Raw genomic sequence first — 57,671 nt, forward strand, 5'->3', positions numbered from 1 at the left:
ACAAGAGCAGTTTCTTCCGATGGAGGAAAAGAACACCCACTGCAAAGTCAGTACGGAAAGCCTATATAATAAAAGAAATTATAAGAATTTACCACTGGAGCCAATGCCGATACGGAAGCCCGAGAATTGCTAAAGAATTAGATTCCATCGGGATAAAAGTTTCCAGAAAATTTGTCGGGCAGATTATGAAGGAAAACCATCTGAGAAGCATTGCAAAATCTAAATATAAAAAAACTACAAGCCCACCCCGTAATAACAGATCAGCAGAAAACAGATTAGAACAGATTTTTAAGGCAGCCAGAAGAAACGAAATCTGGGTTTCTGATATAACCTACATCGAAACAGATGAAGGCTGGATTTATCTCACTGTGGTAATAGACCTTTTTGACCGTAAAGTGATCGGCTGGTCAATCAGCGAAACAATGAGAGCAAAAGATACCAGCATCACCTCTTTAACGAAAGCTCTTTTAAATCGTCCAATAGAGAACAATCAGGAACTACTCTTTCACTCAGACCAAGGAAAGCAATATGCCTGCCGTGAGTTTATTGCTTTATTAGCCACAAATAAAATAACCCAAAGTATGAGCCGAAAAGGAAACTGCTATGATAACGCAATAGCAGAAAGCTTCTTCAAGACATTGAAGGTAGAACTGGTATACCAAAATAAATATAAGACTAAAGAGAAAGCAGAAAAATCAATAACCGATTATATCGAGAACTTTTACAACATCTGCAGAAGACATTCTGCACTCGGAAACTTAACAATCGAAGAGTTTCAGAATCAGCAGGCAATTAAATAATAGCTTTTCTTATAATGCTAGAGTTAAACTGGGAGCACAATCGATGTATTTAGATTTAACAAGAACTTATAATACTGTATTAAAACAATTTGAAGGCTCAAGTTCGAAACATTACTAAAACTTCACTAATCATCATTTTATTTAAGATACTCAAATTCACTCCACATTTTAACAACAGCTAATTGAAATCTCAATAACTTGTTTTTATTTCTCATTTAAATTGTTTTCGAAATATGCTTCCAATTCAAGTGAGGCCAGAATTTGATTAATTTCTGAGGGGATATATAAGAAGATTTAAAATAGTAAAGTGTGCAAAAATGCACCCTTAACTTTGTCTCCAATTTTCGTTAGCATATCCATTATTAGGCATATCCAATAGTTCCTATATTTTAAACCAATATTTATTGTTTCTTTACATAAAAAGAGAATCCAATACCAAAATTAAATGAGAAACCTGTAAAACCAGAAATAGAACCAATAGGCTGATCAAATTCAGAAAAAGTATATTGAATATTAGTAGTCAAAAATAGTGTTTTATTGAGTCTGTAATTCATTGCTGTTATGCAAGTAAGAAAAAGGGCTTGCTGGCTGGAGATACTGCTTTGGTCATATGAGTTTCCTATTCCGCCAATTGTTGCTGATTGACTTTTACTTCCGGCCTTTGCTTTTAGACTGCCTGTCAAAGCTTCGAAATAGGTGCTAAATCTATTTTTACTAAATACAATGATTCTTGCTCCTATACCCAGTCTGTAAAGACCTGCCCCTTTTCCAGAACCCTGTACGGTTATGCTTCCGTCCGCACCTTCACTAATCTCATCAATTCCTTTTTCTACTCCTTGCCGGATTAATCCAAAATTTGCACTCAGGCCAAATCGATTACTTATATAATAGCCTGTAGTTATGTTCCAAAAAGTATTGATTTCAGAAAAGTCGATACCACTCTCCTTGTCAAAAGAAGCAAAGTGATTTTGATCAATATATTGCTGTCCGTAAGTAATATCAATAATCATCAATTTTTTCCAATTGCTGGACAATTGCAACGCATTTTTGCTTTCCCTAATCTTTTCTATATCCACGCTGGTGGGAATTTCATATTTTAATGAAGTCAGGGTGTTTCTTTTTTTAATTTTTGTAATTGACTTAGCAGGGAAAACGTTTTGATTACACTGGAGCATGATATTATCCTCAGCAACGCAGATTCCAGAAATAATTTTATTAAGTTCGTTAATTTTCTCGCATGATAATGGGTTCTGACTGGGCCAATACAAAAATATTCGGTTACGATCAAAGCTGTCATTTTCAAAATTTTGTTCAATAAATTTTTTTAGGAAATCATATACCTCACTTTCATCTAAATTTTGAAACGGCAGGTAATAAAACCATGTAAAATCTATCATACTTTTTCCTTCATGTTTGTTTAAAGTATCGTTTTTGAATAGCTCTTCCAACTTTTCCTCCGGCTTTCCCATAATGATTGCCACATTCATACCTAGCAGATTATCAAGATGGCCTTTGTAATTAGAGTAGGCTGTGTAGGCAATGTCGCGTTCTTTAAATTTAAAGTTCCTATTGGTTTGTCCAAGAAGTATTTGTGTGATGAAAATCAGTAAAAATAGCGGTAAAGTGTTTTTCATTAAAGATAAATATAGATAAGATTTAGTTTTTTTTTATCGCTGTACAAACCAAATGAAGATCATACCCATTGCAAGGATATCTCCAATATCCTTGCAATGGGTAATTTTATCAAACGCAGCTAAAAGAATGAAGCGTTAAAAGTTTACGATTGTTTTGGTCGAAAAAGTGTCATTACTGCCGCTTGGCGGGGTAACAAAACCTTTGGTGTAAATAGTATAAATTCTGCCAGGTCTGAGTTCGAAATCTTTTTGAGAAAATAATACCTGGTCGGTGCCGGTTTTATAAAAAGTAAAATCATAAAAACCACTTGATACTTCGATAAATTCGCTGTCTTCCTTAAAAGACAGATCAGCTGCAAAATCTTTGGTGGCGCTCTTTATATCTATGGCCTCCGAGTCAGATGAAAGATTTATAAAACGTACAACTGCGTTATTGCTTTTAGGATAGGTGACAAAGTCGTTATAAGATACGAGTTCTATATTATTGAAGGTATTGACGGCAAAAACGCTGAAATAATCGCCATTTTTCAGGTCAATATCCGTTTGTGCCAGTATATCTCCAGCATTGTTTTTAATGCTAAAAGTTCTTTTGCCAATATAGAAATTGTAATAGCCAAAAGTATCGGTATAATTCAGGCCAGAAGAGTTTATCTTGTTTTCATCTGAGAAAAAGTCTAAACTGCCAGAATTAGGGCTGGCATTGGTAATAGTTCCGCGGGCAGCATCCTGTTGTTCTACATAATAACAATCACCGTCATCATCATTACAAGATATTAAAGTTGTTAACGACATTGCAATGATCATTAATTTGAAAATAAATAGTTTCTTCATAACATAAAAATTTTATTGTTTATACAAGCAAAACTATTGAGTGTTAACCTTTAAATAAATCAAAATTTGGATGAATTGAACAAACAAAAACTTCAATTGAACATTTGAGACTTTGAATTTAATTGCAATGAATTTTCAATTAAGGGTAAATAGAAATTAGTAGAAAGTAATTATCAAAATATCACATACGAATAGAAATGAACAATATAAACTACGATTCCAACCAGTCTTTAAAAGCAGTAACCTTCAACCTGCTTACAACTAATTTTTCTGATAGGTTGAACTTTGTTTGAACAATGACTTTTCTGTTGAAATATGGCTCAATAGACAATACTGCTTCTTTACTAATCAATACCTGCCTGTTAATGCGAAAGAACTGTTTAGGATCACAAACTGATTCGATGTACTCCATATTTTTGAACAAGGAAAATTTTTCACCATTAAATGTGTATATATAAACAGTTTCAAATTCAATGTAAAAAAGAGCAATATCTTTTACATATTTTACCAGTGTTTTATCTCGATATTGTGTCAGAAAGCTTTGTTGGTACTGAGCTGCAGCAGGAAATTGTAAAGGTGTAAATGATTTGTCCCTAAAAGTTTGAGCCAGCCTTTTGTATTTGTTTAGTGCGGCGTGAATGTCTTCCTCCTTGAAAGGCTTGAGAATATAATCAATGCCGTTGTTTTTAATGGCTTGTAAAGTATATTGATCATAAGCAGTACAAAAAACAACAGGAACAGTAACGTCAATATGGTTGAAAATCTCAAAGCTATGCCCGTCGGCTAACTGAATATCCAGAAAAATCAAGTCTAATTTCTGCTGATGTTTACTTAGGTACTGCACGGCTTCGGCTACCGACTCCAGACGTTCGGTTACCAAAAAATCTTCATCCTGCTCAATTATTTCTTTCAGCAATTTTGAGGTGTATAATTCGTCTTCTACTATCAGTACGTTCATATTATTTCGGTTGAGAATTTAGATGGCATCCTTCATAAAATAAGTTTAAGTCTTATAAGAAAGTGGTCATCTGTCGATTCAATATCCACTCCGTTTTCAATGTTTAGCAACTCATACCTCTTTTTCAAATTTTCCAATCCGTAACCGGAAGACGAACTGTTGGTTATCCTGGGTTGAAAATTATTTTTAATTTCAATATAATTATGGGCACTTTTGATCTCAATATACAAAGGCATTTTGGATGTCATCATATTATGCTTGAAACAGTTTTCTATCACGGTTTGCAATGCCAATGTAGGAATTTGGTGTTCGTACAATTCTTCAGCAATCTGAATGCTGATTTGTACGGCTTCCTCATTTCTGTTTTTCATTAGAAACAAATAGGATTCCAATACCTTTACCTCATCAATCAGTTTAATCAATGTGCTTTCATTGTACCGTAAAGTTTGTCGGTAAAAGTCAGAAAGACTAAGGATAAACTGTTCAGATTTGGGGTCTCGATGCCTCACCATTGTACGAAGGGTATTGAGTGAATTGAATAAAAAATGCGGGTCGGCTTTGGTGCGTAATGCTTCTAATTGAACCTTGTAGTTTTCCGTTTGTATCTGCTGTTTTTCCAGTTCCAATTGTGCTACTTTTTTGTTAGCGCGAAAAGCATATTGAATTATTAAAAATGGAATAATAGCAATAAAATACCTCATCACAAACATCCATTTCAGATTCTTATTTTCAAACAGCGGGGTGACCAGAAATATATTGTAAACTACAATAAGTAATGCAGTTGCTGCGATGATTGATTTAAGAAATCTGTATGTTTCCGCTTTTTTAGAAATATAATCCAGCAGGATCCAAAGCAGGTAAAGCATCATTGAAACAGCTGCCCACCGAAACCATATCAAGGAATCAACATCAAAAATGTTTATAATTCCTCTGGTCGTAATCGCATTTAATGCCGGAAATACGATACATAATGCAATGGGCAATATTTTTTCAATAGGCAGTTTCATTTTTCTGATAAAGTTACAAAAAGTAAGGTTTTCTAGAACGGTTTAAATGAAATACCTACTTGGATATTCAATCCTCTGCTGTCTATTTCATCGATGGGGTCGGGCTTTTTACCTAAAGGTATAGTAATAACGGTCCAAGGTGTAGTAGCTGCATCATCATAAAGTTTGTAGCTCTGTCTAAAATTTCTACCGGCCCCAATATTCAGCTGCCAGCTTTTTGCAAACTGATATTCCAGTTTTGCCAAACCAGTCCATTGATTGACCTGGATAAACTCATTGTTGCTTTCCGCTGCTGAAAGCCTGTAACTGGATGCATCCGCAGATAATTCAATCCCGGCACTCCATTTATCATTAAAATGGTAAAGCACTTTTGGTTTGATGGGGAACTGTCCTGTAATACTCCATTTATCATTGGGTCTGTAATCTACATCAATGAATGGGATAATCTGGTTACCGAAAAACTGTCTGGAATAAGCCAAACCCCAACCTGTACTTAACTTTTCGGAATGTTTTACTCTGTAACGCAAGCCGGCAGTATACCTGAAATCTTTGCAGCTAACATCCTGTAAATCTGAAAACAATCCTGCTTGCGCAAAAAAGGTCAGGCTTTTTCTATCGGATAATTTATAAATCCAAGCTCCCTGTAAAGTGATGCCGTGTAAATTACCAGTATAATCCGCCGGGAAATTCTGTAGCGATAGATTTTTGTAACCCACTATTCCGACAATGGTATTCTCTTTTTTTTGTAACACAGGTAGTTTGAGTTTTAGATCAAATAAATTGGCATTAGCAGCAGTATCGTTATATTTTAATGTTGAAACTGCATAACTGACATTCAATAAATCTCTATCCTGAGCATGTAAGATACTGGCAAATAAGAATGTCGTTAATAAAAGGTACTTATGTTTATTCATCTTGATTTTTTGTAGATATTGTTATGCCTAAACCAGTGTTTATAGAGATGCTTTTAAATACGGGAACACTTCCTATGGGTTGTTTCAAACGAGAAATATTGTGTTGGAGATTGCTGTTTAAAAAAAATAATTTTCCAGTCCAATATTTTCATAGTTGTATTGCTGAATGAATAAACTCTTCTTACTTGTGCCTGATAAGAAGCACAAGTAAGTCCTATTAGAGTTGTAAGAATCGCATTTTTGCCTATTATTTTTGGAATATTCTTTTTGAAATTTAATTTCTTATTAACAATTTTCACCTCCTGCATTCTATAAACACAGGGTACTATTGTATTTTTTCACCTACCATTACATATCGTTCTGTGCCGTTTTCGGAGGTAAGTTTTTCGTAATATGTATTATCGATTTTATAATATTTCTTACCACTAATTGTTATAGTTTCGGCTCCCACAGGAAGACCAGTTAGATAGGCTTCTTTCGGAATTTCGACAATTTCGTAACTATTAGGCTGCAGCTGTATGTAGTAAACCCCTCCGAAATAAAAATAAGCTCTTCCACCGATTACCACGTTGGTATATCCGACTGGTAATACACGCACACGCAGCCCAATTGGGGGCGTAACCACCACGAAGCCACTGCGATGCGGTTTGTAATAACACCCATTCGCATAGCGATAAGAAACACCGCTATAAACTACTACAGTGTTGTTCCGTGGCACAGCCCTTACAATACGTTGAGCTTGTAGATTGGATGATAGACTAGTGAGAAGGGCTATCGTAAAAGTGAATTTGGTAAAGAATTTTTGAATAGTTTTCATAATAGTATTTATTTAAATGTTTAAGTTTTTTTCAAATCAATGGATTAATGGACCTTAAGTTTTTTAGTACCGGCTCTGTAATAAAACCAGCTTATTGAATAATTTTACCATCGACCATTTCAATAATCCTGTCACAATTGGCAGCAAATTCATCGTCGTGGGTAACAGCAATAATGGTTTGCCCTTTTTCCTGGGCTAACTGGCGAAAAATATCAAACACAATTTTGGTATTTTTACTGTCCAGATTTCCAGTAGGCTCATCGCCCATAATAATGGCTGGTTCGTTGATCAAAGCTCTTGCGATAGCAACTCTTTGCTGTTGACCACCTGATATTTTAGATGCTTTTTTAGTTTCGTGGCCTTTAATATCAAGCAATGTCAATAATTCCATTGCTCTTGCTTCTATTTCGTCTTTAGATTTCTTTTTAAGCTTCAATGCTGGTAACATTACATTGTCCAAAACGGAAAATTCCGGCAGCAAATAATGAAACTGAAATACAAATCCGATATGCTCATTCCTGAATCTGGCTAGCTGGTTTTGTGTTAACCCTGTAACTGTTGTGTCATTGATAGTGATGTTTCCTTCGTAAGATGTATCCATTGTAGAGAGAAGATAAAGAAGGGTAGATTTACCCGAACCGGATTTACCAACAATGGAGACAAATTCTCCTTTGTTTACATCAAAACTCACGTCTTTCAATACCTGAAACGTTTCAGGGTCATGAAAGTATTTTGTAATTTTATTTGCAGTTAATGCTTTCATTTTTTTATTTTTTAATAACACCCGTAGTAATAATAGTAATACCAATAACATTCGCATTCATAGCTATTTGGGTAATAATAGCAGTAATAGTTATAGCAGTAATAGTTATAGCAGTAATAGTTATAATAGCCGAGAATTAAAGCTAATACTCCTAAAAAAAGAATCGACGTAATAAATTCTACTTCTTCACGTGGAAATTTCTCTTTAAGGTATTTCTTCATCATCCTCTTAAAATTTCTACAGGGTCTACTTTGGATGCTTTTCTAGCAGGCAAATAGCCGGCAACAAAGGTGATGGCCAAGCCAAATATCATTGCCAAAATATAATCTGAAGGAAGATATGTAATGGGTAACGTATCAAATGATGCAATCTTAAATGGAATTCTGTCTACAATCGAAGCAACTGCAAAACCTAATAATAAGCCTATAAAACCACCTATTAACCCGATGATAACAGATTGAACCAGGAAAATATATACGATGTCTTTGCCATCAAAACCCATTGCTTTCAGGATGGCAATCTCCCGTATCTTTTCACTCACGGTCATATTCATAATGTTATAAATTCCAAAACCCGCCACAATAAGTATGGTAAGGGAAACAGCAATCGCTATGATGTCCCGCAAGGAATTGGCAGATTCTAATTGGGCATTACCTTCCTGCCAGGCTTCTGTTTTGTATTTAATATCTGCACGCACTTCATTGGCAATAGTTTTTGCATCGTTGTAGTCCTTTACATTTGCCATCACATCTGTTGCATAACTTTTATTCTTGGATAATAACTGTCGTGCTGTGTTAATAGAAATAATGGCACGGCTCTTATCGACACTTCCGCTCCCTGTTTCTATTAATCCCACGACCTTAAAAACTTTATTTACGCCATCGGCTGTAGTAAGCGATATATTGTCCCCCATTGACGCACTTAACTTATTTGCCAGTCCACTGCCCAGTACCACAGCATCCAAACGCTTGTCTAAATCATTTAAACTGCCCTCGGTTATATACTCTGTGGTGTTAAACATCTGAATTTCGTTCGCTACATCAACACCAGAAAGTGAACCGCTTACTTTGGTTACGCCGTTTCTGAAAAATACATTTTGATTGACCTGTTCGGTAATAGCGACAATGTCTTTGTTTTTTTGCAATACTTCTTTTACTTCATCGGCATTAATCATACCTTCTGTATAATTGATGTGCTTGGCATTGCTCACCATAGTCAATGTATCCGAAGTGTTCTTTTGCGGCAGCAGTATTGTAGGTTCTCCCGCAGGATCATTATATACTCTTATGTGTGACATTGAGGTAAATGTGATATCGGTTTGGGCATTATTTACACCGTTCATAAAGCTGTTCATAAAAACGTACATCGATATCCCAAATGTTACGCTTAGTACTGCTACAATCAACTGTTTTACTTTTGAAGTAAGATGTGTCCAGGAAATTTTGTTATTTATATTTGCCATTTCTTTCTTTTTTTTTAATTCCAGCTTAATCCAACAAATAATCCGTTGCTGTCGTGTGAAGGGTTTCTTGTTACACCTTTTGTATTGCCATTAGAAATATGAAGATGTCGTGCGCCAAACAGTAAGTCCATATTGTCTTTGAGATGTATTGATGTTCCAATGCCGTACTTGGTTGTTCCATTCCAATAGGTACCAAGGCGATTGTCTTGCGTGGTAGGCTTTGGAAAATTATCTATAAAATATATCATACCACCACCTGCTTCAAACCATAATTTCCAATCAGGTTTATTCACTGCGTAGAATCTTACAAAAGGTCTTATCGCAAAACCCACGGTATTGTTATAATCGTCAACAGGTGCTGTGGTACTAAACTCTGTACCAATGGACATCCATTTCCGCATCATCAGATTTACGCCTGTACTGTTTTGTACTAAGGTGCTGTAAGGATATTTGTACCCAAATGTGACACCCATCTCTGAATAAATACTTAATCTGTCTTGTAGTGTACTGTCTTTTTTTGTAAGCAATAATGCAGTACCTACAACTGCGAGTGGAACAATAAACCCCATGCTTGTATGAAGCTTTAAGGATTCAAATCCCAATGGATTCTGATACCATTTGTCGCCTTGCGGAAATTGTGCAAAGGATTTATCCATCATTAAAAAAATGTATAAAACGATAAAAGAATATCTGTTTACAATGATCATACATCTATATATTTTCTACTCAGCACCGGGCTTTGTAATAACTTCTTCCTTATCCTTTCCTTTTGGTAAAAGAATAATATCTTTTTCGGTCAAGCCTTGTTTTACTTCCACCCAATTGCCTGATTTTTGTCCAATCTTTATTTCTTTTGCTTCACCATTTTTTAACTCTACATATTTGCCACGGATGACCGCTGCTGATGGAATAACTAAAACTTTCTTTGTGCCTCGCTGCTTAATATTTGCTTGAAGCTGTGTGCCTGAAAGTAAAAGCTGTGGTGGATTTACAAAGGTTGCCTCTGCTGTGAATGATTGTTCTGTCTCGTCAAACGCTGGAAGTATCCTGGTGATGGATGCGGTAAATATAGTGTCGGGATAATTGTTCATTTGCACAATCGCTTCCTGACCTATGGAAAGTTTTGTAATATCATCTTCTGCAATAAATAGCTTAAGGATGTTTTTACCACTACCGATTTTGGCAATCACCTCGCCCTTTCGTACCAGTTCGCCTTTCTTTTTTAAAACCTCCAGCACAATACCGTCCTTATCTGCTTGTATGCTGTAATCGTTTAAAATAGCTTGCTGCGTTTTTACCTGTTGCAGACTACGATCGGCATTTAATTGTAATGCATCCTGCGCTTGTTTGTAACTCTTCTCCAATACCTGTAAGCTGCTTTGTGAGGCTTTGTATTGTAGTTCTGCTTTTTCATATTCCAACTGAGATACAGAATTTTTCCTGCGCAAATCGGCATAACGCTGATAGTTAATTTTGTCCAGATTGAGCTGATTCATAGACTGGTTTATCTGTGATTTTATCTGCTCTAATTGCGGTGCATCAGCCGACGAATTTTGTTTCGCATCGTTATAAACTACTCGTGCTTCCTGCAGCTGCGTATTAGAAACATCGCTGTCAATTCTTACCAGTAATTCTCCTTTAGAAATATAATCACCTTCACGAATGCTCAATTCCTGAATAATACCATCGGCCGCCGCTGAAATTATATATTCATCTTCCTGCTCTAGATTCCCGCTTGCAAAAATAGCCTGCTGTATAGTCTTGTGTTGTGGTGTTATTTCCACCTGACGGCTGCAAGACAATAGGACGAACATTGGAACAAGGAATAATCCAACTATTATTTTATTTGTTTTCATTGATATTTTATAATAACATTTATGATTATGCTTAAAACTGCTTGCGGATATAAAGCTTGTAATAGCTGATATATTGGTTGCTGAGGCTTTGCATATATTGATTTTGTACTTCCAGCAAATCCTTAAATTTATCCAATCTCTCATCTAAACCAATGATGCCGCTGTCATAGCGATTCTTGGAATGGTTATCATTTTTATTCTGTAATTGCAAAACCTCTTCCTGTTTTATAAAATCCTCAGTTCCTTGTCTGTATTGTATTTGCAGATTGTCATCATCTTTTTTTGCCACTAGCTTCTTACTGTTCAGCACCATTTGCTCTTGTTCCAATTGGATTTTCGACTGTTTGATTTTTGATTTGGTACTGAAGCCGTTGAAGATGGGTACACTCAATTTTAGTCCCCAAAATTGTTGTGGCAGGTTATTGGCTTGTGAAAAATCCGTCATCTTATCTGTTGCCCAATTATAATTATATTGATAGCCCAATGTAAGTGTTGGATAATGCAATGATTTGGTTTGGGCTAGTAGTTTTTCGCTTAGTTGTACCTGTGCTTCCTGCACCAATACCTCAGGATCAGATGTTGTTATTACAAGTGCATTACCAGTATCCATTTCTTTATCCAGAAGTTCATCTTTTAAAATGAGTGGTTCATCGATGTTAAGTTGTGACTGTAATTGGTTGTAGAGTTGTTCTAAAGAAGACTCCAGACTGCTTACTTGCTGCTTTGCCTGTACTAGCTGAATCTTGCTGCGGTTCAGGTTTTCTTCCGTGAAAATTCCGGTATCATATTTATCTTTTGCTATTTGGTAAATATTATCTGCTGTTACAATATTTTCTTTGCTTATTTTCAAATATTTTTCCGTTAACAAAATGGAAAAATAAGTCTGAGCCAGTTGGTTGTAAACCTGATACTTTGTATTGATGGTATTGGCTTGGTTCAATTGTAAAGCAGCTTGGGAAATCTTTATATCAAACCACTTCTGAAAGTTAATAACATCCCAATTGGCTTGTGCGCCAGCGTTGTAAATATATCTCTTTCCAAAAGTATATTCATTGAAGGTACCTTGCGGTGCAGCAGGATTGAATAAATTAGCAGGAACCAGGGTTGGCTGTATGGTAATGTTATCATTAAATCCGGCAGATGCATTTACAGTAGGTAATAAGGCTGTTTTTGATGCTTTGTTTTTTACGGTGGCTATTTGTTCCTGATGCAACGCACTTTGGATAGAGATGGCATTTTTATCTGCATAAGCCAGCACTTCCTGCAATGAGCCAAAATGTACCTGGCCTATTGCATTGAAGCTGGTGAAACCCAATAGTGCTAAAATAATAGTTTTCATTGCCTGGAATAATTTAGAGCTTAGTCCAGGTTAGGGATTTAGACATCATACCATAGCTCGCTTTAATGTACAGCGTAGTATCCCCAGAAAGTGAAGCCGTGCATTTTGCCGTTTTCCCCTTTTTGATAATGTGCAGCGTACCATCCGCAAATGAAGTGGTACCAGTTGCTTCCAGAGCCGTTATTTGCTTTTTACCAACTAAGCTATTGTCTTCAGCCTTTCGAATGATGGCATCATAAGCATCACCGCTCTTTACAAATTCGATGATACGCGTTTTGTCTTCGTTTGTCCATTTACCCAAAATTTTATCATTGGTTGTTTGGGCTAAAATGTTGAGGCTGAAAAGCAGCCCGGCTGCCATTAAAATAATCTTTTGCATTGATATTAAGTTTTAAATTCAATACAAAGATGCATTCGCTTTTGACGTATTACTCGATACAATAGGGTGAGTTGAACATTTTACGGGTCGAAATGAACAGAGAAGGATTTAAATAAATAAAAGCTGGAATTTAGATTCTGTCACATCTGTCTTTTTCAAGTAAAAGATTTAAATTGAGGAGAAAGTAAAATGGACGGCAAAGCTTTTTAGCCACAGAAAGTTATGGCGGTTTTTTCGGAATTTTCCATTTTGGAGTTGATACCTTTTTTACGACTAAACGCTTAGGCAGTGTTTATCTGGAGCAATAAAAAATGAAGACATATTACCTAAAATTTTTGGCTGGCAGCTAATTTTATTCCTGCTAATTTTAACAGCATGAAAAATACGATAAGAACCTTTACTTTAGGCTTTAAGATTCTGGCCGCTTCCATGAGCATCCACTGCGGAAGGGTCAGCGACGTGGCAAGAGAACTCAACATCAGTACAAGTAACCTTCAGCACTGGAAGAAGCTTTACCAAGAAGGCAGATTTACCATAAAGAAAACTTCATCTGAAATATCCCACAAAAATGAGCTGCAGAAGCTTCGGAAACTGATAAAAGAATTAGAAATTGAAAGGGACATCCTAAAAAAGGCTCAAAATATCTTCTCCAGGAGCGGCGGGTGAAATATGAATTCATCAGAGAAAATGCTGAAATATTTCCTGTCGAGAAGATGTGCCGGATTTTTCAGATTCACAAAAGCAGTTTCTTCCGATGGAGGAAAAGAACACCTACTGCAAAGTCAGTGTGGAAAGCCCATATAATAAAAGAAATTATAAGAATTTACCACTGGAGCCAAAGCCGATACAGAAGCCCGGGAATTGCTAAAGAATTAGATTCCATCGGGATAAAAGTTTCCAGAAAATTTGTCGGGCAGATTATGAAGGAAAACCATCTGAGAAGCATTGCAAAATCTAAATATAAAAAGACTACAAGCCCACCCCGTAATAACAGATCAGCAGAAAACAGATTGGAACAGATTTTTAAGGCAGCCAGAAGAAACGAAATCTGGGTTTCTGATATAACCTACATCGAAACAGATGAAGGCTGGATCTATCTCACTGTGGTAATAGACCTTTTTGACCGTAAGGTGATGGGCTGGTCAATCAGCGAAACAATGAGAGCAAAAGATACAAGCATCACCTCTTTAACGAAAGCTCTTTTAAATCGTCCATTGCAGAAGAATCAGGAACTACTCTTTCACTCAGACCAAGGAAAGCAATATGCCTGCCGTGAGTTTATTGCTTTATTAGCCACAAATAAAATAACCCAAAGTATGAGCCGAAAAGGAAACTACTATGATAATGCAATAGCAGAAAGCTTCTTCAAGACATTAAAGGTAGAACTGGTATACCAAAATAAATATAGGACTAAAGAGAGAGCAGAAAAATCAATAACCGATTATATCGAGAACTTTTACAACACCTGCAGAAGACATTCTGCACTCGGAAACTTAACAATCGAAGAGTTTCAGAATCAGCAGGCAATTAAATAATAGCTTTTCTTATAATGCTAGAGTTAAACTGGGAGCACAATCGATGTATTTAGATTTAACAAGAACTTATAATACTGTATTAAAACAATTTGAAGGCTCAAGTTCGAAACATTACTAAAACATCAAAAACTCTATAAAACTTTAAAGTTCAATTCTATCTAAAAGACAGATTTCCATACAAATCTAAAGATCCTGCTTTTGTTTTCTATTTGGCATTGTTTTTTACAAAACACATTCCTCGTTGTTCAACAGAAGCCAAAAATTGATTTATTTCTAAGTTAAAATGTAGCTAGATGCGACAGAACCTTAAAAAGTAAAATTAAACTTTTATTTCATGCATACAAATGAGAAGTAATCTGTTTTAAAAAAAATTAAAATGGCCATTTTCATTTAAAACCTATTACATCATTTGTGTCAACTATTTTGATGATATCACTAGATATGACATACCTTTTTTAGTTTCAAATACTGCAGTATAACCAAGGGAAGATTTCTCACTTTTAATATTAAGCTTTTCAATTGCAAAAGGTACTGCAGCTCTTACGCAACATTTACCACCATTATTAGACAGAATTGTTGCCTGAGTCATTTTACCATCATTCCATTTTATATCTACGGTAAAATTACCTTTTGCCGTAATGCCTTTTATTTCGCCGTTTGTCCACGCATCAGGAAGAGCGGGAAGCAGGTGAATTTCTTTATTTTGACTTTGCATTAACATCTCAATAACACCCGCGGTCCCGGCAAAATTTCCGTCTATCTGAAAAGGCGGATGAGCATCAAAAAGATTCGGATAACATCCTCCGTGTCTACTGTACTCTGTATTGTTTTCTTTTGTTAATCTTAATTGGTTTTTGAATAATCTATAAGCATGATTCCCATCTAAAAGTCTTGCCCACATATTCACTTTCCATGCCAGACTCCAGCCAGTACCATCATCGCCGCGTAGTTCTAATGTTTTCTTTGCAGCTTCAGCTAATGCCGGAGTTTTTAGCGGCGAAATTAAATTAGCAGGATGTAAAGCATATAAATGAGAAGTATGTCTGTGATGCGGATCTTCATCCTCAAAATCTTTGTACCATTCCTGAAGCTGTCCTTTACTGCCAATTTGAAAAGGAAGTAATTTGTCTGCCGTCTGGCTCACCGTTTGCCTGAATGCTGAATCGGTATTGAGCACTTTAGAGGCTTCTATCGTATTTTCGAATACATCTTTTATGATTCCAATATCCATCGTCGAAGCAGTGGTGACAACACCTCCTTTTTTTCCATCATAAAAATATTTGTTTTCCGGTGATGTCGAAGGCATTGTGACCAGATAACCATTCTTCTCTTTTTGAAGCCAGTCTAAACTAAATTCTGCTGCGCCTTTTATAATTGGATATACTTTCTTTAAATATTCCTTGTCGCCTGTATATTCATAATGTTCCCATAAATGTCTGCTCAGCCAGTTGGCACCCATATACCAATTGGCCCACATTGGATCGCCTTTTCCAAAATCACCCACAGGATTTGTTGTTGCCCATATATCTGAATTATGATGCAATACCCAACCATTGGCATGATAATAACTTTTTGCAGTTTCGGCTCCTGTAACAGAAACGTTTTTTATAAATTCGTCAAGCGGAAAAAACAATTCAGACAAACTTCCTGATTCTACAGGCCAGTAATTCATCTGTAAATTAATGTTTGTCGTGTAATTACTGCTCCAGGGCGCACGAAGTTTATTGTTCCAAATGCCTTGTAAGTTGGCTGGAGTATTGTGTGTGCGTGAAGATGAAATTAAAAGATAACGTCCGTATTGAAAAAATAAAGCTTCAAGTCCGGCATCTTTTTCTCCTTTTGCGTATTGTTCTAATCTTGTATCTGTAGGCAGATTAGATTTATTGGTTTCTTTTTGATTAAGCTGTAATGAAACTCTGTTAAATAAATGCTGAAAATCTGCAATATGTTCTTTTAATAAACTATCATATTTTTTAGCGGAAGCTTTTTTAATTGGGCTTTCTGCCAATTTATGTTCGTCTTTTCCCTGACTGTCCGGACATTTATCAAATCCGTTAAAACTGGTTGCAGCCGAAACAAAAAGTAGTATTTCAGATGCATCTTTGATAACTAATTTATTTCCATCAGAACTTATTTCTCCGTCTTTTATAACTGGCTTAATAATCAATTCAAAACGCATTCCTCTACAGCCTGTTGGATCATCATAAATAACAGGTTCTTTGTTGTAATCAATATAATTAGGATCTGCATGTGAAGGTCCTTTTCCTTTTAAAACCAAAGATTGATTTTGTATTGATTTTTGATTTTTTAAAAGACTTGCAGCATCAATTGTTACTGAAAGTTTCTTCAATTGATCTGCCGAAAGTTTAATTACGATGCATTGCGCCGGTGCCGAAGCAAAAATTTCTCTTTTATAATTTACGCCATCAATTTTAAAATTGGTTATTGCTAATCCTGTTTCAATATCAAGACTTCGGTTATAAGAATCCGCTTTTTGACCGTTAAAATTCTGATTTAAAATAAGATCTCCCAACGGCATAAAACTTTCGCTGTAAGCACCCTGCATGTTTTTAGTCAAACTATACGCTTTTTCGAAATCTTCATTGGTAAGTGCTTCCCTAATCAGTGCCAGATATTTAAAAGCATCCGGATTCACATTTTTCTGCACTGGGCCTCCGCTCCATAAAGTAGCTTCATTCAACTGAATTAATTCTGTATCTACTCTTCCAAAAGCCATTGCACCTAGTGTACCGTTCCCTATAGGTAAAGCTTCTGTCCATTCAACTGCAGGCTGGTTGTATTGCAATTTTAAATCCTGCTGCGCATAAGAAGAAAATCCTGCCATTATAAATAGCAGAAAAAAGCTTTTTTTAAGAGAATTGTACCACATGCATTTTTAATTTTAAGTTGAAAATAATATTCTGAATTTATTGAATAATTAAATCATTTTGAGTTTTAAAACAGTTACCGAATAAGCAGGAAGATTTAATTGCTGGTTTCCTTTTGTTATTTTGTACTCACTTTGTTTTGGAGTTATCTTTTTCGGATCTGCAAATGTATTTTCATCTTGTGTATTTGGGCTTACAAGTCTAATAATTGTTCCTTTTGATCCTAATTTTGCTCCTTTTAAATCGATACTAATATCTTGTGCTGATGTAGCAGTATTTACCAATTTCACAATTATTTCTTTGCTGTTTACATCTTTTACTGCCGATGCATATAAACTATTTTGTCCCATTAAAGCTTTTCCATCTTTGGTAATGCTTAACAAATCTGTTCCTTTATTAGTTGAAAACAATTGCTGCACATAATAATTGGCTGAACCGTAAGATTCTAAATTATTGAACCAAATCATATCTGGAGTCCATTGCCACGCCTCTTCATGAGCCATTAAAGGTGCATAAGATGTTAAATGAACTACTTCTGCATTTCTTTCCAAGCCAGTCATGAAGGCGGCTTCAGAAAAAGCACATTCCCAATTATTTCTGTTATTCGGGTTTGCGCCTGAAACACTTTGCGCGGCATATTCTCCTGCAAATATTTTTGTCCCTTTTCTGTCATAATTATCATAACGTCCGGCGTTTTCTCTAAACCATTGCGGGCTTTTGTAATAATGCTCGTCTACCAATTCTGCATTTAGTTTTTTAAGCTGTTCCATCGCAAAATCAAAATGCTCTCCATCTGGCGAAGGCCCGCTTCCGGATACAATGATGATATTTGGATATTTTGCTTTAATTGCTTTTTCAAAAACTTTGTATCTGTCTATATAATCCGGACCCCATTGTTCGTTTCCTACTCCAATATATTTTAGATTAAATGGTTTTGGATGTCCCATATCGGAACGGATTTTCCCCCAGGTTGTCGTTACAGCTCCATTGGCAAATTCAATTAAATCTAAAGCATCCTGCACATATGGATCGAGTTCGTTTATTGGAGCTAATTCTCCCGTATTGTACTGACAAGCCATTCCGCAGCTTAAAATCGGCAATGGTTCTGCTCCAATGTCTTCTGAAAGCTGGAAATATTCAAAAAATCCCAAGCCAAAGCTTTGAAAATAATCCGGAGTTTGTTTGTGGTTGAATTCTACATTCCAACGGTTCATCATCGTTTTTCTTTCTTCTACATTCCCAACTGATTTTTTCCACTGATAACGATCAGACAACGTTCTTCCTTCAACAATACAACCTCCCGGAAAACGCAAAAAGCCAGGTTTCATATCATATAAAAGCTGCACCAAATCTTTACGAAGTCCGTTTTTTCTATTCTTCCAGGTATCTTCCGGAAACAGTGAAATCATATCTAAATCTATCGTTCCTGTTCCTTCAAAAGTTATTTTGAGCTTTGCTTTTGCTTCGGTTTGAGTTGCTGAAATTGATGCAGTATAATTTGTCCATTGATCAGATTTTGGGACAATGCTCGTTTCTCCAATCACTTTTTGATTTTTATCAATAAGCTGAATGATAACCTTTTGAATTGCCAAATTGTGATTGGCTGCTTTTAATGAAAGGTTGTATTTTGCATCTTTTTTCACTCCCATTCCTCTGAAACCTTCATTTATTAAAGCATAACCTTTTGCATTGTTGATTTCTACTCTGCAAAAAACCGTATTGCCTGCCTCAACTTTGACTGGCACCGCACTCCCCGATTCTTTATTTAAAGAAGATCTTTTAGTATTGGGCTGTTCCCATCCCATAAAAGGTTTATCAAATTCGAAAGACCTGTTTTTAATCAATTCGGCATATAATCCTCCGTCTGCAGCAAAATTAATATCTTCAAAAAACAAACCGAACATGGTTGGCTGAATTTTGGTGATGTTTTTTGAGGCATCAACTTCTAAAATTGTTTTTTGAGCATTTACATAAAAACTGCTTAAAAGCATACAAATGGTGAATGTTCTAAGAATATTATTTTTCATAGTTTTTGGAATGGAAGGAATTATTTTTTTACCGCCTCTAATTTAGCAGGAAAAGCTGATTGTCCTTCTAAATTTGTTACGATTAATTCATCTACATTTTTACTTTCCACAGCGTATTTAAAATATTCTGGTCTGTTTTTTCCCCATTGTACGGTACAATTCTGCACTTTAATACGTTCTGCCGAATCAAAGTAGAATCCCGAAGTACTTCCTTTTACAAAACCTTCTACATTAGAGGGACGTCTGTCATATACTCCGCCAGGAAAAGAGGTTGTTTTATCAATAAAAACACTCACATTATCAAAAACAATGTTCTTGATTTTATCTTTAGATTCGCCGCTTACAAACACACCATTTTCTCCTGTGCATTGAATATTAGAGAAATAAATATTCTTTATTTCGCCTACTTTTCCTTCTGTAGCTCCTTTTGGAAAACGCCAGTTGGCATCTTTATGATTTCCTTTTGCTCTCCTAAAAGCCGTTAAATAAATGGGTTCTGCTTTTCCCCACCAGGTATCGGTAGTCAATTTACCTTCGATAATGATATTGGAGAAAATAACATCGCTCACTGTTCCTTCATCTCGATTTTGAATTCCCAACGCGCGATTGCTGTTTTTGATGATACAATTATTGAAAACCACTTGTCTGATTGCGTCCATGTTTTCTGAACCAATTTTAATGGCACAACTGCTGCTCGTCATGGTGCAATTGGTCACAGTAATATTTTCGCAGGCTCCAAATTCTTCAAATTCTCTTCTGTTTTTTAGACAAATACAATCATCGCCGCTTTCGATATAACAATCACTGATTCTCACATTTTTAGAATGATCCAAATCGATACCGTCACTATTACGCACTTTTAAGCTGTTTAACAAAGTAATACCGCTAATAACAACATCATTACAGCCAACCAAATGAATGGTCCAATAAGCCGAATTTCCGATATGAACATCTTTGATCCTGATATTTTTTCCTCCAATAATGGTCAATACGTGCGGTCTTGGATCTAAAACATTAAAGGGCTTTAAAACATAAGAATCTTCGAGTTCTTCACCCATAAAAGAAATTCCGTTTCCATCTATTTTTCCGCTTCCGCTAATGGCAAAATCCTCGACATTTTCTCCTCCAATCCAAATCGTACCTTCTCCCGGGTTAGTTCTAAAAGCACTTTTTGTGTATAATTTTTCATCCGGACTTGCTAATAATTTCGCTCCGGCTTCGATATGAAGATCTACATTGGATTTTACATCAATTGGTCCGGCTAAAAATGTAAAAGGTGCCGGAATTAAAACTCTTCCGCCCGTTTTAGTGCAGGCATCAATTGCTTTTTGAATCGCTGCCGCATCATTGGTTTTTCCGTCTCCTTTTGCTCCGTATTTTTTAATATCGTAAACATTCTGTGCCGTAACGGTCAGCGAAAGACAAAAAAATAGGATCGCGATTATAGATTTCTTTTTCATTTCATTTTATTTATTAAAAACCAATTGAGTCAAATTATTTTTACCTCAGACTCGCAAAGTTTCTTTTGTTTATTTTTTTAATCTCGCAAAGTCGCAGCGTTTTTTGTTTCACGCAGAATCTGCTTAAATCTTTTTTAAATCTGCGTGAAAAAAAAATTTACAATCTGTGGTAAAAAACTTTGTGTCTTCGTGCGTTTGTGCCAAAATTTCAATGCGCAGGCAATTCAAATTTATTTTGTTCTGGTTCTATTTTTTGTTTTAAAGATTCACTGTCTAAATGGCTTGATGAAACATCTTTAAAAATAATCTGGTTAGTTTTGTCTGAAGGAATATCAATAGCTTTCAACGTAAGATTTTTTACATCATCAAAAACAAAAGCTGGACGGAAATCATCTTTCTCCAAAATCAATTTTATATTTTTCATTTCAATTCCGTTTAAGTGACGGATATAAAATCCCCAAGAAGGTAATTCTCCAAACATGGAAAATTCGGGATAACCATTTATGTTTTCTTTTACATCTTTCAATCGGGTTAAAGGATGATATGCCATTCCTTTTGAGGCTCTTCCCGGATAGGTAATTTCAATATTTTCTAAAGTTACATTTTCTATCAAATGCCCCGGAATTCCCACAATAGAAGCCGGAAACGGATTATGGAAATAATCAACTTCTGGTCCGCGCAGATCATAATCAATATCAGGACGACCAAAAGGAACTTGTACTTTTACATTTTTAATAGATACATTTTTGATATAACCCGGCTTATCTCCATTTCTGTGACCTAAACGAATAAATATAGCATTTCCTGTATTTACGGCCGTAATATTTGAAACTTTAATATTCTCAATCTCGGCTCCATCCACAGATTCAATCGCGATTGCCGATCTGAAAGTATCATAGACTTCGATATTCTCGATAGTTACGTTTTTGAAACTACCGTAAGAACCTGTACCAAATTTAACTGCATTGGCACTTGATCTAATCCTGCAGTTTGCAATGTAAATATTATTATTCTCCAAACCTGGTGATTCCGATTTTAGACAAATTCCATCATCTGCGGCGTTTACATTGCAGTTTGTAATTCGAACATTTTCACATCCGTTAACATCAATTCCATCATTGTTCCAATAAGCGGTACTATTGACTTTCATAGCATCGATTACAATATTTTTGCATTCGGTAAAACACTGCACCCAGCCCGGACTGTTTTCTAAAGTGATATTGATCATGGTTATAGAATCGCATTTTACAAACGAAATCAGTTTTCCTCTTCCATCTTCAGGACGCATTCTTCTGTAATTGTATTTGGGATCAATTCGAACTCCTGTATGATGCAGACTATCGATTGCTAATGCCAGTTCTCTTCCTTGTCCGTCAATAATTCCCTTTCCGTTTACCGCAATATTTTTTGCTTCATTGGCTATAATCAAAGCTCTTATTCCTTCAAATTTAGGATAATCATCCGGATTGGTACTTCCTAATAAAATTGCTCCTTCTTCAAAAAACAATTCAACTTCGCTTTTCAGGACTATGCTTCCAGATAGAAATTTTCCTTTAGAAAAAACAACTCTTCCGCCTTTATTTTTGTTTGCCGCATCAATCGCTTTTTGAATTGCTTTTGTATTTAAAGTTTTTCCGTCTCCTACGGCGCCATATTTTTTAATGTCAAATATCTTTTGCGCCGAAACGGTTAAGGAAATACAGAAAACAAACAGTGCTATTATAAAATTTCTTTTCATTTCTATTTTATTTTAATCTTTGATGATTCTTTGTTGCAATTTCTCAATTTCAAAAATTACCAAAAAACGGTATATAAAGCCACTAATATTCCGCAGATAATAAAAGAGCCTACAATAAATTCTGAAGACACTTTAAACATCGAATTATCGACTTCTATTTGATGTATTTCAGCTTCTTGATCAGAAACTGGTTTTGCCAGACTAATGCCAGCCATTATAAATACAATTAAAAAGAAAACAATAGTCATTCGGTCTAAGAAAGGATAATCAGGAAAAGCTCCGTCTGTCCACATTGGCAGGAATTTCAATATGGCGGCAAGCGGTACTGTTAATAATGCTCCCGCAAGTCCGGCTGATGGTGTTGTTTTTTTCCAGAACATTCCCAATAAAAAAACCGCTAATACTCCGGGTGAAAAGAACCCAACATATTCCTGTATAAACTGATACGCCTGATCTAATGATTTTAATGCCGGAGCTACAATAGCCGCAATGATCATGCAGACCACAACGCACCATCTTCCGGTACGTACCAGCTTTTTTTCTGTTGCCTGCGAATTGAAATATTTTTTATAAATATCTAAAGAAAATATAGTCGAAATACTATTTGCTTTTCCTGCTAAAGAAGCTACGATTGCAGCAGTCAAAGCGGCTAAAGCGACACCTTTTAATCCTGCAGGAAGTAAATTCATTAAAGTTGGATAAGCCTGATCTGGTTTTAAAACTCCTGCGGCATCTACCATTTCCTGCTGAAACATTCCGTTTGAATGCATTACGAACATGGCGATACCCGGTAAAACGGCAATAATTGGAACTAATAATTTTAGAAAAGCAGCAAATAAAATTCCTTTACGGGCCGTTTTTAAATCGGCACCTAACGCTCTCTGCACAATATATTGATTGCATCCCCAATACGCCAGATTATTGATTAACATACCGCCAACCAAAACAGACATTCCCGGCAGTTCACTATAATGTGGATTTGACTTTTCTAATATCATGTGCAAATGTCCGGGCGCTTCATCGGCAATGATAGCCAGTCCTTTTAGAATGTCTTTTCCAAAACCAAACTGATCTGAAAGTAAAGTCAATGCCAAATAAGTGGTTACTAATCCGCCTAGAATTAATACTATAACCTGAAACATATCCGTATATCCAATTACTTTCATTCCTCCTAAAGTTACTATCACAGAGAATAAACTCAGCGCAATAACACAAAACTGAAAACTTACAGGAGCAATTGATGAAATAGCCAAAGCACCTAAATAAATGATAGAAGTAAGATTTACAAACACATAAATTAAAAGCCAGATAATGGCCATAATGGTACTTACTGTTCCGCTGTATCTTTTGGCCAGAAACTGCGGCATGGTAAATATCTTGTTTTTAAGATAAATGGGTAAAATAAACATCGCCACGATAATTAATGTGGCGGCAGACATCCATTCGTAAGAAGCAATGGCCAATCCAATCGCAAAACCCGAACCGCTCATACCTATAAAATGTTCTGCTGAAATATTAGAAGCGATCAGCGATGCTCCAATTGCCCACCAGGTAAGCGATCCTTCGGCTAAAAAATATTCGTTGGAGCTCGTTGCTGCGGTTTTCTTGCTTCTGTAAATATACATTCCATAAGCCGTGACTATGACAAAGTAAATAAAGAAAACAATGTAATCTGCGGTTTGTAATACATTCATAATGTGTGGTTATTGTGTGGTTAGATAGTAAAATGTATTTAAATTTATTTTTTAACACATAGGTATATAGTTTTAGAAATTGAACAAAAGGCATTTCATTACTATAAATTCACATAGCTATGTGTAAGAAACGTGTTTCTTATTTCATCTTTTTTATTCTCTTGTATAAAAAATAAATCTATGTTTCTATGTGTTTAAAAATTAACTTCAAAACTGGTTTTCTTCATTCTAAATTTTTAGAAACCATTTTCTTTTATACAGAAAATAAAGTAACAGAAGTTGCACTACGGTTACTGACAGCGCTGCAAAAAAAGGCTGCCATACAAGCGGCGCAAAATTGATAAGTCCGCCAAAAACATAATCTGCTGTATGTTTAAAATCAACTAAACCTTCGGCAGCGATGTAAATTAAAATAGAATTTGAACCGATTAATATTAATGGGAATGCCCATTTATGAAAACCGAACAAATCAATTATCAAATAGAAAAAAACAAAAAACAAAATACTGAATCCGCCTACAAAACATACAAATGAACTCGTCCACAAATGTTTATTGATTGGGAAATTAATATCCCAAAGCAAACCTGCCAGGATCAAAATCACTCCCGTAAGAGCCATTAAAAGCAATTTTACTTTTATAGAAAATGGATATTTTATTTTTAAAAATGTTCCAATAAAAACACCCAATAAAGCTGTAGCAACAGCAGGTATAGTAGAAAATATTCCTTCCGGATCATAAACCGTACTATGCAGTCTGCCGGGTAAAAACAAGCGGTCAATATATCCTTCCAGTGATCCTTCTTTGGTTAAAACCCCTGCGCCAAATTCAGGAACAGGAATCCATTTCATTGCGGCATAATAGCCAATCAAAATACCGAAGAACCAGATTAATTGTTTTTTAAAATTAAAATTCAAATAGATGATTCCTGCAAAAAACCAAGCCAGTCCAATTCGTCCTAAAACACTTGCAAAGCGGGTATGATCAAAACCATCAAATCGCAATAATCCATTTACCACAAAACCTAAAACCAGTAAAATACAGGTTCTTCTCAGCATTGATAAATAAATTTTCTTCTTTTCGCTACCTGGTAATTCTTGTGGCGTTTTTACACCGGCAAGTTCCATTTTCTTTTCAAAAGAATAGGGCATTGAAACTCCTGCAACAAACAGAAAAACAGGAAAAATCATATCATAAAACGTAATTCCATTCCATTCTGCATGATGCAGTTGCGATGACATCCAGATAAAAACGGGAATTGGGGCGGCTTTGGCCAGAGCGTGAATAATATGTTCTCCGCTCATAATCCAAAACATAACAAATCCGCGCAGCGCATCCAAAGAAATCAATCTTCCTTTTGTAGTGTTATTCATTTTTTAATATTCAGTGGTCAGTTGATCGTGTTCAGTGTCAGTATTCAGTGGTCAGTTTAAAAAATTGGTTTTATAACAAATCCGTAGCTGTATTCGCTTTGGTTTAATACATATTGTTCGTGCGGAGGCAATCCCCAGCTGTTGTCTCCTCCTAAGCCGCGCTGGGTTAAATCAACACAAACAACAACTTCATTTCTTGGAGTAATATCGCTGGAATGAATATTTTTCTTAGAAATTCCTCCGTCAAAATCACTCGGATAATTATTTAAAGTACTCATACCTAAAGGCTGCAGACCTTTTATCTCCAGGCCATTTCCTTTGTTGCCTGACAATTTAAACCAGCGTATATCCGTCTTGTATCCATTTTCTTGTGGGCGTGTATAAGGCACATATTGGTCTGCAACTTTACTGTAATAAACTCCTTTGAATGAAGAGGTTTTTCTGTCCGGATAATTTTCTAAAGGTCCTCTTCCATAATAATCCAGATTTTCTAACGTATTTTTTAAGGTAAAAATCATTCCGAAACGCGGTAGTTCCGGCAATGGATTATTACCTTTTTTATAAGATGCTTGTATTTCTAGAGCACCATCATTTCCTAATGAATATTTAATGATATAATCAGAAGCAACATCATTCAGTTTTAATTTCGCAACGATATATTGCTGCCCGTTTTCCTCCGATTGCTGAATATTTTCTAAATTGGTATTTTTACCTGCCGTTCTCCAAACATTGGTTCTAATCTGCATTTTATTTCCAATATCATTATCGGTTGGTGCTCTCCAGAAATTTGGTTCAGGAAATTGTTTAAAATACTCCTCGCCTTTTAAACTATAGAAAGAAATTAGTCCTGTTTTTTTGCTGATTTTTACCACAACATTCTCTGAAGTCAACACAAACTGTTCTTTTTCATCCTGAATTTTAGCCCTATTTACTTTTTCAGATTTCTTAAAATAGTTCGAGTCTTCTATTACAAACTGTTCTTTGGCAATTTCAAAATGCTGAGGCAGTAATTCTGAACTCACTTTCGTGTATGCAAAAACATTCAGTAAATATTCTGTTCCTTCTTTTGATTGTAATTTTGGTAAATCAAGCTTAAATTGTTTTTTCGTTTTCGGATCTAAAGCAACATTAATTGTTCCTTCTTTAATTACTTTTCCGCTTTCTAAAACCTCATATTTAAAGTTGTATTTATTCAAATTTGTAAATCCAAAATCGTTGATGATTTCGATCACTCCATTTTTAATATCAACTGCATTAAATAAAATATCCTGATATACTTTTTTTACTTCAAATGCGCCGGGATGTGGGGTTCTGTCTGCATAAACTAATCCGTTGTGACAGAAATTTTCATCATTTAAATAATTTTGGCTTCCCATATCGCCGCCATAAGCCCAATATTTTCTTCCAACTTCATCGGTTCTTAAATAACCCTGATCTACCCAATCCCAAATGAAACCACCCTGCATGTTTTTGCTTCCGCGAATGATATCCCAGTATTCCTGAAAATTACCACTGCTGTTTCCCATCGCATGCGAATACTCACACATAATATAAGGGCGTGTAACTTCTTTACGTGCCGCATATTCTTTCATGTATTCTATTGTCGGATACATTGGGCAAACGATATCTGTGTTTTCATTTTCCTTTGCCTGCTCAAACTGAACCAATCTTGTATTGTCTCTTTTTTTGATCCATTTGTAGGCTTCATGAAATACAGGTCCATTGGCACTTTCATTACCTAATGACCAAATAATTACCGACGGCATATTTTTATCTCTTTCAACAAGACTATAGATTCTATCCAGATGTGCTTCTCTCCATTCTGGAAGAAAACCCGGATTAGTTTTTGGATTCATCCAAATTAGAGGCTGTCCCTCTACTCCCATTCCATGGCTTTCGATATTGGCTTCATCAACCAAAAACAAACCGTATTTGTTACATAGTTTTACCCATAAAATATTGTTTGGATAATGACTGCAGCGTACTGAATTAATATTCAGCTGCTTCATCATTTTGATGTCTTTCATCATCGTAGCTTCGTCCTGATAATGTCCGGTTTCCTGATTATGTTCGTGAATGTTTACACCATGAACCATTAATCGAACTCCGTTTACCAATAATTGTGCTCCTTTTAATTCTACTTTTCTAAATCCGATTTGACTGGAAACGGTTTCTATAAGGTCTCCTTTGGCATTTTTTAAAGTTAAAAGCAACGTGTATAAGTTTGGTGTTTCACTGCTCCATAATTTTGGATTGGAAACATTCTGAGAAAAATTTAAAGTCTGAATTTTCGATGCTTCAAAATTGACATTCAATTCTTTTATAAATACGTTTTTCCCCGAAGCATCAACTAGCTTCGCAGTCATTTTTTGATTGTTAACTGCTGTTGAAGTCAGATTTTTCAAATTTACTTCTACATTTAAACTTCCGTTTTTGTATTTCGTATCTAAATCTGGTCTGGCAAAAAAATCTGAAATGCGAACATTATCTGTACTGTACAAATACACATTTCTATCAATTCCGGAAAGTCTCCACATATCCTGATCTTCCAGATATGAACCGTCACTCCATCTGTACACTTCTACGGCCAAATCATTTTTCCCAGGTTTTAAGTACTTGGAAATATCAAATTCTGCCGGACTTTTGGTATTTTCGGTATACCCTACTTTTTCACCATTTACCCAAATATACATCGCTGACGTTCCCGCTTCAAAATGAAGAAAAACATGTCGGTTTTTCCAGTTTTGCGGCAGTACAAAATCTTTTTTATACGACCCAACAGGGTTATCCCAATGATTAATAAACGGTGGATTTTTTTCGAAAGGATACGTGATATTGGTGTAAATTGGCACACCATATCCATTCAGTTCCCAATTGGAAGGTACCTGAAGTTCTTTCCAATGTAAAGTACTGAAATCTGTTTTGTAAAAATCTTTTGGGCGCTGATCTGGTGTTGGCGACCACGCAAATTTCCATTTGCCATTTAAAGAAAAATACCACGGAGAGTTTTCATATTTATCACTTATTGCAGAGGTTTCGTCTGCGTAAGGCAGAAAAGCAGCACGCGCCGGTTCTCTGTTAATTTGATATACTTGAGGATTTTCCCAATCGTTGCGATCTTGTTCCTGAGCCGAAACAAAAGTTCCGCAAAGTACCAGAAGGGTTAAAAAAAATATTTTGGTTTTATGCATTATTTTGGTTTTAGATAGCTTTCAAATGAAATTTTTGATATTTCTAGAACTTCAACTTCTCAGGTAAATATTTAGCAACTAATTCTTTATAATATGGAAGTAGTGCTTTTACGTCTGGCTTAACCGGAGCTTTGGTATATAAATCATAAGGATTGAATTTTCGTACCCAGTCAAACATTTCGATATCTTTTTCATTCATTAAATGTGCATATGCATTTTCTTTATGCTGAGAATAAAATGAATGATAACGAATCATGTACAAAGCCGGATCTGGAAGATAATCTTTCATAATCTGGTATAAATATTCGTCATGACCCCAGCTCATTTTTACCTTATCCAATCCGCAGTTTTGGGTGTAAACACCAAATTTGGTATTGAATCTTTCATCTGTATAATCGGGGTTTTCTTTAAAAAAATCTGAGTAAACAATCTTATCTGAATAAGCACATCCAACAGGAAATGTATCGCCGACAACTGCCCATTGCGGTTCGCCGAACAAACATAAAATTTTACCCAAATCATGAATAAAACCTGTTAATACAAACCAATCCGGGTGGCCGTCTGCTCTGATGGCTTCAGAAGTCTGTAAAAGGTGCTGTGTTTGGTCTAAGTCAATATCCGGGTCGCTGTCGTCTACAAGTGTGTTCAAAAAATCAACAGCTTCCCAGATTGACATTTCTTTTTTATTGAATTGTAGAAATTCTGCTTCTTTATTACAAACAAAATCATACGTTTGATAGGTATGATTTATTCTGTAAAATTCCTTAACCGTTTCTACTCTTTCTGAATCTACATAATTTCTAAATTCTTCTTTTTGCTTTTCAGGAGTACTTTCAGAAGGATCTGGATATCGCAGTAACAAATCATCTTCCCATTCATCTAAATTATTCAACGGATTATCTGTGTCTATATGCTTTTTCATAATGCTAAAAAGTTTAAAAGTTATAAGACAAAAATAGAATTACCTATACCGTTCAAAATGGATTAATACATCAAAAACATGGATGATTTTTATTATTGTAGGATTTTTACAATTATTTAGCTGATTATTTTGAGCATTCCCGTGGTTTCAACCACGGGAGACATAGCAAGGAAATTGGACGATGGATATACATTTTGCTCCCACGGTTGAAACCGCGGGCTATGTTTATGCTTAGGATATCTTTATCAAAGTTTTAAACTTTGACAAAGATTCGGTCTCAATAGAAAATGGAAAAATTAATTAAATAAGCTTACTTGGCGGGAAACCAAACTGTTTTTTAAAACATCGGCTGAAATATAATGGATCATTGAAGCCCACCAAATTGGTAACTTCTGAAACATTATACTTTTTAGTTTTGAGCAGTTCTGCTGACTTTTTTAAACGAATGGTTCTGATAAATTCGTTTGGTGCCAAATCCGTCAGTTCCTTAATTTTTCTATATAATTTGGAAGAACTCACGCCTAATTTATCACATAGAAATTCTGTCGAAAGATCTACTTCACTTAAATTATCATTGATTAAATTCGTCACTTTTACCATAAATTCTTCATCAATTGGCGAATGAGTCAGCATACTAATCTTACCTTCTACTTCTCCGGAGAATTTTTGTTTGAGCTCTAATCTTGATTTAATCATGTTTTCGATAACCGTTTTAAGCAGTAATGGCTCAAAAGGTTTTACCAAATAACCATCAGCGCCAATGTCGTATCCTTTTACTTTATCCATATTTTCAGAAAGCGCAGTAAGCATTACAACTGGAATATGACTTATAAATTCATCATTTTTTAATTGTCTGCAAAACTCAAGTCCATCCATCACAGGCATCATGACATCGGTAACACATAAAATTGGTTTAATCTGTCGGCAGATTTTTAACCCTTCTTCTCCATTTTCTGCGTCATAAACTTTGTAATAATCAGATAAATAGTCCACCAAATATTTTCTAAGTTCGCTATTATCTTCAATTACTAATATTTTTTCTTTTAAATCTGTGTTCTGAATGATTTTCTTAGCCGCTTTTTCCGGAATAAGCATACTTAAATTGTCATTTTTAAGCGCATATTCAAATACCTCTTTATGCTCATAAGAAGCGCGGTCAATCGGAATTTCGACTTTAAATGTACTTCCTTTTCCCGGTGTACTTTCGACAGTAATAATTCCTTTATGAATTGCTACTAAAGATTTTACCAACGACAAACCAATACCCGATCCCGTATTATGGGCTTTACTGTTAGTAGCCTGATAAAATCGCTTGAAAATTTTATCCTGACTTTTTAACGGAATCCCAATTCCATCATCGGTTACTTCAATTACTAAAATATCTTCAACGGTATCTTTAAGCCTGATATAAAAATCGACATTTCCATTTTTATTGGTAAACTTTAAGGCATTCGACAATAAGTTGTATAGAATTTTATCGTATTTATCATTATCCAGCCAGCCGTTTATTTCATCGTCTTCGGTAATAAAATTGAGCTTAATTTTTTTATTATAAGCCATTTCCTTAAAGGAGTCAAAAATATTTTTCGAATAAACCAGAATATCTGTTTTAGTCACTTTGAGCTTTAATTCCCCTGATTGCGCTTTTCTAAAATCCAATACTTGATTTACGAGATTCAATAATCTGCTCGCATTTTGATAAATCAAATTGTATCTGCTTTTTTCATACTCGGTTGCATTGCTGCTTTCATCTAAAAGCTGTTTGGCCGGACCTAAAATAAGGGTTAAAGGTGTTCTTAATTCATGCGAGATATTGGTGAAGAAACGTAATTTTTCATTATTTAATTTAACGTCGTGTTCTCTGTTTACCTTTTCCGTAAGGAGTTCTTGTTTTAAACGAATTCGGTTTTTAATTTCTTTTCTAATGAAATAAAAAACACCAAATAAAATGGCAAAAAACAGTATAAAAGAAATAGGTGTCAGCCAAAAAGGCGGCAGGATTTTTATTTTATACGAAACTGTTTTACTCCAATATCCGTCACTGTTGCTTGCTCTTATTTTAAAAACATAATTTCCGGGATAAAGATTGGTATATTGAACTATTCGTGACGTACTGTTTGCTGTAATCCAATTTTTATCAAAACCTTCCAGCATGTATTGAAACTTATTTAGCTTTTCGTTTGCAAAAGATGGAGCCGAAAACTGAATCGAAAAATCGCGGTTTTTATGCGTAAGTTCTATTTCATTTCCATAGTTTAAATCTTTTGAAAGCGGAATCTCTCCATTAATCTCCATTTCCGGAAAGACTTCTTCATTCTGAATTTTAAATTCGGAAATAACAGGCAGCGGCGACCAATTATTTCTTTTCATTGCCGGCGGTGAAAAAGAAATAATTCCATTTTTACCTCCCAGAAAAATATTAGAATTATTAAAGTAAAAGAAGCCGCTTGAACTAAAAACGTCCAATCTGTTACCGCTGTTTACATGGTAAATACTGATATCTTTTAAATTAGCTTTAACAAAAGCAATATTATTGTTATTGATGTTCAGCCACAAATTTCCTTGGGCATCAGACAAGATATCGGTAATCCATTTACCCGAAAGTTCTTTAAGATTTTTTACCGGTTCAAATTCGTTTATTTTCGGATCGTATAAACACAGCCCAAAACGTGTTGATGCCCATATTTTACCTTTTGCATCCACCAAAACGTCACTTACATTTTCATCATGAGGAACTCCTTTTTCTTTGATAAAAAGTGAAGAATAGGTTTCTATTTTTCCAGAATTGATATTGTATTTTACAACTCCGGTTTCTGTGGCAAACCAAACATTATTTTTAGCATCTCTTTCAATGGCATTAATCTGAAAGTCGGGCAAAAGTTTACTGGAAGTTTGTACCTGAAGGGTTTTGGTATTCAAAATTACTGCGCCTTCTCCAAAAGAACCCACTATCATCAAATCGTCAGTAATTTTTCTAAAAGCAAAAACCGGGGATTTTTCAAATCCTGCCTTTATTTCTCTGGAAGAATTTGTAGTATAATTGTAAACTAATATGTTTCCGTCCCAAAGACCGCAATAAAAGATTTTTCCGTCATCCGTATAAATACTTGCAATATCTTTTCCTGTGTTATGTAAAGGAGTTGAGCCTTTTGTATTCGAAATAAAAAGTCCGTTATGGTAAGTTGCCACAATCACTTTTTCATCATACGTTTTAGCAAAACCTCTAATGCGGGGTGCCTGATTGCCTATAGAGCGTGAAATATCTTTGTTTAAAGTAAACTGATTTTCATACGGATCGTATTTATCCAAACCGTCTTCTGTTCCGATCCATAAAACCCCGGAAGCATCAAAATAAAGTGCTGAAATTAAATTATCTACCAGCGAAGTATCATCGGACAAAATAGAATAATACCATTTGTAATTTCCTTTTTGAATATCTTCTAATTGATTACAAACCAGTAATCCGCCTAAAGTTCCAACCCAGTATTTTCCATCGGGAGCTCGGGCGACGGATAAAAAATAAGGCCCTAATGCACCTCTGATTTGTTTGCTTTCTATATATAAATTGACAAATTGATCAGTGGATTTATCCAGTTTATATAAACCTTCACGGGTTCCTACAAAAATATCAGATTTGGCATCTTCATAAATAAAGTTAATATATGGATTTTTTATGTTGGAATGCGGAACAGAAAGCGTGTAATTATTAATTCGCACAATTGCTCCCTTGGCATCCATTGTTATTTTTGCAATACCCGATTTTTCGTAACTGCCAATCCAGACATTGCCTTTTTTGTCTTCAAAAATTTCTTTTACATAATCGAAACCTTTAAGCTGAATTTTTTCGAATCGGTTTTCTTTCAAAAAAAACAGATACACACCTTTTGTTTTGGTTCCCACCCAGACCCTTTTAAATTTATCTACGTAAACTGATCTGACTTCATCATCGGGCAGACTGTTTGGATCTTCTTTTTTACGAAAAAAGGTGGTAAAAACATGCGTATCCATTTGAAAAAGTGTCAATCCTTTTCTGGTACCAATCCATAATTGATTAGATTCTTCATCAAGCTCCAAAGCGGTGATGTCATCATTGTACAATTTATTTTTTCCAGGTGAAGAACTCATATAGTTTTTGAACTGATAACCGTCGAAACGATTTAATCCTGAGAATGTGCCAAACCACATAAAACCCTTTTTATCCTGTACAATATGACGTACCGAATTATGAGACAATCCGTTATTGTCATTATAATGCGCAAATTTTATATTCTGTGAATAAGAATGATAAAAAGCGGCAAAAAACAAGAATAGTATAAGGGATTTTTGTCTCATCGAAATAAATTATAAATGCAATTTAATCTTTTTGATTAATTAATATCAAAATTATTTAACAGATAAATTATCAATTTTGTTGTTTTTTAAATCAATATTAAAATGATCAGAAGGCTCGCCATTCATGGTTTTAAAAAATATTTCTGCCCATAAAACCAGTTTAAGATCGTTTGTTTTTTTTAACTGCCTGCAAATCAATTCATATTGTTTTAATCTTTTGTTTCCAATTTCTGAAAAGACCAATTCATCGGCACTTTTTAAACGGTAAAAATCGAAAATCATATCAAAACCTGTCCAGGATTTAAAATTGGAAATATCCAGGGAATTTGATTTCAAATCCTGATCAATTTCTGATGGATTTTTATTTATTTCTAATAATTCTTTGCCTGAAAGATTTACAATTGATTTCAAAAAATCAACAGGAAAATCTTCTGGCAGGAATCTTAAACGAACTAATTCCTTTAAATGCCAGTTTGTAAATTCTTTATAATCTTTGGCTTTTAAAATTTCTTTGTTCCAAATATGATCACTTTTATTATGCTGCAAATGAGCGTATTCTTCTTCATAAAAAGGAAATAAACTATTGAAATTAGGGACTTTGCCAATTACAACAGTTTCCACTTCAAATTCAGAATCTGAATGAATGGTCAATATTTTATAAGCCGGCATATAAGCTGCGAGCGAAGGCGCTTGTATATTAAACAATGTATTTCCTTTTACTGATGTTCTTACGCCAGTATCGTTAATATGCATGTGTCCACCAAAATGAATCTGAATTCCTGCATCTGCAAATTGCTGCGCTACTTCTTCATTAGGAACTCGCTGCAGCTGCATTTTATCGGCACCAAAAAGCTGTTTTAATTCCGGCGATGCATTTTCGTTAAATTCAACCATTGGATAATGACTAAAAGCAATCAGTATTTTTCCTTTTCGTTTCGCTTCTGCGGAAACTTTTTTTACCCAGTTTAATAAATGGCTTTTATAAATCAGAACGTTATTGTAACCTGTATTGGCTCCAGAAAAATCATGCGGATCATCTTGTTTTCCTGATAATTTCTCGTTTGGAACATAAGCATTGGCATCTATTGCCAAAAGCCAGATTCCTTTAATGGGTTCGACAACATAACTGGCATCTGGAAGAACCAGATTTGTGTTTTTAATTACATACGTTCTCTTTTCTAAAGCAGATTCTTTTTGCGCTTCTTCAAAATTATAATACTCATAACTGTAGCTTGAAAAAGGTGTTTCCCAATACAAATCAGTCTTTTTTGGGAAAAAACCAAAATCCCGCATTTCCTGAATGGTTTCTTTATATCCCCAGTTTTTTATATCGGAAGTAATAATAGGTTCTAGTTCGCTTTTACTTTTATTCAAATTATTTTTTGAACTGCTGATGATCTGCTCTTTTCCGTCTTTACCTAAAAAATCAGTTTTAACGGCATCCTGAGAAAACGGTCTTACAACGTCATGATTACCGGTCGTTACAAAAAATGAGATTCCGTGTTTTTCTGAGTATTCATTGAGTATTTTTCTCAATCCGCGCACATGAACGGGTTGTCCGTCGTCGCTGAAATCACCCGGAAGCACAACTTGTTTGATGCCTCTTTTTACAATATCATTTAAGGCTTCTAGAAAGGCAAAATAATTTTCATTGAAAATTCTGGTAGAATGCAGCTGCGAATTCATTGTCCTGATATTAGCGTATTCGCCCGTAACCGGATTTTTGATTCCCTGATAATTGTTGTCTTCAAATTTGGCAAAAATATCCTGTAAATGAACATCGGCTATAAAAGCGATTTGGAGCTTTTTTTCATTGAAATGTTGTTCTGTTTTACAGGAAATCAGAACTAAAAGAATCAATGAACAAAAGATATTTTTGAATGACATTGTTTATTGTTTTGATATTGAAACATATAACTGACAGGTCTGCTATCTCTTAATTTTTTTTAATTTAAGGCATCTACTACTTTCACCAATATGAAATTAATTCCTAGCGGATTTTTGGTTATTTTACAGATAATAGGAAACTCTGGATTTTTTACAATCCACATTTCAGTTTCATCAATTTGTGCGATTACGTGCAGCGTATCTATTAATTTTCCGTCAATAGAAACGGCATTTTTATCTTCGTTTTTGTCCAAAACATACGTCGTATTATTATACACAAAAGAATTGTTTTTCAATAAACCCTGATAAGCAGACTGCGAAATCATAAAAAAAGTTTCGGTTGGTTTTAAGTTTAAAACCGGCGCATATTCTCCTTGATTAAAACTTAAGGCATTTCCGTTTTTTACTGCTTCGGGAAGCATAACAATACTACTTTTTACGCCTCTTGTTTCCAATTTAAAAATCAGTTTATTGTCTGCTGTTTCAGTCGTAAGCGATAAAGTTCTGGTCTGTCCGTGAAGCTTACAGATATAATGTAAAACTGTATTATTTTTTATTGTTGGAATGTAGTTCTGAGATATTCCTGTTTGATAAAATGTTAAAAACAGAAATGCTGCGATTATATTTTTCATCTTGCTGATCATTTTATTTTGCCGGCGGTAAAACTGTAGTTCCCCATGCCGAAGGTTTCGAATCCATTTCTAAAATTAATTCTCCCCCGTTATTAATATCATCATGTAAAATCCACGCTTTGTTATAAGGTTTTCCGTTTAAAAAAGCCGCTTTTATGTATTTGCTTTTATCACTCATTTTTTTAGCAGAGATTTTAAACTTTTTACCGTTTTCCAATTGTATCGTGGTTTCTTTTATCAAAGGTGTATTGATCAGATAATAAGACTGTCCTGCATTTGGATACAATCCCATCATATGAAAAGCCAGCCACGAAGACATTGCACCCGAATCGTCGTTGCCTGGAAGTCCTTCTCTTGAAGTATTGAAATTATTTTTGATAATCGTTCTGATTCTGTCACTGCTTAAATACGGTTTTCCGATCCAGTGATAGAGACATGGCGTTAAAAACGAAGGTTCGTTAGCCACATTATACAAATCTGAATTAAAGAAAGTATTCAGTCTGTTTTCAAATGCTTTTTCACCTCCGGATTTACGAATCAGTTCCGGAACATCGTGCGGAATGCTGAATGAATATTCCCAAGAATTTCCTTCATAGAAAAACACACACCAATGGCAGACATACCAAGGCGATTCGATAATTACAGGTGTATATTTAAAAGTAGGTTTCTGGATTTTTGATTCTCCGAAAACAACATCGTCCAGCCAGTTTCCGTCTTTGTCTTTTGGCATAATAAATCCTTTGGCACCGTTATTTTCGTAATCGGAACGCCATAAATTCTGCCAGCTGTCGGCTTGTTTGATATATTGATTATACAAATCGGTTTTGCCTAATCCTTTTGCTACAACCGCAATATTGTAATCGTTGTACGCATAATCGATAGTTCGGTTTCCTGCACGGTCTGTGCCATAAGGAACGTATCCTAATTTCAAGTAATCTATTAACCCGCCTCTTCCTTCTTTTTCTTCATTTCCTCCCGGCGGAATTGTCGCATCTTTAAGCATGGCCTGCAGCGCCAATTCGTAATCAATTCCTTTTAAGTTTTTTACAAAAGCATCTGCCAGTACAACCTCAGCATTAGAACCGCCCTGAGTTCTTCCGTTGTCGTTGCCGCTTCTTCCTTCGGGTAAGTAACCTTCGCGTTTGTAAATGTTGAGCATCGCATTGATTATTTCCACTTTACGTTTGGAATCTATTATCGTAATTAAAGGGCTTGACGTCCTAAAAGTATCCCAAATCGTATAAAAATCATCATAGTAAGGTTCGTCATTTGTCCATAACGGATTTTCTCCTGTTCGGTCAACAGGCATAATCATGGTGTGATATAAGCCCGTGTAGAACATTTTTTTATAATCTTCGGATGTATCTTCCGATAATTTAATTCGGCTTAATAATGCTTCCCATTTGTTTTCTAAAGTGGATAAAACAGTATTGAAATCCCAATGCGGAATTTCAACTTCAATGTTATTTTTGGCTTTTAATTCGCTTAAAAATGAGATTCCGATTTTGACATTCAATTCTTCCTTTCCTGTGTTTCCAAAAGAAAGCAACGCTGCTGTTTTCTTTCCGGAATCAAACTGAGCTTTTTGATTGTTGTAAAATTGGCCGTCTTTAAAGGTGATATATTTTACAATAGGCTGGTCGAAAACTGCCCAGAAATAAACAGTATAAGCACGTCCGTTATTCCAGCCTCCTCTGATTCTGCTGTATCCTCGAACTTCGGTATCCGAAACAATTTCAATCTGCGAACCTACAAACTGCTGTGCTTCTCTGGCATCAGGAATCTTTTCTTCCCCCAGAAAAAATCCCGGGTCTATTTTTAATTCTTTTGATGTATTTTTTGGATAAGTAATGCGGTAAAAAGATACTTTTTCACCTGTGGTGATTTCGGTTTTGATTTTATTTTCTTTGAAAACTGTTTCATAATAACCTAGTTTTACATTTTCTTCAGCACGAAATGAAGTCTGATCGAGTTTATCCAAATTGCCGGAAAAAGGCATAATCTGAATGTTTCCGTATTTTGGCCCCCCGCCTGTTCCGCTTACATGCACCTGGCTGAAACCAGTTACTTCTTTTGGCATTGGAAGCCAGCCGCTGTTTGGACTTACTGTACAATCCGGGCTTGGTTTAACCATTCCGTATGGGCAAGATGGGCCAATAAAAACCCTGCCTACTCCTTCTGAACCGATCATTGGGTCTACAAATTGATGGACGTTTTGCTGGGCATTAATGATTATTGTAAACAAAAATGATATTCCTAAAAGTATATTTTTACTGGATATTTTCATTACTTATTTTATTTCTTTAAGAACTAAAAACTTTTTTTGGCACAGATTCAAGGATTTAATGATTTTAAAAATAATCCGAATAATCTGTGAAATCTGTGGCAAAAAAATTTATTATTTACTTTGACATTTCTAAAATTAATTCACCTCCATTGGTAATCTCCTTATGTGAAAGAGTAAAATCTTTTACCGTTTTATTGTTATATTTCATGCCTTTTACATACACATTTTCGGCGCTGTTATTTTCAGCTTTTATCACAAATCTTTTACCTGAATAATATTTCGGATTTAAATCTATCGTAATTTTATTGAATATTGGACTTCCTATTTGATAAACAGCTTCTTTGTCTGTACCTCCATTCATTTGAAATAAACCCATTTTAAGCAATACGTTCAAACTTCCCATTAATCCCTGATCTTCATCTCCGTTATAACCGGTTGCAGGAGATAATCCGCTGAAAGTTTCTTTTACTACGTTTCTTGTCCAATACTGTGCTAAATCAGGTCTTCCTAATACAGTAAAAATATTGGATGTCTGCATAGAAGGCTGATTCCCAAAATTTACGGGAATTCTGCTAAATTCCGGATGTAATTCTGCATCGTGTGATGTACCAGAAGTATAATTTTGCTTTTTAGCGGTTTCAAATTGAGTGTTCAATTTAGCAACCGCTTTTTCATTTCCTCCCATCAAAAGGGCTAAACCTTCAATGTCGTGCGGAACAAACCATGTTGACTGCGCTCCATTCGATTCTATAAATCCATTTTCATATTGATACGGATCATAATTTTCACGCCATTTTCCTTCCACATCTTTCGGACGCATCCAGCCTGTTTTGGCATCAAAAACATTTTGGTAGTTTTTAGCTCTTTTCATGAAATAATTATAATCTTCTTCATGGTTTAGCTTTTTTGCCAATTGCGCCAAAGTCCAATCCTGATATGCATATTCTAAAGTCTGACTTGCACCGTCTTCATGACTTCCAAAATTACCTTCGGGAAGCGGATAAGGCACATATCCTTTTTCTAAATAGTATTTTAATCCGCCGCCAATATTGGTATTATGTTCATATCCGGCTTTTTCCATAATACCGCCCGGCATATGATTCTTTTTGAGTGCAATATAAATAGCTTCTAAATCTTCTGTTACAATTCCTTTTTGAATGGCGCTTACGATAAAAGGCGTTGCTGAGGCTCCTGTCATTACGTAAGTATCATTTCCTCCTGAAGGTCCGCGTGGAATCATACCGCCATCTTTGTAATACTGCATTAAAGAGTATACAAATTCTTCCATAATTTCAGGATATACCAATCCCCAAAGAGTATTAATTGTCCATTGGGCTCCCCAAAAAGCATCTGAATTATAATGATTGAATTTCGGTTTTCCATCAGCATTTAAAGGTAAATGTCCCACTCTGAATCTGTCGCCTGTATTATCAGGATAAGCTCCATTTGCATCACTGATCATTTTTCTCCCTTGCAGGGCATGCCATAGATCTGTGTAAAATCTTCTTTGATCAACAGTTGTTCCTCCTTCTGTTTTTATTCTTCCCAATAAATCGCTCCATTCTTTTCTGGAATCAGCAACTGTTTTATTAAAATTCCAATGTGGTAATTCGGTTTCAACATTGTTATTGGCATTTTCAATTGAGGTGTAGGATATTCCAACTTTCATCAATATCTGTTCTTCCGTTTTATTAAAATTGACTAAATAATTACCTGTCAGATTATCTCTTTCTATGGAAGTAATCAGCTCATTTGTTTTAATTTTAAAAAATACGGTTAATGGTTTTGGGCGTCTGAAATTGGTACTCAAAACTAATGAACCCGAAAGTTCATAATCATTGTTTTTTTCTAATTTCCCATTTGTATTTTCACAAGGTCCTAAAATAGTGTTCAGATTAAAAAGAACTGCTTTTTGAGCTTTTACCGGAAAAGTATATTTGTGAAAACCAACTCTTGCCGTGCTGGTTAATTCTGCCGTTATTTGATATCTGTTTAATTTTATTGAATGATATCCTGGTGTTATAATTTCGGTTTGATGACTGAATTGGGAATAAAAATCTTTAAAAATAGTTGGTTTGTTTTCAGCAGAAACTGTTACAGGCATTACAGATACGCCTGACATCTGCCATTCGTGAACGTGGCTAAAACCTTTAACTGTATCTGTAGTATATTTATAACCGCCTCCCCAATCGCCGTTAATTTCGGTATCAGGATTTAAGTTTACCATACCAAATGGCCGGCTTGCTGACGAGAAGTAAAACCATCTGGAATTTTCTGTATCAAGCAGCGGATAAACTAAATCTGATATTTGCTTTTTTTTAAAAGAAGCCTCATTTTTGGTTTTACATGACACTAAAAAAACAAGAGCTAAACTTACTCCAATGCGTCCTATTTTATAGATTATATTTTGTTCCATTTATTCTGTTGGTATTGTTGGGGCAATATTGGTTTATTTCTAAATCGAAAATGTAAGACCCAGGATTTTACCTGATAATTATTGGATTTAATGTACTCTCAAAACATACATTGATAGAAAATTACAAAGCTTAATCTTTCATCGATTTTTAGAACAACATTCGATTAAGCTTTGTTTTTATTCAAAAATGAAACTGAACTGATTCTTATGAGGAATTGAAAATCAGTTTTCTTTTAGTAAAAAAGGAGAAGATTTTTTACTCTCCCCTCCTTTTCAAAATTAAAATTGAGTTACAGTTACAATATGTACTTAATTAAATTCTTATTATTAATACCCGTCATTTTGAGTTAGAGCCGGATTTAAAACCATAGCATTGGTTGGGATTGGAAAAACACGACGACGAACATCTGTATTGGTTTTGTACCCCCATTGTCCTTCGTATTTTCCAAAACGGATCATATCGTTTCTATGCCACGCTTCCCAAGTAAACTCACGGCTTCTTTCCTGATAAAGTTCTTCCAAAGTTACACCGCTTAAAGCTGCAGATGTTGTACGGTTAGAACGAACCATATTTACTAATGCATCTGCACTTTGTCCTAATGTTACACCTCCTCCACGAAGAATTGACTCTGCTTTCATTAAAAGGATGTCTGAATAACGTAAGAAAGGTACGTCGTTCTTTTGGTTACGATTTGTTGAAGTCGCATCCGGGTAGAATTTAACATTTCTGTAACCCATATTCCATGCGATTTCGTCGTTTCCAAGATCAAATAAAGTTTCACTTTGACGCGGTATAATATCTGGCGTCAAATTTACCTGATAGGTAAATGCATCGCCTCCATCAGATCCTGTATAAAACTGATCATACCCTTTTTTAGTTGTTGTAACCATTACCGGAGTAACGCCGTCATTCATATACTGAAGACCTGTAAGCCATTGTTTGTTGCGTATGTCATTTACATCATTAAAATAGGCATAAAATTCCGGAAGGGTACTTCTTGGTGCACTTGGTGTATAAGGAAGACCGAACTTAGTTCTTTCAGAACGAGGTACATCATAGCGAGCATGGTACATTTGTCCATTGAAACCAACTGTAACTGCTGCAGGATCGTAAGGAACTGCAAAAATAAACTCTTTCATCTGCGGCCCGTTGTTAGGATAAAACATTTGAAGATAAGTTGCTCTTGGTTCAATAACATATAAACCCGAATTAATAACCTGATCGCAAGCCGCAATACAATCATTATAGCGTTGTGTTCCTGTATATACGTTAGCATTCAAATACAATTTAGCCAGCATTGCATTAGCAGTCTGTCTATTTGGTCTTCCATAAGTTGTAACCCCTGCTGCAGGATTTAAATTAGGGACTGCTTTTTTTAATTCTTTCTCAATAAAATTGAAAACATCTTTTCTGGGAGTTTTAGCATGAGATGTAAAATCTCCATATAATGTATCTAATGGCACATCTCCATAACTATCCATTAACATGAAATAAGAAATAGCACGCATTGTTTTTAATTCAGAAATCAAAGTTTCTTTATCCGAACCTTCAGGCATTGTTTGATTTAAAATTGAAATTGCCTGATTACTTGTTCCGATAACTTTAGATGACCAGTCCCAAAGACTTCCTATGATACCATTATCTGCATTCCAGTCATGGTAATGCATGGCGATATAATTTCTGTTATCGAACCAGTTACCACCTCTTGCAGGTAAAATAGCTTCGTCTGTAGATAAAGATTGAGACCACCACCATGCAAATGAAAATTCACCACGAAATGCTGTATAAACAGGTCCTGTAGTCTGAATATATTGCGTTGGGTTTTGAGGAAAAACCTCAGGTGTCAACTGTGTTGTAATAGGCACATCTAGATCATCGCAAGACCATATTAAACCAGCCATAAGTACTGGAAGCCCTAAATATTTTAATATCTTTTTCATAATTTTTAGCATTTAATTTTAGAAGATCACATTTAGACCGAGCATATAAGTTCTGGTTTTTGGATAGAAGTTGTTTGAATCAACACCAGGAGCTGTACCTCCTTGTTCAACTTCCGGATCAATTCCTCTGTACTTAGTTATAACAAATACGTTATTTACTGTTTGGTAAATACGAACACTGCTTATATACCTGCCCACTTTACCAAAATTATACCCTAAAGTCATATTGTCTAATCTTATATAACTTCCGTCTTCTATAAAACGATCCGAATATTTATAAGAGTTTAAATCATTTGGTGACTCGTCTCTTGCATCAACTAAAATATTGTTTGTCATTGCAGTACTAGGTCTGAATAGATCGGCACGCGTTGCATTGAAAATTTTATTACCAAAAACTCCTCTGAAGAAAATACTTAAATCAAATTTTTTGTATTGAAAATTATTTGCCCACCCTGCTAATAATTTTGGCTGTGCACTTCCTGCATAGTGGTAATCTACCCCAATTAGAGGTGTAGTAGTCAAATTACCATTTTTATCATAATATTGCGAAACTCCAGCAGCATTTTTTCCTGCATACTTCAATGTAAAGAATTGTCCTAAAGGTTTTCCTTCTTTAAAAATTTGTAATGTACTTCCTGTTTGACCACCACCATCGGGTTGTACACGACGGATAGAATCTCCACCAACAAAGAAAGGGCTGGTTAATTTAACAATCTCATTCTTGTTGTGCGCCAGATTCAAGTTAGTTGTCCAGCTGAAATCTGCAGTTTTAACCGGAGTTGCACTTAAGCTAACCTCAATACCTTTATTAGACATTGTTCCTCCGTTTGCTACAATTGTTCCTACTGGTACAAGTACCGGATTAACATTATAGTTAAAAATCATGTCTGTTGTTTTTTTATTGTACACATCAACAGAACCTGATATTTTTCCTTTTAAGATTGAGAAGTCAACTCCAATATTTGCAGTAGCTGTTTTTTCCCATTTCAAATCCGGGTTAGCAGCCTGGTTAGGTCCATAAGCTCCAATTTGTTGTCCGTTATAGTAGAAAGTTCCTAAACTTCCGGAAATAAACTGAGCCGTATAAGCATTAAATCCGGAAGAGTTACCTGTTACCCCCCAGCTTCCGCGGAATTTCAAATCACTAAAAATATTTTGATTCTGCATGAAACTTTCTTTATCTACTCTCCATGCACCTCCTACTGAAGGAAAATATCCCCAGCGATTATTTACTCCAAACATAGATCCACCATCTTTTCTAAGTGATCCTTGTAAAAGATATCTGTCTTTATAATTGTAATTTAAACGCCCAAAATAGGATATTAAACGCGTTTTTTGGTATGCTTTACTATCTCCAAAATTTACTACATAACCATTAACCGAAGTGTAATTACTTAAAGCAAGGTTGTTATATCCTACATTATCTACTGGAAAGTTAGTTGTTGTAGCCTGAAATCCGTCTCCTAATGTATTTTCCTGCCATGAGTAACCTGCTACAGCTTTTATTTTATGCTCTCCTATTGATTTATCCCAAGTAAGGAAGCTTTCAATAATATTGTTTCTGGTTTCGTAAGAATTTCTCAATGCAGAACCATTTACACCAAAATTAACCAATGTTTTTGTCAAAGGCGGATCTGGGTTGTTGTAAAAGTTGGCACTGTTGTATTGTGAATAATAACTGTCATAAAATTCTCCATGAGAAGACGTTAATCTTTGGTGTGCTAAATTCAAATTATAAGTAAATCCAAACGGAAGTTTTACTTCTGCAGTAAGGTTACCTACAAGGTTATCCGTTTTAGTTTCATCAGTACCGTGTTCAATTAAAGCTACTGGGTTAAAATATCCCGGACTGGTAAAGTTTTCAAAAAAACTTCCATCAGCATTTCTTACCGGAGAAACAGGAAGATAGCTTGCTGCCTGTAAAAGAACAGTATTTCTCTGTGGTACATTTTTATATTTTGTACTGGAATTAGTAACGTTTAAACCAAATTTAACCTTATCATCAAAAGCAAATTGTTCAACAGATAAGCGGGCAATGATACGGGAAAAATCACTTTTTAGCATTATACCTTCTTTATTAAGCGAAGTAATACTTGCTGTATAGTTTCCATGATCTCCGCCTCCGCTCATCGATAAGTTATGGCTGCTTGATGCTGCACGTCCTGATCTTAAAATTTCTTTTTGCCAGTTTGTATTAGCACCTTTGTCATTTTCCGGAGTAAAATTCAAATTGTTTTTAGTTGTAAAAGCTCTAAGCTGATCTGCATTCATCATGTCCAGATTATTTGAAACTTCTTCCCAGCCCATATAACCATTGTATGCAATCTGCGTTCTGCCCTTGCTTCCTTTTTTTGTAGTTACCATGATAACTCCATTTGCAGCACGGTTACCATAGATTGCCGTTGCAGCAGCATCTTTTAAGACATCGATAGTTGCAATATCATCTGGTGCAATTACTGAGATATCAACTCCGGGAATACCATCTATTACATAAAATGGACCTTGAGAACTATTTAATGTTGAAGCTCCACGCAAAACCACAGAAGCCGTTCTTGTAGGGTCACCGCTTGATGAAATGTTCAAACCAGAAACTTTACCCTGCAAAAGCTGTCCAACATCACTAATTGCTCCTCTGTTTAAATCTTCGGCTTTTACAGAAGTTACAGCAGTAGTAAGGTTTTTACGAGACCCTTTACCGTAACCAACCACTACTACCTGTTCTAAATTAGTTGTGATAGGCTGTAATTTAATCGAATAATTTGTTTTTGTTCCGTCTAGTTTTAAAGTCAGATCTTCAAATCCCATATAAGAAACTATTAGGGTTACATTTTTGTTTGAAGCTGAAATTTTAAATTTTCCGTCAAAATCTGTTGTTACTGAATTCGTTGTACCTTTCTCTAGTACATTGGCGGCAGGCAGTGGAATGCCTTTGTCATCTAAAACTACACCGGACACTTCTGTTTTTTGTGCCCAAGTATTAATTGAGAAGCAAAAACAAAAGGCTAATAATAAAAGTTTAAGTTTTTCCATTTTGATATTGGTTAATTGGTTAAAATAGTATTGACGAAATTAATGGTAAAGAAATGTTAACAAATGGACAAGTTATTCATAAACATGGATAATTTCTATAAAGTCAATGACAGCAAGGGTTTTCAGAATTATTTTTCTAAAATTACATAGTTAAAAACTTATTAATTAATCGATTTCGTAAAGATTTCATTTCATATATTCAGTATAATTTAAGGCAATAGCTTAAAGCTTAAGTTATATTTTGTTTTTACACGTAATAGTTATGGTCTCTTTGTATTATCTATTTATTTTCAGACCATTTTATTTCCCAATTTTTAATTAATTCTCTTTCTTTCGTTTCATCAAATGGCGTATTATTTACCGCTGATTTTTTCAACGCTTCTAAAAACATTTTCCATCTTGGCCAGTAAAATCCTTTATACATTCCATGCCATGCTCTTGAAGCGTAATCATTTAAATGACCCTCTCCGCCCCAAAGCGTAATTAATGTTTTGGCATTTTTTACATACAATTTAGATACCTCTGGAGAACTTCCGTATTCAGAGGCTGATTTTACCCAATTATCAATACTGTTCAAAGGTTGTCCTATCATGATATTATCAATATCCGAAGCTTGTTTTTCGATCTTTTTAAATAGTTGATCTGCTTTTGTGATGTCTTTATGTTGGTACGCTTTTACACATTCCATCAAATCTTCATCAATGCAGAGTGAATAGTAATGTCTTGAAACATCAATTAAATCGTAATTAATAAAATTCTTTTTATCATATTTTTTTGCTTCTATTGTCAAAATATCTAGAGCTTCTTTTAGTTTTTTCTTGTCTCCGGGATTTCCTTTAAATTCTGTAATTGTCGCGGTTGGACGTTTAAAAAGCAAATACGCTCCAGCCCTATCATTCCACCAGCGGGTTTCCCAATATTTAATATTGTAAACAGATTCTAGCAATAATTGCCACGCCTGAAAAACAGAAGCAGAAGTCTTTTTTCCGTATCTCGCATCCAAATATTTATTGAGCCAGTCCTCTATAGGCTGTTCTCCTTTATTCCACGCAAGATCATAAATGTATTCATAAACTATAGAGTTGTTATTTAAGCCTTCCGGCATAGTACCATAACCCACAATATTTCCTTTATTGGGATTTTTTAGTAAACTCATTAATTCATTTTTATAGAAATCCAAATCTCCATATACAGGATTTGATCCGCCATAATTATGTACATACCCATAAGTCCATTGTTTTCCATAAAAAGCTTCCTGATTTTCCCATACTTTATATCTGTCATTGGCATAATCCTGAACCATCAGTCTGTCATTTGGTACTTTACTTAAAAATGCCTTAGTGGCTTCTTTTGTCCAAAATTCTTTATTGTCTCCAAAAAGCCATCCCTGCATTACCCAAATCGCACCGGGAGCAGCTTCATTAATAGTTTCATAAATAGCGCTTCCATAATTTGAAAGTTCTTCATATTTATTGTTCTCTGAGACCGGCGGTTTAATTTCATTAAAAGAATCAGCCAGATAAAAATTAGACTTCCCGTACATTTTGGTATAAATTTCGATGAAGCGTTTTCCTATTTTTTTAAATAAAGGATCTTTTGAATCCAACAGGTAAGTACTTTCAAAACCACCTCCCGACCATGATTTTAATTCACTTATTTTGGCTTCCGGGTGTTTTTCGGCAAAAGCTTTAGGCACATAACCACTAAAAGCAGGTACAACAGGATGCATGTCTAATGATCTCATTCTATCTAAGATTTTCTTTTGTAACTCTTCTTTTTTACTGAACCATTCTGGAGGCAAAGGCCCTTCAAGACTATTAATGTTTCCCATACGCTGCCATGGTAAAAAAGCAGGTCCTGCAAAATGCGCTTCTAATTGAGTGCTGGTCAAACCGTGCTCTTTCCATAATTCCTGCCATACTGCTTCCTGACCTTCCATCGCAGTTGGAAGATTGATTCCGTGCATTGCCATCCAATCAATCTCCTGTTCCCAGCGCTTCCAGTCCCACCACGGAGTCGTGTAGCCGAAAGTACAGGCGTTTAAATATTCTCTGTATTCAAAAGGTGTATTTCCTTTTTTTGAATATTTTGGCCAGGTCTTAGGCAAACCGACTCTATTTCCTTCCCAGCTGACTAAAACTGCACCAATATCTCTGAGGAAATTATAAGCGGCATAACAAATTGCTGTATTGTTTGATGCTTTGATTTTTACCTGATTACCTGTTGTTTCGATTTCAAACCAATCTGAATTATTATTCTCTTTATTTTCAATAATACTTAATTCAAACTCGCTGGCACGATTACCTATAAGTCTTTCTATTACAGCTAATGCGCTTTTTGTTTTTTCATCATTTTTACAATACCCTTTAGCGGCACAAAGAAATAACAATATAAAAAATGGTGCAGCCTTTTTTAAAAAACTGCCTTTTTTAATTTTAAAATTCTCTCTTTTCATATAATCACATGTTTATTAAATTTTACTGACTCAATTATCATAACAAAAGAAAGGGAGATTAAATAGTTAATTAATCTCCCTGTCAAACAAAACAAAAATCTATTACTAATAATAACTAACAATCTTATTCTATAAAATCAACATCAAATAACTGAGACCTGAACTGAAAATAAAATTATACAGAATGTTTTTTTTTTAGATGGATTTATCAATCAAAAACATAGACATATTCATTCAATGCTTTAACTTTTGTAAGTAAAAGGTTTAGAAATTTTGAGGTTTTGGCTCTAATAACGCCTTTTGATTAATTTCTTAATTCCAATTCCTATCGCATAATTTAGGTTTAAATAACTACTTTTACCAACTTCTATTGAATTTGTATCTATGGTTCGTTAACAAAATGAGATGGCCAGCCTTCTCCAGTTTATATATCTCCGCATCTGACTAATGCGAAAAATACGTTTACAATGAAGACATTTAAATTCTTAAAAAACAAATATAATGTTGAGCTCCTAATTGATATAGGCACTTATAAAGACATTCCCTATTATTTTTTTGAAAGTGAGCTTCATCATACAGATTTTTATGAGCTTATATTTTTCTCTAAAGGAAACGGCTATTTAGAACTTGATCAGCAAAGAATTGAAATTTCAGATAATACAGTCATTTTTATTTCTCCATTTCAAAAAAGAAGATGGTTTTTGGACAAGACTAAAGTTGAATGTTATTTCTTGTTTTTCCAGGATAGCTTTCTGTCTAGTTTCTTCTCGGATAAACTATTCTCTTTCAGGCTGCAGTTTTTCTACAACAAAACCAAACCGCTCTATCTAAAGGTAAATGATGGCTTCTTTTCACAGTTGGCGAATATAATTCAGGAACTGCTGACTGAGATAAAAACATTTAGATCAGACAGCGAACACATTATAAGAGCACTCTTGTACTTTATATTAATCAAACTGAATCGAGCCTATGCACAAAATTACCTTCTTTCTTCAGAAACAGAAAGTAATAGCATTGCATTTATGTTTAAAGAGATTTTACAAAATGAAGTCCGTAAAACAAGAAACGTCGACTATTACGCGCAGCAATTAGGTATCAGCAGAGTAACACTAAATAAATGCATCAAAAAGCAATTCGGCATTACCGTTTCTGAAATGGTAAATGAATTTATTCTCTTTGAAATAAAGTCGCTACTATCTTATACGAAATTTAATATAAATGAAATTTCGTACCTGTTACAATTCTCCCAGGCAAATCATTTAACGCGTTTCTTCAAGGCACAAACTGGAATCTCACCAAAAGAATTCAGAAATGCTTATCAAAATGGTAGTTCTGTTATCTAACTGGTAATTATTCTTTTTACCTATATGTTATTTTTGTAGATGACACAGAAGAAACCACTTAAACTACTAGGCACTTAAAAATATCCTTTCAATGAAAAAGCAAACCAAATTTACATATATGTTTACTTTGATATTGCTACCCTTCTTATTATTGGGGCAGCGACAGCAAGTAATTGAACTTACCAATCTGTATAAAGAAGGAAAGCTGAAATCCGTAAACCGAGAGATCAAAATCATTTCGAGTGATAGTGGAGCTTATCTAAAAATATTGGAAAGTAAAAAGGAGGGCATTGTATGGCTGCCTGTTGAGAGCTTTGAAAACGGTACTATTGAAATTGAAATGAGAGGAAAAGACGTTTTTCAACGAAGTTTTATTGGTATTGCCTTTCACGCTGTCGATGATATTAATTATGACGCTGTTTATTGCCGTCCTTTCAATTTTTTTGCGAAAGACCCTGCTAGGAGAATTCATGCTGTGCAATATATTTCACATCCCGATTTTACCTGGGAAAAATTGAGAAACGAAAGGAATGCGGTTTTTGAGAAAGAAATCATCAATCCGCCAAAACCCGATGATTGGTTTATAATGAAATTAGTAATTGACAGCAATAATGTTAAAGCATACATAAACAATGCACCCCAGCCCTCCCTGATAGTCGAAAAACTCAACAATAGGACACTTGGTAAAATAGGGCTCTTTACAGCAGATAGCAGTGGAGGGGACTTTAAAATCATTAAGATAAATTATAAAAAATAAAACCACTTCTAAATCGCTGCCGATAGAGCTTTATTTTATTCAAAGAAAATATTTATTAATCGCTAAGCCCCGCCATATCAAAAGAAAAACCTCTTATATAATAACTTCATTCACTCAAAAAACGAAATATAAATTCTTATATATTTAATTAATACTCTGTTATGAAATAATATTCTAAAGGGTATTTTTTTAAGCCATTAATAGCTGAACACTTTATGAACAGCATTCACAGCAGGTGTTGCTATTACAATGTCACAAATAAAAGCAGCACATAAAAAAAGAAGATCACATTAAGCATTGAAATCACTTCACCAACAAAAAAAATAACAAACTCACTATTAAATGTGAATCAATAATCAACAAACTATAATGTTATAATGAAAAGAATATTTTTAATTATCTTGATTTCTATTCCACTTTTTGCTAGTCAATTACCGAAGGAAACTTTTACCCTCTGGGGAAGGCTTGTAGATAATGGATTTAGTCCTATTAAATCGTTTTCGATTAAGGTTTTCGAACTTAATACTTTGACAAATCAAAAAAATATAATCCAAGATTTTAAAGTGAGAGATGATAATGGAGAATTTTTAATAAAAAACCTTAACTCAGAAACTTATATTATTGAAGTTACAGTTGAAAATTATACGAGGTACAGCATCACAAAAACAGTTGGAAATAAAAACGAATCAGTTGGAGAAATTGTTTTACAAAATACTTGGTAAGGTTATGTCGTATCTATCAGATTAAAAATGAGTATTGCTCAGGTTCATTAAAGAAATAGAAACTTTTTTCAATGCAGAAAACCCTTATTCGTTAAACTATTTCTTACAAAACATTGGTACAGCGTCATTCTGATCACACCGTAATGCGGCTTTTTCTTTCAGAATTATTCGGGAAATTAAATCTTCTGCACGCATTAGAACTAAGTGATCGGATTCTATAAGGATATTGCTGTATATTTACATTGAAAGCATACTAAACTTAAAAGATACAGATAATTATTTTTCATTTTTTTTATTAAAGATTTAACTGTTCGCTTGTCATTAATTTTTATTGTCGAGACGGAAGTAATCAAAATCAACATAGCCCCCCAAATCTTTTTCCGCATAGTTAAAAAGACCAAACCTATAGCCCATAAAGTGAGGAAGCGTATAAGGCAGTTTTATTTTGTTTCCTATACTTATCCATTCGTTTCCGTCCACACTATAGTAAAACCTGCCCAAATCTGCTTTATCCTTGAAATTACATACTGCTTTAAAATAGATTTTATTTCCTGAAAAGGGAACACTTTGAATTTCTTTTGAACTGCCGTTTATAGTTTCGATCATGACAATTCTCTTTGATCCGTTTTCGGCTTTTACACCAACAAGACCAAAATCTTTTTGAAATAAAGAAAGCCCGGCAAAATCATTTTCTTTCATTTTAGAAACTTCCATCAGAGTAGTCGCTGAACACTGAGGTCCAAACGTTCTTTGAGTGAGCGTATTTTTAGCCTGAGTTAAAGTGTTTGTTATCGAGGCGGTCTTTAATCTTAGATATCCTTTTCTTTCTTTAACTGACCATAATGAATTATCAGGATTGTGGTTCCATTGCCAGACTAACGGCAAATTTTTGTCTCCTTCTTTTCGACTAAAATCATCTGAGCTTACAATCCCCGGAATCAGTCCTTTACTTTCGGGCAAATCTAAGTATTGAGGTACTTTATTGTTTTCACCCAAAACCGGCCAGCCGTCTTGCCATTTAACTGGAACAAAGTATGGGATACGTCCTACTCCTCCATAATCTCTAAATAAGTAGGAAAACCATTTTCCGTCTGGAGTATCAATTAAACCGCCCTGTGCAACACCTAAATCCTGTAAGCTGATCTTTCCTTCCCAAGGACCCGTAATTTTATCGGCTCTATGAATAATTACAGTACGCATTCCGTTTTTTGGCCACACGATATTAAATAGATAATATTTCCCTTTAATTTTATACAATTGCGAGCCTTCAGCCCCGAGCATAATTGCCTCTCCAGCCGGACTGCTTGCGTTTTCAATGAGTACCTGATCTAATCCGTTTTCTTTTATTCCTGATAAATCTGATTTTAGCTCTTTGATAAAAAGCTTACCGTTTCCATACACCATATAAATTCTGCCATCGTCATCAAACAAAATGCTGTGATCGTGATACGCAGGACTAAAACTAATTTCTTTCCACGGTCCTTTTTCGATATCTTCTGTAGTGTATATGTAGGTCTTTCCGGTAGTCTGGGCAAAAGTGGTTACATAAAACGTATTGTTGTAAAATCTGATATTACTTGCCCAGGAACCTCGTCCATAAGTATTTTTACCGTTATTTAGATTCAGTTCATCTGTATTTCCAAGAGTATTAGAAGCATAGTTTATTATTTTCCAATTAATTAAATCATTTGATTTCATTATTGGAACGCCCGGACTCATGTGCATCGTGGTACTGCTCATATAATAATCATCACCGATTCTAATGATTGACAAATCAGGTACATCAGCAAAAACCACAGGGTTCTGAGCTTTATTATCCTGAGCTTTTAATGCAGTTAGGATTAAAAAAAAAGCTAATAGATTATATAGTCTTTTCATTGTTTTTATTTTCTGCTATTTTTAGAAAGCTGTTAATTTGTTTACAATCCGAAATTGATAAAACTTAGGACTTACATTTCTCTCTTTAGCATTTTTTAAAAGGACCCGATTTTTTTTGAAAATATTTAAAAAAATCGGGATTAAAATTTGAATTAAAAAATCTTAATTATCTGAATAAATCTAAATCAACGACTTCTCCCATTCTTTGATAACCTTTTTCATTTGGATGCAGAAAGTCTCCGTCGTGCATATCTGATAAAATTGTTTTGGAACCAATCTCTGAAGCCATTTCTTTATCAAAATCGATTACAGCATCAAAATTGCCTTTTGCACGAATCCATTCATTTACTATATCTCTTGCCTTTTGTTTGTAAGGGGCATCATAAAAGGATTTTTCAAATGGCAGAATTGTAGCTCCAAAAACCTTTATTCCTTTTGAATGAGCTTTATCAATCATTATTTTATAACCGTCAATAATTTCTTTTGCTGTAAGGGCTGCATCTTCTGCTTTTCTAATGCCTCCTATATCATTTATTCCCTCCAGTATAATAAGCCATCTGGTTCCTTTTTGGGAAAGCACGTCTCTGTCAAAACGGCTTAAGGCTGTTGGCCCCAAACCTCCTCTGACCACACAATTTCCTCCGATTCCTAAATTCAGGACACCAACATGCGCTGTACTTTTACTGGCACTTAAACGCGCCGCTAAAATATCAGTCCATCGATTTTGTTTATTTGTTCCTGATCCGCGTCCGTCAATAATCGAATTTCCTAAACATACTACATTGCTTTCTTGAACTGAATTGATATCAACTCCCATAATGGTATACCAATGATCTGTTTTTACCGCTCCAGAAAAAGATGTGTTATTTACCTGATTTCCTTCGAGAATATATGAAGTTGTACGGGAACCGGGGTGTCCACTTATTTTTGATGAAACTTTGCCATAATGAATTGTGATGGCTAAAAGCTGTCCAGAATTTAATTGAAAATCCAAATCATCAGAATACACTTCCTCATTAGGTGCCAATATGACTTGGGGACTGCCTTTAAAACTCAATATTTTCTGTGTATTTACATCAACAGCCGGAGCCTCTATAACATTGGCAACACTTACTGATTTCAAAACTGTAGGCTGATCGCTAAATAGATTAGAAAACCGAAGTTTAATCCGTTTACCGCCCAGCGATACTTTAATAATCTGACGAAGTGTATTTTGTGTAAGTCCCGGTGCAGGCGGCATATTATTGGGTTCAACAAGCATTTGAGCCGTTACCCAGGTACCTGTCCAATTTTGAGTCTCTTTTTTTTCTGCAATTTTAGCTGATTCTTTAATAGGACTGCATCCGGCAGTTAAAATGAACAGAGATAAAAAAAACATCTCTTTAAGAGCACTTTTTTTTGCTTTCATTTTATTAAAATTTACAAGTTCATTTTCGGAAAAAAATTCTGTATTGCTATGGATGGGCATCATTAGCAGAAGTAGCATATAAACCTATCAATGCTCCCGTAAAACCTCCTGCAATATTGGTTGAAAGAATATCTCCCGAAACAACTCCGCCCAGATTTTCAAAATCAATGCCATTGACAGCATAGCTGAATTCATAACTGTCTCCGGTGGCTTTTACCTGCAGACGTAATGAATTTGTTATTTTGATTTTAGAACCTGCTATAATTTTTGACTGTCCTTTTTCTGTTCTTTGCAATAAAATAAAAGTATCATCTCCTTTTTTTGTGATACCAAATACATAATTAAAACGTTCATTCTGAAGGCAGACAATACCAGCCAAATCCCTTTCTGACTGCGGTTTGTAATCAACTGTGGCAGTAAATGAAAATGTGTTGTGCTGCTGTCTGTAAAAAAGTGTAGAAGTTGGTTTAACTTCTTTAATGTTTACTTCAAAAGGTGTTATTTCTAAGCCTTTTTTAGTCTGTGAAATAAAGTTTTCGCGCGGACCTCTTAATCCAATCCATCTGTAATCTAATTTTTTGGAGGTGAAATTTTCGGTAAAAGTGAAATTACCATTAGGAAAAAAAACATCTTTTCCTGTTTTATTTGTAGCTCCGGCTGGCATTTTTAATTTTGGCTGCAGGGGAATTAATCCGTTTTCAAAAACAGGAAAATCTCCAGACCAGTCAGCAGGCAGTATAAAAGTTTCTCTTCCTGTGTTTACTCTGTTCTGATTATTAGGACGAATGCCTAAGAAAACGCCGTAGTATTTATTATCCGGTCCCTGAATTAAATCAGCATGACCAGCCCAGTCTACCTTATTGGTTCTATCTTTTGGAAAATAACGCTGGGTAAGAATTGGGTTATTTGATGATGGTTTGAATGGTCCTTTAGGATTATCGCTGCTAAAAATAACTTCGCTGTGATTGTCTCCTGTTCCGCCTTCAGCACACATTAAATAATATTTTCCGTTTTTTTTATATAAATGCGGTGCTTCAATCCAGATCGGTTTTTTAGAAAGATCTACACCTCCGTCGACAATAATTTTATCGGTACCGCGAATTACTTTATCTGTATTGAGGTCATACTCCCAAATTTTAATTACACGATGACCTTCATACAATTCTTTTCCTTTATCCGGTGCATCGTTATGAACAATATAACTTTTGCCATTGTCATCAAAAAATATGGAAGGATCAATACCTCCAAAGTCTAATTTAATAGGACTTCCCCAGCCTTTCATAGGATCTTTTGTCTTAACAATAATATTTCCTAGTCCGCCAGAAAATGCTGTCACAATCATATAAAAGGTGTCATTATGCGGATTATATGTAATCCCGGGCGCATAAACTCCAGCGCTGATTCCCGTATCATGCGGATTAAATTCTGAAACGTTATTCAAAATACCGCCTAAATCTGTCCAGTTTACTAAGTCTTTGGAATGAAAGATCGGGACACCGGGAAACATCGCAAATGAGGAACATACCATATAATAATCATCCCCTTTCCTGGTAATGGCAGGATCAGGATAGCAGCCTTGCAGAATTGGTGTATAAAACTCATCTGACTTTAATGGGGTGTTTTTATAAATTTGATCATCACCGTTGTAAATGACATTTGAAAAAACAGCCGTTTTTCTAGATTGCATTTTTTTCTGGGCACCGCCCTGTGCTGTTCCTTTATAAAAACACAGAAATGCTGTCACTATTATAAAAACAATATTTTTTTTAATCATTTGTTTTACTATTTATTTATTAGAAATATTAAAAAGCCGAGAGAATGCCCCTCGGCTTCCACTAACAAACCTAAAACCAGTATAAGGTAACTGTAAGATTAACCCTTAAAACTGTAATTAAATTGCTAAACAGCCTAAATTAGTAGCCTGGATTTTGGTAGGCTGCTTTTTCAGCAGTACTCATTTCCATACCATCTAATTGTCCTTGAGGAATAGGGCGTAGATAATGATATGGTTTTATGTCTCTGGTAACCACCTCCGGTGTGTGCTGTCCGTAATTTGATCCGCCAATGCTATACTGACCGGCAAGTTCATTCCATTTTTGAGTTCTTACCAGGTCATACCAGCGATAACCTTCACCGTAGTATTCACGCGAACGTTCAGCTAAAATATAGTTAATGTCAATAACTGCAGGAGTTGTACTAGTTAAAAAAGTGCTGTTGTCCGCCGTTTTAGCCACTTTACCATTATTATCCCAGCGCCATTTTCCTGCGCGAGCTCTAATTACATTAATAAGGTCTCTGGCACTCGTAGCACCAGCAGCTCCTTTTACTGCAGCTTCCGCCGCAACAAAATAAAGTTCTGAAAATTTAGCAACGGGATAAGGTCTTGTACTTCCGGCATTTGGCTGTCCTAATCCTCCGGCATTATCGGTACGGTATGGTCCTAATTTCCATAAACCAGGATATACTATACGGCTGATTCCCATTGGAGAAATCACATAATCGGATCTGCCTGGTAATACACCTGCACCTACACCATTATCGCCTGCTCCGGCAGGATATGTAATTGGTGTAGCGGGTTCATCATTAAGAAAAGTTACGATGGCATCGCCTGGCTTTACCGGTAATCCGTTAGCATTGTATAATGTTGCTACGTCGGTTAATCCTGTTCCAAGTAAATTCCAGTTTCCGCGGTAAACGGCTGCAAATGTTCCGTCGTATCTTGAATCGTTTGTTTTCTCTGCAAATGTTTTTGTAAAGACTTCGATAGGCGGCACCATTCGCACCCACGGACGTCCTAAAAACTGATCTGCTGCTCTTTGTACAGTCGAAACCGCAGCTCCGGAGGCATTTTTACTTCTTATTGCCGTATAATTAAATGTTCCCATCCAGCCTGCAAAATTATCCGGCGAACCGCCACTTCCGTAAGTAAGGCTTGCCCCGTTATAATATTCACTTTCCTCTGTATGGTCTGCATAAAGCATTATTTCTTTATTACGA

Annotated in this window: 38 protein-coding genes (2 of these 38 running past the window's edge); 6 read left to right on the forward strand and 32 right to left on the reverse strand. The window is 35.1% G+C overall.

The genetic code is table 11. The features are described 5' to 3' along the window. Positions 1-800: the 3' portion of an IS3 family transposase gene (locus ACODSB_RS03100; RefSeq protein WP_488935959.1), read on the forward strand. 73 nt of this gene lie to the left of the window's left edge; 800 of the gene's 873 nt are visible here — the last part of the coding sequence; the start codon falls outside the window, past its left edge; its stop codon occupies positions 798-800. A 401-nt stretch (positions 801-1,201) separates the two neighbouring features. Here ACODSB_RS03100 and ACODSB_RS03105 read toward each other — a convergent pair whose 3' ends face one another. The 12 genes from ACODSB_RS03105 to ACODSB_RS03160 form a co-directional block, all read right to left on the reverse strand. Then, positions 1,202-2,434, reverse strand: coding sequence for a hypothetical protein (locus tag ACODSB_RS03105; RefSeq protein ID WP_488935960.1), 1,233 nt, complete (start codon positions 2,432-2,434; stop codon positions 1,202-1,204). A gap of 135 nt (positions 2,435-2,569) precedes the next feature. Continuing rightward, positions 2,570-3,265 carry a DUF4397 domain-containing protein gene (locus ACODSB_RS03110; protein WP_488935961.1) on the reverse strand — a complete coding sequence of 232 codons (696 nt, stop codon included), beginning with the start codon at positions 3,263-3,265 and terminating at the stop codon, positions 2,570-2,572. Positions 3,266-3,476: 211 nt separating this feature from the next. Then, on the reverse strand, positions 3,477-4,223 hold the full coding sequence (locus ACODSB_RS03115; RefSeq protein ID WP_488935962.1) for a LytR/AlgR family response regulator transcription factor: 747 nt from the start codon (positions 4,221-4,223) through the stop codon (positions 3,477-3,479). Positions 4,224-4,255: 32 nt separating this feature from the next. Further along, on the reverse strand, positions 4,256-5,230 hold the full coding sequence (locus ACODSB_RS03120; protein WP_488935963.1) for a sensor histidine kinase: 975 nt from the start codon (positions 5,228-5,230) through the stop codon (positions 4,256-4,258). A 32-nt stretch (positions 5,231-5,262) separates the two neighbouring features. After that, positions 5,263-6,144, reverse strand: a complete 882-nt coding sequence (locus tag ACODSB_RS03125) for a DUF6268 family outer membrane beta-barrel protein (protein WP_488935964.1) — start codon at positions 6,142-6,144, stop codon at positions 5,263-5,265. Positions 6,145-6,469: 325 nt separating this feature from the next. Then, positions 6,470-6,961, reverse strand: a complete 492-nt coding sequence (locus ACODSB_RS03130) for a DUF6515 family protein (protein ID WP_488935965.1) — start codon at positions 6,959-6,961, stop codon at positions 6,470-6,472. Between the two features lie 91 nt (positions 6,962-7,052). Continuing rightward, positions 7,053-7,724 carry an ABC transporter ATP-binding protein gene (locus ACODSB_RS03135; protein WP_488935966.1) on the reverse strand — a complete coding sequence of 224 codons (672 nt, stop codon included), beginning with the start codon at positions 7,722-7,724 and terminating at the stop codon, positions 7,053-7,055. Positions 7,725-7,944: 220 nt separating this feature from the next. Next, positions 7,945-9,186, reverse strand: a complete 1,242-nt coding sequence (locus ACODSB_RS03140; RefSeq protein WP_488935967.1) for an ABC transporter permease — start codon at positions 9,184-9,186, stop codon at positions 7,945-7,947. A 14-nt stretch (positions 9,187-9,200) separates the two neighbouring features. Continuing rightward, a complete protein-coding gene (locus ACODSB_RS03145) occupies positions 9,201-9,893 on the reverse strand; it encodes an acyloxyacyl hydrolase (protein ID WP_488935968.1) in 693 nt (230 codons plus the stop codon). A 15-nt stretch (positions 9,894-9,908) separates the two neighbouring features. Then, positions 9,909-11,042 carry an efflux RND transporter periplasmic adaptor subunit gene (locus ACODSB_RS03150; protein ID WP_488935969.1) on the reverse strand — a complete coding sequence of 378 codons (1,134 nt, stop codon included), beginning with the start codon at positions 11,040-11,042 and terminating at the stop codon, positions 9,909-9,911. A 31-nt stretch (positions 11,043-11,073) separates the two neighbouring features. After that, the gene (locus ACODSB_RS03155; protein ID WP_488935970.1) at positions 11,074-12,381 is read right to left on the reverse strand and encodes a TolC family protein; all 1,308 of its coding nucleotides are present in this window, start codon (positions 12,379-12,381) and stop codon (positions 11,074-11,076) included. A 13-nt stretch (positions 12,382-12,394) separates the two neighbouring features. After that, positions 12,395-12,760, reverse strand: coding sequence for a DUF2147 domain-containing protein (locus ACODSB_RS03160; protein ID WP_488935971.1), 366 nt, complete (start codon positions 12,758-12,760; stop codon positions 12,395-12,397). 375 nt (positions 12,761-13,135) lie between these two features. On the opposite strand from ACODSB_RS03160, the gene ACODSB_RS03165 reads away from it, so the two are divergent. Next, positions 13,136-13,426 (forward strand): transposase, encoded by a 291-nt coding sequence (locus ACODSB_RS03165; protein WP_488935972.1) that lies wholly within the window; start codon positions 13,136-13,138, stop codon positions 13,424-13,426. Next, positions 13,423-14,295 (forward strand): IS3 family transposase, encoded by an 873-nt coding sequence (locus tag ACODSB_RS03170; protein ID WP_488935973.1) that lies wholly within the window; start codon positions 13,423-13,425, stop codon positions 14,293-14,295. Before ACODSB_RS03165 ends, ACODSB_RS03170 begins: the two co-directional genes overlap by 4 nt. Before the next feature lie 418 nt (positions 14,296-14,713). Here ACODSB_RS03170 and ACODSB_RS03175 read toward each other — a convergent pair whose 3' ends face one another. From ACODSB_RS03175 to ACODSB_RS03250, 16 genes are all read right to left on the reverse strand, one after another. Further along, positions 14,714-17,185, reverse strand: a complete 2,472-nt coding sequence (locus ACODSB_RS03175) for a glycoside hydrolase family 95 protein (RefSeq protein ID WP_488935974.1) — start codon at positions 17,183-17,185, stop codon at positions 14,714-14,716. A gap of 48 nt (positions 17,186-17,233) precedes the next feature. Next, the gene (locus tag ACODSB_RS03180) at positions 17,234-19,210 is read right to left on the reverse strand and encodes an alpha-L-arabinofuranosidase C-terminal domain-containing protein (protein WP_488935975.1); all 1,977 of its coding nucleotides are present in this window, start codon (positions 19,208-19,210) and stop codon (positions 17,234-17,236) included. A 20-nt stretch (positions 19,211-19,230) separates the two neighbouring features. Further along, entirely contained in the window at positions 19,231-20,670 is a 1,440-nt protein-coding gene (locus ACODSB_RS03185; RefSeq protein ID WP_488935976.1) for a glycoside hydrolase family 28 protein, read from the reverse strand. A 208-nt stretch (positions 20,671-20,878) separates the two neighbouring features. Continuing rightward, positions 20,879-22,408, reverse strand: coding sequence for a glycoside hydrolase family 28 protein (locus ACODSB_RS03190; protein ID WP_488935977.1), 1,530 nt, complete (start codon positions 22,406-22,408; stop codon positions 20,879-20,881). A gap of 56 nt (positions 22,409-22,464) precedes the next feature. Continuing rightward, positions 22,465-24,102, reverse strand: a complete 1,638-nt coding sequence (locus ACODSB_RS03195) for a sodium/sugar symporter (RefSeq protein WP_488935978.1) — start codon at positions 24,100-24,102, stop codon at positions 22,465-22,467. A 228-nt stretch (positions 24,103-24,330) separates the two neighbouring features. Beyond that, positions 24,331-25,473: an acyltransferase family protein gene (locus ACODSB_RS03200; protein ID WP_488935979.1), complete on the reverse strand. Its 1,143-nt coding sequence runs from the start codon at positions 25,471-25,473 to the stop codon at positions 24,331-24,333. Between the two features lie 56 nt (positions 25,474-25,529). After that, complete coding sequence (gene lacZ / locus ACODSB_RS03205) at positions 25,530-28,664, reverse strand: beta-galactosidase, LacZ type (RefSeq protein ID WP_488935980.1); 3,135 nt, start codon at positions 28,662-28,664, stop codon at positions 25,530-25,532. A gap of 43 nt (positions 28,665-28,707) precedes the next feature. Then, positions 28,708-29,586, reverse strand: a complete 879-nt coding sequence (locus ACODSB_RS03210; RefSeq protein WP_488935981.1) for an inositol oxygenase family protein — start codon at positions 29,584-29,586, stop codon at positions 28,708-28,710. Positions 29,587-29,886: 300 nt separating this feature from the next. Then, a complete protein-coding gene (locus tag ACODSB_RS03215; RefSeq protein ID WP_488935982.1) occupies positions 29,887-33,918 on the reverse strand; it encodes a hybrid sensor histidine kinase/response regulator in 4,032 nt (1,343 codons plus the stop codon). Positions 33,919-33,969: 51 nt separating this feature from the next. Beyond that, the gene (locus ACODSB_RS03220) at positions 33,970-35,805 is read right to left on the reverse strand and encodes a metallophosphoesterase family protein (RefSeq protein WP_488935983.1); all 1,836 of its coding nucleotides are present in this window, start codon (positions 35,803-35,805) and stop codon (positions 33,970-33,972) included. A 59-nt stretch (positions 35,806-35,864) separates the two neighbouring features. Continuing rightward, positions 35,865-36,437, reverse strand: a complete 573-nt coding sequence (locus ACODSB_RS03225; protein ID WP_488935984.1) for a hypothetical protein — start codon at positions 36,435-36,437, stop codon at positions 35,865-35,867. Positions 36,438-36,450: 13 nt separating this feature from the next. Then, positions 36,451-38,724 (reverse strand): GH92 family glycosyl hydrolase, encoded by a 2,274-nt coding sequence (locus tag ACODSB_RS03230; RefSeq protein WP_488935985.1) that lies wholly within the window; start codon positions 38,722-38,724, stop codon positions 36,451-36,453. A 115-nt stretch (positions 38,725-38,839) separates the two neighbouring features. After that, entirely contained in the window at positions 38,840-41,140 is a 2,301-nt protein-coding gene (locus ACODSB_RS03235; RefSeq protein ID WP_488935986.1) for a GH92 family glycosyl hydrolase, read from the reverse strand. 327 nt (positions 41,141-41,467) lie between these two features. Further along, complete coding sequence (locus tag ACODSB_RS03240) at positions 41,468-43,081, reverse strand: RagB/SusD family nutrient uptake outer membrane protein (RefSeq protein WP_488935987.1); 1,614 nt, start codon at positions 43,079-43,081, stop codon at positions 41,468-41,470. Between the two features lie 18 nt (positions 43,082-43,099). Beyond that, positions 43,100-46,111: a SusC/RagA family TonB-linked outer membrane protein gene (locus ACODSB_RS03245; RefSeq protein ID WP_488935988.1), complete on the reverse strand. Its 3,012-nt coding sequence runs from the start codon at positions 46,109-46,111 to the stop codon at positions 43,100-43,102. Positions 46,112-46,391: 280 nt separating this feature from the next. Beyond that, positions 46,392-48,566 (reverse strand): alpha-N-acetylglucosaminidase, encoded by a 2,175-nt coding sequence (locus tag ACODSB_RS03250; protein WP_488935989.1) that lies wholly within the window; start codon positions 48,564-48,566, stop codon positions 46,392-46,394. 467 nt (positions 48,567-49,033) lie between these two features. Between ACODSB_RS03250 and ACODSB_RS03255 the strand changes: the two genes are divergently transcribed. From ACODSB_RS03255 to ACODSB_RS03265, 3 genes are all read left to right on the forward strand, one after another. Further along, entirely contained in the window at positions 49,034-49,909 is an 876-nt protein-coding gene (locus ACODSB_RS03255; RefSeq protein WP_488935990.1) for a helix-turn-helix domain-containing protein, read from the forward strand. 91 nt (positions 49,910-50,000) lie between these two features. Next, a complete protein-coding gene (locus ACODSB_RS03260) occupies positions 50,001-50,666 on the forward strand; it encodes a hypothetical protein (RefSeq protein WP_488935991.1) in 666 nt (221 codons plus the stop codon). A gap of 377 nt (positions 50,667-51,043) precedes the next feature. Then, positions 51,044-51,388, forward strand: a complete 345-nt coding sequence (locus ACODSB_RS03265) for a hypothetical protein (RefSeq protein ID WP_488935992.1) — start codon at positions 51,044-51,046, stop codon at positions 51,386-51,388. Between the two features lie 321 nt (positions 51,389-51,709). Here ACODSB_RS03265 and ACODSB_RS03270 read toward each other — a convergent pair whose 3' ends face one another. The 4 genes from ACODSB_RS03270 to ACODSB_RS03285 all read right to left on the reverse strand — a co-directional run. Then, a complete protein-coding gene (locus ACODSB_RS03270) occupies positions 51,710-53,266 on the reverse strand; it encodes a glycoside hydrolase family 43 protein (protein WP_488935993.1) in 1,557 nt (518 codons plus the stop codon). 166 nt (positions 53,267-53,432) lie between these two features. Next, positions 53,433-54,674, reverse strand: a complete 1,242-nt coding sequence (locus ACODSB_RS03275) for an SGNH/GDSL hydrolase family protein (RefSeq protein ID WP_488935994.1) — start codon at positions 54,672-54,674, stop codon at positions 53,433-53,435. A gap of 46 nt (positions 54,675-54,720) precedes the next feature. Continuing rightward, positions 54,721-56,448: a glycoside hydrolase family 43 protein gene (locus ACODSB_RS03280; protein WP_488935995.1), complete on the reverse strand. Its 1,728-nt coding sequence runs from the start codon at positions 56,446-56,448 to the stop codon at positions 54,721-54,723. Between the two features lie 139 nt (positions 56,449-56,587). After that, on the reverse strand, positions 56,588-57,671 hold the 3' portion of the coding sequence (locus tag ACODSB_RS03285; protein ID WP_488935996.1) for a RagB/SusD family nutrient uptake outer membrane protein. It continues 860 nt past the right edge of the window; only the last 1,084 of its 1,944 coding nucleotides appear in the window; its start codon lies beyond the right edge, outside the window; it ends in the stop codon at positions 56,588-56,590.

The organism is Flavobacterium sp. FG68 (assembly GCF_057808895.1).

What these genes read in the sequence shown, in the direction of transcription:
- ACODSB_RS03105 (WP_488935960.1), bottom strand. Translation starts at nt 2,434, where the DNA reads ATGAAAAACACTTTACCGCTATTTTTACTGATTTTCATCACACAAATA.
- ACODSB_RS03110 (WP_488935961.1), bottom strand. Translation starts at nt 3,265, where the DNA reads ATGAAGAAACTATTTATTTTCAAATTAATGATCATTGCAATGTCGTTA.
- ACODSB_RS03115 (WP_488935962.1), bottom strand. Translation starts at nt 4,223, where the DNA reads ATGAACGTACTGATAGTAGAAGACGAATTATACACCTCAAAATTGCTG.
- ACODSB_RS03120 (WP_488935963.1), bottom strand. Translation starts at nt 5,230, where the DNA reads ATGAAACTGCCTATTGAAAAAATATTGCCCATTGCATTATGTATCGTA.
- ACODSB_RS03125 (WP_488935964.1), bottom strand. Translation starts at nt 6,144, where the DNA reads ATGAATAAACATAAGTACCTTTTATTAACGACATTCTTATTTGCCAGT.
- ACODSB_RS03130 (WP_488935965.1), bottom strand. Translation starts at nt 6,961, where the DNA reads ATGAAAACTATTCAAAAATTCTTTACCAAATTCACTTTTACGATAGCC.
- ACODSB_RS03135 (WP_488935966.1), bottom strand. Translation starts at nt 7,724, where the DNA reads ATGAAAGCATTAACTGCAAATAAAATTACAAAATACTTTCATGACCCT.
- ACODSB_RS03140 (WP_488935967.1), bottom strand. Translation starts at nt 9,186, where the DNA reads ATGGCAAATATAAATAACAAAATTTCCTGGACACATCTTACTTCAAAA.
- ACODSB_RS03145 (WP_488935968.1), bottom strand. Translation starts at nt 9,893, where the DNA reads ATGATCATTGTAAACAGATATTCTTTTATCGTTTTATACATTTTTTTA.
- ACODSB_RS03150 (WP_488935969.1), bottom strand. Translation starts at nt 11,042, where the DNA reads ATGAAAACAAATAAAATAATAGTTGGATTATTCCTTGTTCCAATGTTC.
- ACODSB_RS03155 (WP_488935970.1), bottom strand. Translation starts at nt 12,381, where the DNA reads ATGAAAACTATTATTTTAGCACTATTGGGTTTCACCAGCTTCAATGCA.
- ACODSB_RS03160 (WP_488935971.1), bottom strand. Translation starts at nt 12,760, where the DNA reads ATGCAAAAGATTATTTTAATGGCAGCCGGGCTGCTTTTCAGCCTCAAC.
- ACODSB_RS03165 (WP_488935972.1), top strand. Translation starts at nt 13,136, where the DNA reads ATGAAAAATACGATAAGAACCTTTACTTTAGGCTTTAAGATTCTGGCC.
- ACODSB_RS03175 (WP_488935974.1), bottom strand. Translation starts at nt 17,185, where the DNA reads ATGTGGTACAATTCTCTTAAAAAAAGCTTTTTTCTGCTATTTATAATG.
- ACODSB_RS03180 (WP_488935975.1), bottom strand. Translation starts at nt 19,210, where the DNA reads ATGAAAAATAATATTCTTAGAACATTCACCATTTGTATGCTTTTAAGC.
- ACODSB_RS03185 (WP_488935976.1), bottom strand. Translation starts at nt 20,670, where the DNA reads ATGAAAAAGAAATCTATAATCGCGATCCTATTTTTTTGTCTTTCGCTG.
- ACODSB_RS03190 (WP_488935977.1), bottom strand. Translation starts at nt 22,408, where the DNA reads ATGAAAAGAAATTTTATAATAGCACTGTTTGTTTTCTGTATTTCCTTA.
- ACODSB_RS03195 (WP_488935978.1), bottom strand. Translation starts at nt 24,102, where the DNA reads ATGAATGTATTACAAACCGCAGATTACATTGTTTTCTTTATTTACTTT.
- ACODSB_RS03200 (WP_488935979.1), bottom strand. Translation starts at nt 25,473, where the DNA reads ATGAATAACACTACAAAAGGAAGATTGATTTCTTTGGATGCGCTGCGC.
- lacZ (WP_488935980.1), bottom strand. Translation starts at nt 28,664, where the DNA reads ATGCATAAAACCAAAATATTTTTTTTAACCCTTCTGGTACTTTGCGGA.
- ACODSB_RS03210 (WP_488935981.1), bottom strand. Translation starts at nt 29,586, where the DNA reads ATGAAAAAGCATATAGACACAGATAATCCGTTGAATAATTTAGATGAA.
- ACODSB_RS03215 (WP_488935982.1), bottom strand. Translation starts at nt 33,918, where the DNA reads ATGAGACAAAAATCCCTTATACTATTCTTGTTTTTTGCCGCTTTTTAT.
- ACODSB_RS03220 (WP_488935983.1), bottom strand. Translation starts at nt 35,805, where the DNA reads ATGTCATTCAAAAATATCTTTTGTTCATTGATTCTTTTAGTTCTGATT.
- ACODSB_RS03225 (WP_488935984.1), bottom strand. Translation starts at nt 36,437, where the DNA reads ATGAAAAATATAATCGCAGCATTTCTGTTTTTAACATTTTATCAAACA.
- ACODSB_RS03230 (WP_488935985.1), bottom strand. Translation starts at nt 38,724, where the DNA reads ATGAAAATATCCAGTAAAAATATACTTTTAGGAATATCATTTTTGTTT.
- ACODSB_RS03235 (WP_488935986.1), bottom strand. Translation starts at nt 41,140, where the DNA reads ATGGAACAAAATATAATCTATAAAATAGGACGCATTGGAGTAAGTTTA.
- ACODSB_RS03240 (WP_488935987.1), bottom strand. Translation starts at nt 43,081, where the DNA reads ATGAAAAAGATATTAAAATATTTAGGGCTTCCAGTACTTATGGCTGGT.
- ACODSB_RS03245 (WP_488935988.1), bottom strand. Translation starts at nt 46,111, where the DNA reads ATGGAAAAACTTAAACTTTTATTATTAGCCTTTTGTTTTTGCTTCTCA.
- ACODSB_RS03250 (WP_488935989.1), bottom strand. Translation starts at nt 48,566, where the DNA reads ATGAAAAGAGAGAATTTTAAAATTAAAAAAGGCAGTTTTTTAAAAAAG.
- ACODSB_RS03255 (WP_488935990.1), top strand. Translation starts at nt 49,034, where the DNA reads ATGAAGACATTTAAATTCTTAAAAAACAAATATAATGTTGAGCTCCTA.
- ACODSB_RS03260 (WP_488935991.1), top strand. Translation starts at nt 50,001, where the DNA reads ATGAAAAAGCAAACCAAATTTACATATATGTTTACTTTGATATTGCTA.
- ACODSB_RS03265 (WP_488935992.1), top strand. Translation starts at nt 51,044, where the DNA reads ATGAAAAGAATATTTTTAATTATCTTGATTTCTATTCCACTTTTTGCT.
- ACODSB_RS03270 (WP_488935993.1), bottom strand. Translation starts at nt 53,266, where the DNA reads ATGAAAAGACTATATAATCTATTAGCTTTTTTTTTAATCCTAACTGCA.
- ACODSB_RS03275 (WP_488935994.1), bottom strand. Translation starts at nt 54,674, where the DNA reads ATGAAAGCAAAAAAAAGTGCTCTTAAAGAGATGTTTTTTTTATCTCTG.
- ACODSB_RS03280 (WP_488935995.1), bottom strand. Translation starts at nt 56,448, where the DNA reads ATGATTAAAAAAAATATTGTTTTTATAATAGTGACAGCATTTCTGTGT.